The organism is Acidisoma sibiricum, assembly GCF_057837225.1.
In genome coordinates this window covers 2,330,001-2,387,671 of record NZ_CM174445.1, presented here as the reverse complement: position 1 = coordinate 2,387,671, position 57,671 = coordinate 2,330,001, and the positions used below count along the sequence as shown (strand labels likewise).

Here is a 57,671-nt window from a genome sequence, read left to right as displayed (position 1 = left end):
GAGCGCGCGGGCGATGCAGATGCGCTGCTTCTGGCCACCGGAGAGCTGGCCCGGAAAGCGCTCGGCATAGTCCAGCGGGAGCCCCACCAGCGTCAGCAGCTCATCCACGCGCGCCTTGACGGCCGCGCCCGACAGTTTCTCGAAGAAGGCCACCGGCCGGCCCAGAATGGCGCTGATCCGCTGCCGCGGATTGAGCGCGATATCGGGCAGCTGATAGATGAGCTGAATGCGCTGACGCTGTTCCAGGCTGCGGTTTTTGAAGGAGGGCGGCAGCGCCGTCTCGCCGAAGCGGAAAACGCCCGAGGCCGCCTCAATCTGGCCGACGGCCGCATAGGCGAGCGTCGACTTGCCTGAGCCGGATTCGCCCACGACAGCCACCGTCTCACCACGGCTGACGGTGAAGGAGATATCGCGGACCGCCGTGACGGGCCCGTATTTGACGCTGACACCATCAACTGACAGCACGGTCTTGTCCCGCGCCGCCTCGGCCACGCCCTGACCGCTCATCGCCGCACGCCGTTCCGCGACCAGCGCGGTCGTATAGGCCTCCCGCGGGGCGAGCAGAATGTCGCTCGTGGTGCCGGTCTCCACCATGCGGCCATGGCGCAGTACCATGATGCGGTCTGCGATCTGCGCCACCACCGACAGATCATGGGTGACATAGAGGGCAGCCGTATTATGCTCGCGGATCAATTCCCGCAGCTTGGCCAGAACTTCGATCTGCGTCGTCACATCCAGCGCGGTCGTCGGCTCATCCAGCACCAGCAGATCCGGCTGGCAGGACATCGCCATGGCCGCCATGGCGCGCTGCAGCTGCCCGCCTGACGCCTCATGCGGATAGCGCTGGCCGAAGGTCTCAGGCTCCGGCAGATCAAGAGCCGCGAACAGTGCGATCGCCTTGGCCTCCGCCTCGCGGCGGTTCATCAAGCCGTGGCGGATCGGCCCCTCGCAGACCTGCCGCATCAAGGTCATGACCGGATTGAAGGCGGAAGCCGCGCTTTGCGCGACATAGGCGACGCGCACGCCCCGCAGGCCACGCCTGCCGTCCGCCGTGAGCTTGCGGATATCCTGCCCCGCGAGAAGGATCTCGCCGCCGGTGATGCTGCAACCGGCCCGCGCATAGGCGAGCGGTGCGAGGCCCAGCGTCGATTTGCCAGCGCCCGATTCACCGATCAGCCCCAGCACCTCGCCCCGGCGCAGATCGAGATCGATGCCATCCGTCAGCACGTTGCCGTTGCTGGCTTCGACGCGCAGTCCCCGGATCTGCAGCAGCATCGTGTTATCCACCGTATCCATCGCCTAAATCTCCGCCCCGGCGCCGGACGGCAAGGCGTGGATGGACAGCAGCCAGTCCACCACCAGATTGACGCCGATGGTGACGACGGCGATGGCGCCTGCCGGAAACAGCGGCGCATAGCCGCCGAAGCTGATGGCCTGGGCATTGTCATGCACCATGCTGCCCCAGTCGGCGGCCGGCGGCTGAATGCCGAGGCCGAGGAAACTCAGCGAAGCGATGAAGAGAAAGGTAAAGCAGAAGCGCAGGCCGAATTCGGCCACCAGCGGCGGCAGCGCATTGGGCAGGATTTCGCGAAAGATCACCCAGCCGACGCCTTCGCCGCGCAGGCGCGCCACCTGCACATAATCCATCACCGTGATGTTCATCGCCACCGCCCGCGCCAGGCGAAACACCCGCGTCGATTCAAGCACGGAAATGGTGATGATCATGATCGGGATGGAGGTACCCAGCACCGCGAAGACCATGAGGCCGAAGATAAGGATCGGCATGGCAAGCAGAATATCGACGAGGCGGGAGATGACCTGGTCGATCAGCTTCGTGGTGGACGCCGCCACAAAGCCGAGCCCGACACCGATGATCATGGTCAGCACGGTCGCGATCAGCGCGATGCTGACCGAGGTCCGGCCTCCATAGATAAGACGCGACAGCATGTCGCGGCCGATACTGTCGGTACCCAGCCAATCATGCGCATTGGGCGTATCCCAGACGCCGCCGACTATCTTGGTCTGCGGATAGGGGGCGATCCAGGGCGCGAAGACAATCATGATCAGGGCGGCGAGCACGATGATGCCACCCAGATAGGCGGTAAAAGGGATGCGGCGACCGGCGATTTTCATGACCTATCCCCCTTCCTAATGCCGCTTGCGGCCGCGCAGCCGCGGATTGGCGAGTGAGGCGCAAATATCGGCAATGGTATTGAGGCCGATGAAGACGATCGCAAAAACGAGGCCGCATGCCTGGACCGTCGGCAGGTCCCGCTTGGTCACCGCATCGACCATCAACTGCCCGACACCGGGATAGACGAAGACGACTTCGACAACGACGACGCCGACGACCAGATAGGCGAGGTTGATCGCAACGACATTGATGATGGGTCCCAGCGCATTCGGCAGGGCATGGTTCAGCACGACGCGGCTGCGCGACAGGCCCTTGAGGAAGGCGGTCTCCACATAAGGCGTGGACATGACCGCCAGCGTGGAGGTGCGCGTCATGCGCAGCATGTGGGCGACCACGACCAGCGTCAGCGTGATCGCCGGCAGGGTTGTCGCATCCACCCGGTCCCAGAAGCCCATCCCGTCATAGACGGTGGCGAGGCTCGGCAGCCAGCCAAGCTGGGAGGCGAAGATGACAATGAGGATGTAGCTGACGAAGAATTCCGGGAAGGAGATGGTGGCAAGGCTGATGATGCTTGCCGCCCTGTCCATGATGCTGCCTTCGCGGATGGCCGAGAGAATGCCCAGGCCCAGCGCCAGCGGCACGGCGATGATCGCGGCATAGCCCGCTAGGAACAGGGTATTGATCAGGCGCGGTATCAGGGCGCCCGCGATGGGCTCGCCGCTGGTCAGCGAATTGCCGAGATTGCCGTGGACCACGCCCCATAGCCAATGCAGGTAGCGCAGATAGGCGGGCTCGTTCAGGCCAAGCTTCGCCCGCAGCACCGCGAGCGCCTCAGGCGTCGCGGACTGTCCGAGCAGCGCGCTCGCGACATCGCCCGGCAGAAGCTGCGTGCCCAGATAGAGAAGAAGGGAGACGGCGAAGAGGGTCAGTACCCCCAACACCGCCCGCACGGCCACGAAGCGAAGAATGCCCAAGGCTCTGAACCCGCCCAGCCGTCAGCTCAGCCAGACTTTTTCGCCGATGCGCTGGCCCATGAAATCGAACAGCGGGTTCGGCTTCATGCCATGCACCTTGCTGGAGCCCGCTTCCAGATAGTCGATGAACATCGGGATGAGCGCGCCACCGGTCGACGAGATCATGCCCTGCATCTGGCCATACATCTCGCGGCGCTTGGATTTGTCGAGTTCGACGCGGGCGGCCAGCAGCAGCTTGTCGAAAGCCGGGTCCTTCCAGAAGGTATCGTTCCACGGTGCGTCGGACTTGTAGGCGATGGTCAGCATCTGGTCGGCGGTCGGCCGGCCACCCCAGTAGGAGGCGCAGAACGGCGCCTTCATCCAGATATTGTCCCAATAGCCGTCGGCCGGCTGCTGCTTAAGGTTGACAGTGATACCGGCGCCAGAGGCCGACTGCTGGAAAATCTGGGCCGCGTCGGTGGCGCCCGTGAAGGCGACATCCGAGACATCGAGATCGACGGACAAGGAGCTGAGCCCCGCCTGCTTCAGGTAGAACTTCGCCTTGTCGGGGTCATAGCTATGCTGCGGCAGAGTCGCGTCATAGAACTCATTCGTCACCGGGATCGGCTGGTCATTGCCGACATGGCCGTAGCCGCGCAGCACGGTATCGACGATCTGCTGACGATTGATGCCATATTTCAGCGCCATGCGGACATTGTTGTCCTTAAAAGGGCTGTCGGTGCAGTTCATGACAAAGACACCGTGCTGGCCGGCGGCGCTTTGGATGACATGCACCTTCGGGCGCTTCTTCAGCAGATCAACCGTGCGCGCATCCAGACGATTGATCGCATCGACCTGGCCCGACAGCAGGGCCGCGGTGCGGGCCGAGACGTCATTGATGATCAGCGTCTCGATGCTGTCGACATGGCCGCAGCCGGTCTTCCAATAGGGCCGTGTCTTTTTGGTGATGCAGCGCACGCCCGGCTCGTAATGTTCAAGAACGTATCCCCCGGTGCCGATCGGGTTTTTCCAGTCCGTGAAATCCTTCGGCACGACCAGCAGATGATAGTCCGAAAGCAGGAAGGGCAAATCGGCATTGCCCGAACTCATCAGGATCTGGATCTGGTTGGACGAGACTTTCTTGATATCGGTAATCGCGGTCAGCGTCGGCGCGGCCGGAGAGGATGACTTTCCGCGGTGAAGATTGATGGAATAGATGATGTCATCCGCATCCAGCGTCTTGCCGTTGGAAAAGGTGATGTCCTTCCGCACGTCGAAGATCCACTCGGCAGCACCGGGCTTGGCTTCCCAGTTGAGGAGGAGTTCCGGCGTTGCCTGGTTGTGCTCATCGATTTCGACGAGGCCGTTCATGATCTGATAGCCGATATTGACCGGCACCCATTCCAGATAGGTGGTGGGATTCAGACCGTCGGTTGTGCTGCCGCCGCCCATGCCGAGCCGCAAATGGCCGCCCGAGACGGGAAGATCCGCAGCACGGGCCTGCCCGAGCCAGGGAATGGTGGACAGACCTGCCGCCGCGCCCGCCATCGCGGTCGCATTCAGGAACTGACGCCGATCAATCATCGAATGAGGCTTACCCATATTCAGCTCCCGAGATGAGATGTCATTGGTTGTTGAACGCACGCGATGCACTCTTCATGCCTCACGAGCGGTCATGATCTGAACGCATATCTGATTTACCAAGCGTAGCGGTCTCAGCCCGGCGGGTCTTTGTCTGTTCACGACAGAGTGAAGGCGTGCAGCCGACAAGCCGGTGAACCGAGACCCCTGACCTCTCTCAAAAAGGCATCGGTTCGTGCAAATTTTGATGCTTTGGCGATGCCTGTTATTTATGCTGATCTCAGCCTTCAGCGTCGTGCTTGCGTTAAACGCTGAAAATTTAGGCTTTTGTCGCACAATTCCGCCCCTTAGGAGACGAGTGATGCGCCGCGTGCTGAAAAAGGCCTCAATGGTGGCTCTGGCTGCCGCCTTCGCCCTTCACCTCCGACCTGCCGCGGCGGCTGACGCAAAAATTACTTTTGTGACTGACTGGAAGGCGGAAGCCGAACATGGCGGTTTCTATGAAGCGCTCGCCCTTGGCCTCTATAAAAAGGTCGGGCTCGATGTGACGATCCGCCAGGGCGGCCCCGGCATCGACAATATGCAATTGCTCGCCGCTGGCGCCGTTGACTTCGCCATCGGCTCCAACAGTTTCGGGCCGCTGAACCTGGTGCAGGCCGGCGCCCATGTCGTGGCCGTCATGGCGGCGTCGCAAAAAGATCCGCAATGCCTGATGACGCATCCGCGCGCCGATATCAAAAGCCTGGCGGATATCCGCGGCAAGCCGGTGATGATCGCGGCGGGGGCCGCCAATACCTTCTTCCTGTGGCTGGAGGCGAAATACGGCTACACCGAGAGCCAGATCCGTCCCTATACCTTCAACATGGCGCCCTTCCTGGTGAACAAGAACGCCATCCAGCAGGGCTATGTCTCCTCGGAACCCTATCTGGTGGAGCAGCAGGGCGGCTTTAAACCGCAGGTCTTCCTCTTCGCGGATGCCGGCTACCCGTCCTACGCCTCGCTGGTCATGGTGTCCCAGAAGATGATCGACGCGCACCCCGATGTCGTTCAGAAGTTCGTCGATGCCAGCATCGAAGGCTGGTACGACTATCTGCATGGTGACCCGGCCCCCGCCAATGCCTTGATCAAGAAAGACGACCCGGACGAGAATGACGGCGTCATCGCCTATGCCATCCAGACCATGAAGGCGGAGGGCATGATCGAAGGCGGGGATGCTGCCAAGCTCGGCATCGGCGCCATGACGGATGCCCGCTGGCAGTCCTTCTTCGATGTCATGTCAAAGCAGGGCGTCTATCCGGCAGGTCTGGACTACAAGGCCGGCTATACCCTGCGTTTTGTGAACAAGGGCGTGTCACTCTCCATGGCCAAGAATTGAGTCTGGCACTGGGCAGCGTGCGCGAGACACCGCCGGTCCTGCAGGCCAGCCGGCCGATCATCAGTCTCGACCATGTCACCAAAACCTATGGCAATGGCACGACGGCGCTGCGCGATGTCGATCTCACCATCGGCCGCTCGGAATTCGTCAGCCTGCTGGGCCCGTCAGGCTGCGGCAAAAGCACGCTGCTGCGGCTGATCGCGGGCCTGGGCGAGATTTCGGGCGGCGCGATCGACTGGCCGCAGGCGTCCCATACAGCGCGCGGTGAGCCGGAGCGTGACCTCGGCTTCGTCTTTCAGGAGCCGACGCTGATGCCCTGGGCCACGGTCTTCGGGAATGTCTATCTGCCGCTGAAGCTCAAAGGCCTGTCCCGGAAAGAGGCCACGCCGCGGATCACCGAGGCCTTGACCAAGGTCGGGCTGGAGAATTTTGCAAAAGCCTATCCGCGCGAATTGTCGGGCGGCATGAAAATGCGCGTCTCCATCGCGCGCGGGCTGATCACGCAGCCTTCCGTGCTGCTGATGGACGAGCCTTTCGCGGCTCTCGACGAAATCACGCGCTTCCGCCTGAACGACGATCTGCTCGCCATGTGGGCGGGCCAGCAATGGACCGTCATCTTCGTCACCCACAGCGTCTATGAATCGGTCTATCTCTCCAACCGCATCGTGGTCATGGGCGCGCGGCCGGGCCGGGTGACGGCCGATATCCGCATCGACGAAGCCTATCCGCGGTCGGAAGCCTTCCGCCTCTCCACCCGCTACAATGACTATTGCCGTCTGGTCTCCGCGGCCTTGCATGAGACGATGGCATGAACGAAGCCCCTATCCCCGTGCCGCCGGATTATGTCGGCCGCGTGCTCAAAATCGCCCTGCCGCTTCTCGTCGGCGCCCTGTTTCTGATCGCCTGGCAGATCATCGTGACCGTGCTCGACGTGCCGAAATTCGTGCTGCCGGCACCCACGCTGATCTGGCAGGCCCTCATTGGCAATTTCTGGAGCCTGATGGGCTCGCTCTGGTTCACGCTGACGGTGACCGTCGAAGCCTTTATCGCGGCGGTGATCGGCGGGGTGGCCCTTGCCGTGCTCTTCGCCCAATCGCGCTGGATCGCGACCGCCTTCTTTCCTTATGCGGTCATCCTGCAGGTGACGCCCGTCGTCTCCATCGCGCCGCTCATCATCATCTGGGTGGGATATGACAATGTGCGCACCGCCCTGCTCATCCTGGCCTGGCTGGTCGCCTTCTTTCCCGTGCTGTCGAATACGACGCTCGGCCTGCGCTCGACCGACCATAACCTGCGCAATCTGATGCAGCTTTATGGCGCCTCGCGCTGGCGGGTGCTGACGGAAATCCAGTTTCCCGCAGCACTGCCCTATATTCTGGCCGGCATGAAAATTTCCGGCGGATTGTCGCTCATCGGCGCGGTGGTGGCGGAATTCGTCGCCGGCAGCGGCGCCTCCACCGGTCTTGCCTGGCGCATCATCGAGGCCGGCAACCGGCTTGATATTCCCCGCATGTTCGCAGCCCTCGGCCTGCTCTCCGGGCTCGGCATCCTCATCTTCGGCGTCATGAGCATGATCGAGCATCTGGCCTTGCGGCATTGGCATGAAAGCGCCGTGCGGCGCGAGAATTGACGGAGCCATCCATGGACCCCAGCAGAATCGCCGCTTTGACCACGATGCTGGACGGCATCGCGGTGGAGACAGACCCCGCTTTGGTGCGCCGGAAAAGCCGGGATTTCTACTGGTATTCGCCGGTCCTGAAACGCGTGCTGGATGACGTGACGGGGGATGTCGTTGTCACCCCCCGCACCGAGGATGAGGTGGTACGCACCATCGCAGCGGCGTACGCGCTGGAAATTCCCGTGACACCACGCGGGGCGGGCACCGGCAATTACGGCCAGGCCATGCCGCTTGCCGGCGGCATCGTGCTCGACCTGCATGACCTCAGCGCCGTGAAGGAGATCGGCCCAGGCTTTGTCGTGGCGGAGGCAGGGGCCATTCTGGGCAAGATCGACGCCGCCACCCGCGCCCATTCGGGGCAGGAGCTGCGCATGTTCCCCTCCACCCACCGCACCGCCTCCATCGGCGGCTTCATCGCCGGCGGTTCGGGCGGGGTCGGCTCCATCCGCTGGGGCGGCTTGCGCAACCTGGGCAATGTCACGCGCACGCGCGTCGTCACCATGGAGGCCACGCCGCGGGTGATGGATCTGACGGGCGATGACATCGCCAAGGTCGCCCATGCCTATGGCACCAATGGCATCATCACCGAATGCGAAGTGCCGCTGACCGCGGCCTATGACTGGATCGACGCCATCATCGCCTTCGATGCGATGGACAAGGCAACCGCCTTCGCCGATGCGCTGGGGCGGGAGGACGGCATTCTGCTCAAGGAACTCTCGGTCATGGGTCCGGGCGTCGGGCATCGCTACTTCGCCCAGCATGGCCGCTTCCTCTCGGCCGGTCAGGCTGCCGTGCTGATCATGGTGGCGCCGCATGCCGTCTCGGCGCTGGAAGCCTTTACCCGTCGCCATCGCGGCGAGACGGTCTTCCGGTCCGATCTGATCGACGCCGACAGCCGCAAAACGCTGCCGCCATTGTTCGAGCTGACCTGGAACCACACCACGCTGGTGGCCCGGCGGGTGGAGCCTGCGCTGACCTATCTCCAGACGCTCTATCCCTATCCCGATCATGTCGCGGCGGTCGCCCGCATGGCGCGGCTGATCGGCGATGAGATGATGGATCACCTCGAATTCATCCGCTTCGACAGCCATATCGTCTGCTCCGGCCTGCCGCTGGTGCGCTTCACGACAGAGGAACGGCTGAACCAGATCATTCGTATCTTTGAGGACAATGGCTGCCTGGTCTTCAACCCGCACCGCTACACGCTGGAGGAAGGCGGCATGAAGCGCTCTGACCTCGGCCAACTGGCTTTCAAGCGCGAGGTCGATCCGCGTGGCCTGCTCAATCCCGGCAAGATGATCGCCTGGGACAATCCCGATTTCGACTTTTCCGACCCCCGCCCCTATCTCTTCAGCCAGCCCGCGGCCTGATGAAAGTTCTTCTCCTCTACGCCCATCCGGTCGAAAGCAGCTTCAATGCGGCGGTGCATGAGGTGGCGCTGAAGGGGCTGCGCCGCGCAGGTCACACGGTCGATGATTGCGACCTCTATGCCGAGGGCTTTCAGCCCGTGCTGACGCGGGAGGAGCGCCTCGCCTATCAGGATATCCCGGCCAATCGCGGCCCGGTCGCCGACTACGTCGCCCGGCTGCAAGCCGCGGAGGCCATGGTCATCGTTTCGCCCGTGTGGAATTTCGGCTTTCCCGCCATGCTGAAGGGCTATTTCGACCGCGTCTTTCTACCCGGCGTCTCCTTCGACATGGTGGGCGGTAAGGTCGCCCCCTGCCTCCACAATATCGGCAAGCTCACCGCCTGCATGACCTATGGCGGCAACCGGCTGCGGGCTTTTCTGGCCGGCGATCCGCCCCGCAAGATCGTGACGCGGGTGCTACGCGTCACCATCAAGCCGGCCGCACCAGTAGAACACCTCGCCTTCTATGACATGAACCGGGCGACCGAGGCGCAGCTGACGGTCCATCTGGCGCGGGTCGAGCAGCGTATGACCGCCTTTTAAGATCGCGCCGCCTTTAAACAACCGCAGATATGGTTCAGGCTCACACGATGAAAGCCGGCCGCTCGCGGCCGGCTGAAGACTGAAGGACCAGACGATGACGGAATACGGCCGCAACGGCGAGGTGATCATGTTCGTCACCTATCAAGGCAATGCGGAGTCGCGCTTCGACCGCGTCTATTATGTCGAGCGGCATCTGCCGATGCTGCGCCGCTTGTTCGGGCCGCTGGGCCTGACCGGCGCCCAGGTCTTCTTCCCACCCAGCCAGGAGACCGGCACGATTGCAATCTGCGAATGTCGCTACCGCGACGAAGCGGCCTTGGCCGCCTGCTATGCTTCGGCCGATATGCCCGGCCTCGCCGCCGATGTCGGCAATTTCACCGATATCATGCCGGTGCAGCTGCGGGCGGCGCGCTAAGCGGCGCTCGGCCCCGCCAGCGTGCGGGGCTTGGCCGCCATCACCACATCCAACTCCGCATGATCCGGCAAGGTCTGGTCGATCGGCTGACCCGCGCGTAGCACCAGCCTGTCCGACTGCGGGCGGGAGACGATCTCGTCAAAGCTCCGCGCCCGCGTCAGCACCAGGTCGGCGGTCCGCCCCACCGCGATGGTGCCGCAATCCGTCAGGCCCATGGTCATCGCCGGCACCTGGGTGATCGCCCCGGCCCAATCGCCGTAAGGGTGATCGAGGTGCGAGACACGCAGCGCGAAGCGGAAACTGTCCAGCGTGTCGTGGTCGCCATAGGGCACGAAGGCATCGCGGCAGTTATCGGTGGCGAAAGCGAAGGACACGCCCGCCGTACGCAGCTCATGCGCGAGTGTCACACCGCGCCAGCGCGGCGTGCGGCCGGCATGGCGATCCTGCAGATACATATTGGCGGAGGGCAGCGAGACGATGGTGACGCCGAGCTTTGCCAGATGCGCGATGGTTGCTGCGACCACGCTCTCAGGCTGCAGCGCCAGATTGCAGCAATGGCCGCAGGTCACACGACCCTGGAAGTCATTGCGCTCGATCGCCGCCGCGATGCGCGGCAGGGTGAAAGCGGCCACGTCATCCGTCTCATCGACATGCAGATCGACATCCAGACCGTGGCGCTTGGCCTGAGCAAACAGCAGATCCAGCAGGCGGTCGATTTCGGTGATCGCGCCATGATCGACGCCCGACATCCGGGTGACCGCGCCAAGGATGCCTTCGGACCGCGCGACGAGGCCTGCGAGTTCTGCGCCAAACGGCGTGTCATATTGGTCGATCGTGGTCAGCGCCACTGCCTGCAAGGCGATGCGCCCCTGCCAGCGGGCCCGCATCTCCCGGAACACGCCCCAGGAAATCTCGGCCTGCTCGGCGAATGTGTCGAGATGCGTACGAATGGCGCCGACGCCATGGGCATAGGCGCAGCGCAGGCCGAAATCCATGCGCAGCGCGATATCATCGGCCGTCCAATAGGCTGCACGATCCGCCCCCGTCGCGATCAGCGCGCCGGTAAAACTGCCGTCCGGGTTGGGCGTGCGGGCGACCACATGGCCCTTGTCGAGATGCGTATGCATATCAACGAAGGTCGGGAACACGATGCGCCGCTCAAGATCAATCCCTTCGGCCGCCGTGCCGGCCGGTTCAATCGCCGCAATGCGCCCCTGCGCGACCAGGATATCCGCATCCAACAGGTAGCCGTTCCGCGCCGGCCCCAGACGGGTCGCAGCGTCTGCGGACACAGTGCCCGCTGGGATGGCGGCACGGCGCAGCCAGAAGCGGTCCGTCTGCGGAACGGCGAACGGGGTCATGGCGCCGCCTTATAATCGTAGGTCACTTCCTGCTCGCCATGTTCATGCAGCAGCGCCAGCAGGCGCTTGCGCATGATCAGACCCGGCCGGTCGGAGGGCATATGCGCCTCGATCCGCCGCTGCACATCCAGGATCGCGTCCGGGCTGGTCGATTCCAGCACCTCGCGGTCCTCATGCACGATGGTCGCATCCCAGGCGATGAGCTTTTCGGTGGAGCAATCCTCCTCGCGGTCGTTGCGGTAGAGCAGCTGCACAAGCTGTATCTTGCCGTCTTCCACCGGCGTCGCGACATTGATGATGATATGGCGGATGCCGCTGGGGTAGGTCATGTCCATCCGCCGCGCAAAGGGCAGATACCAGTGGTTGACCATGCTGCGTGTGGTCGTGGGATCGGTCGTGCCGGTAACGGCGTGGGCTGCCGGCGGATTGAGGATATCGACGACCGTGGTTGCCTTGAAACCGTAATCCGTTTCCTCAATGGAATAGACCCGAGGTTTCGGCTGCTTCATGTCCCCGAACGTGCCGGCATGAACGAAGGCGAAATGCGCATTGTCGAAAGAGTTTTCCATCAGCCGCAATGGTGCTGTGTCCCAGCTTTCATAGAACTGGAAAATGCGGCGGAAGCCGGGATCGTCCTCCTCGGGGATGTCAAAGATCGGCGCGATCGGCTCATCGAGCGCGACCCACAGGTAACCGTAGCGCGCCGCCGCCTGATAGGATTTGACGCGATGCTTCGGAAAAGGCGTGTCCGCGTCGAATTGCGGAATACGGGCGAGCGTACCGTCTGCCTGGAAAGCCCAGCCGTGATAGCCGCAGACGATGAGGTTTTCGTCACACCAGCCTTTCGACAGCTTGGCGGTGCGATGGCAACAGCGATCTTCCAGGGCCGCCGGCGTTCCGTCGGCCGTCAGGAAGACAACGATATCCTCGCCCATCAGCCGGAAGGGCTTCGGCCCCGATGCCACCTCATCCAGCCGTAGCGTCGGATACCAGAAATGCCTGAGGGTCTTCTGCTTGGTCGTCAGCATCGGGTTAACTCCAGCGACTGAGGAAAGCGAAGCACGTGCCATAGAAGCGGAAGTCAGCACCCAGGAAAAGCATTGAATGCAGTCCGCACCGCTGCCTTAATGAGAGCGGTTTGCCCGCCACCGCTGCTGATCTGAGGATAGCTTCATGCTGCATAACCGCTTGCTGCATTATCTGGACGAGGTGGCGCGCACAGGCTCGATGCGCAAAGCCTCCGGGCGGCTGAATGTGGCGTCTTCCGCCATCAATCGGCAGATCCTGGCGCTGGAGGCAGAGCTTGGCACGCCGCTGTTTCTGCGCCTGCCGCGCAAGCTGCTGCTGACGACGGCGGGCGAGATCGTCATCCGCCATGTCCGCCAGACGCTGAAGGATATGGAGCGGGTGCAGCGCCGCATCGAAGAGCTGAAGGGGCTGCGGCGGGGGGAGATTACGCTCGCCATCATGAGCGGCCTGGCCGCGAATATGGTGCCGCGCATTGCGGTCGACTTTCGCCGCAACTCCCCCCGCGTCAAGCTCACCATGCGGCTGCTGCCCTCGGGCCAGGACATTATGGCGGCGGTATCAGCCGGCGAAGCCGATCTCGGCCTCGGCTTCGATTTTCCGCGCGACCCCAGCCTGCGGGTGCTCGCCTCGGGCGTCGGGCGGCTGGGTGCGGTGATGGCACCGGACCATCCGCTGGCCACGCATCATCACCTGCGCCTCAGCGATTGCGCGGATTATCCGCTCATCGTCGCTGAGGAAGGCATGGCCATACGCCCCTATCTGAACGAGGCTTTCGCGGGGCTTCAGCTGCAGATGGAGCCGGCGCTGGAAACCAATTCGATCGAGGTCATGCGCCACGCCGCCATGCTGGACCAGGCCATCACCTTCCTCACCCCCTTCGATATCGAATGGGAAAAGCGCGCCGGGCGGCTGGCCTATGTGCCGGTGCATGAATTGCGCGGACGGGTGCAGACGCTGATGCTGATCGGGCGGGATCGCGGGGTCGATGCGCTGACCAGCCTGATGGCCGAGCAGATCAAGACCGCGATCACGACGACGGCGGGCGGCTGAACCTCAGCCGTTGAAGGCCGTCTTCGCTGTCACCGCGCCCATCGGATAATCGCGCACTTCCTCGATCAGGCCGATCAGCGCGCGGGCAGCGCGCTCCACCTGGGTCGCGCCCCGCGCGGCATCGCCGGCCGCGGCATTGCCGCAGGCCCCGGCCGCATGCAGGTCCTGCGCCTGCCAGCCGAAGCCGACGCCGCCTTCCGGCACCAGCAGCTTGTTGGTCTGTTCGATAGCGACCGAGCGCGAGACGAAGTTCTCCGCGAATTCCATGTGAACCTGATCAGGATGCAGATGCAGCATGACGGAGGTCTCAGACTCCCCGCCATGGATGCCGTGCTTCAGCTCGGCCGCCGAATAGAGATCGCTGCTGTCGATGGTGCGGAACCAGCTGGCGCCGACTGCGAACATGCCGAGTTCCACGCGCAATTCCCGGCAGACGATGTCCATCACCTGCGGCTGGCCGCCATGGGAGTTGAACAGGATGATTTTGCGCACGCCCGCGCGCCAGGCGCTTTTCGCGACCTCAAACCACAGCCGCGCCAGCAGGTCATAGGGCAGCGTCAGCGTGCCCGGAAACGCAATATGCTCGTTCGATTTGCCGACCGGCAGCATGGGCAGCACGAGGGCCGGAAAATCAGGCGGCATCAGCTCCACCGCGCGCGCCACGATGCCGGCATTGATGGCGGCATCGACCTTCACCGGCAGGTGCGGGCCATGCTGCTCCACCGCGCCCACGGGCAGGATGGCGACGATCTCGCTCATGTCGAGGCCGGCGAAGTCCCGGGTGGAGAGGTCCCACCACCAATGCGACGGCAGCACAGTCATCGATGTTTCCTTCCTGTCTGTGCGGGACGTGGCTCCGCGACTGCACCTCCATACGACCCTTTTTCCCGGATGACCGCTGCCAAATAGGCATCACCACGCGCTCAAAAAGGCTGTTCCTTTTTTCATCACACTGGGTCAGCATGCCCTCACCTGCCGTTAACTTAGGCAGAATGACAGGGACCACCGTGGCAGACATCGCACCCGAACCGGTTCATATGCCTAGTATTTCAGCAGAATCGACGCAGACTCTCATCGCCGCGCCGATTACGGCCGAGGGTTTCGCGCCCTTCGGCAAGCTCATCGCGCCCATGCCGGACGGCACGCCTGCCGGCCCGATCGACCATGCGCTGGACCTGTCGGCCGGACGTCCGCGCTTCTATATCATGGCCCTGACGCACCGGCCGCTGACCGTCAGCCGCATCACCCGCCATGCCCAGGCGACCCAGGTTCTGGCAGCCGTGGGCGGCCTCACCTGGCTGCTGGCGGTGGCACCCGCCAATGCCGACAGCGACACCCCAGACCCCGCCGCCATCCGCGCCTTCATCGTGCCGGGCGATGTCGCCGTGCTGATCGACCGCGGCGCCTGGCATGCCGGCCCCTATTTCGAATCCGCAGAGATGAGCTTCTTCAATCTTGAGCTGGATGACACCAATATCGTTGATCACGAGACCTGCGATCTGGCTGCGCGCTTCGGCCTGACCTTCGACCTGCGTCCGGCATGAGCAGCACGCTGCTATCGCCGCCGCCGCTGCGTGCCCGCGCCGACGGGATTTCCATCCGTGACGTGCAGATGGTCTATCGCCGCGGCAATCAGGTCACGACGGCGCTGGCGGGCTGCAATCTGGATATCCCCGCCGGGTCTTGGGTGTCGCTCATCGGGGCTTCGGGCTGCGGCAAATCAACCTTGCTGCGCATCCTGTCTGACATCGTGCAGCCAACCGCGGGCCAGGCGCTGCTGGGTGGGCTCACGCCTGCCGAGGCGCGGGCCGAACGGCGCTTTGCCCTCGTCTCCCAGCAGGCGGTGATGCTGCCCTGGCGCAAGGTTCTGGCCAATGTCGAACTGGGCCTCGAAATTGCCCGCGTGCCGCGCGCGGAACGGCGCCGCCGGGCCGAGGAAGCGATCGACATGGTGGGCTTGCGCGGCTTTGAACGCGCCTATCCGTCCGAGCTTTCCGGCGGCATGCGCCAGCGCGCGGCGATCGCGCGGGCGCTGACGCTCAAACCCGCCTATCTGCTGATGGATGAGCCGTTCGGCGCGCTGGATGAGCTGCTGCGCGACCGGCTCAATTTTGAACTCCTCCGCATTCTGGAGGAGACGAAGGCGACCCTGCTGCTGGTCACGCATTCGATTTCGGAAGCGATCATCCTGTCGGACAAAGTGGTTGTCATGTCACCCCGGCCGGGCCGCATCACGCAGGAGATCGGCATCGACTTCGGCCATAACCGCAGCCCCGCGATCCGCGACGATCCGCGCTTCGGCCGGCTGGAATCCGAACTTCGCCACGCGCTGGGTGACAGCATGGGCGATGAGCACGCTTGAGACAGACGCTGCCCTTTTTATCATATGAGGAATTGAGATGCGTATGCGCAAAGGCTGGATAAGTTCGCTGCTGGCGGGTGTAGCCATGCTGGGTCTGGGTGCGGTGTCCGCCCAGGCCGCCGGCATGACGAAGCTTTCCGTCGTGCTCGGCTATATCCCGGATGTCGAAATGTACGGCCCCGAATACGCGCTGAAGCAGGGCTATTATAAGGCTGAGGGTCTGGACGTGACGCTGATCCCGGCGGGCCAGGGCGTCGATCAGGTGCAGATGGTCGCCGCCGGCATCGCGACCATCGGCATCGACAATCCCGAACCGATCCTGGCGGGCGAAGGCCAGGGCGAGAAGTTCACCGTCTTCGCCGGCCAGTTCCAGACCCAGCCCATCGCCATGACCTGCCGCAAAGCGAGCGGCGTCAATACGCCAGCCGATCTCAAAGGCAAGATGATCGGCGTCAAGGTCAATGCACAGCCCTATTTCAAGCTCTTCCTGGCCAAGAACGGCTTGCAGCCTTCGGATGTAAAGACGACGACGGTGGGGCCGAATGACGTCTCGCTGCTCATCGCCGGGCGCATCGATTGCGAAATCACCACCTTCGCCTTTAACGAGCCGCTGCTGGTGCAGCAGGCCGGCGTGCCGACCACCGTGCTGCCGCTGGGCAAATACGGGCTCAATGCCCAGGCCGATTCCTTCTTTGTCAAAAGCAGCTATTTCGCGAAGCCCGAAAACCAGGCGACGCTGGTGAAATTTCTGCGCGCGACGGCCAAAGGCTGGGTCAGCTTCTATCAGGACCCGAAGGCCGCGGCGAATTACATCATCGACGGCAATTTCGTCGATGGTCTGGATCGCACGCAGCAGATCTTTCAGGCCGAACAGCAGGTCAATTACATGAAAAGCCCGCTGACGGCTGAGAAGGGCATCTTCTGGCTTGATCCCACGATCTGGCAGCAGACGGCGCAGAACCTGAAGGATGCGGGCGTCACCAAGACGGTGCTGCCGCTGGAAGGCCTGCTCACGACGTCGATCCTCGAACAAGCCGACATGCCCAAGTTCTGATCTGACAAGGCAATTACCCCATGACGATCATCCTCGCAGACGCTTGGGTCATCACCATGAATCCCAAGCGGGAGGTGCTGGAACAGGCCAGCATCCTCCTGGCGGGTGACCGCATTGCCGCCATCGGCAGCCGGGCCGCGCTGGTCGCGGCCGAGCCGATGGCCGAGGTGATCGACTGCCAGGGCCGCATCGTCATCCCCGGCATGGTCAATACCCACACGCATCTGTTCCAGACCCTGCTCAAGGGTCTGGGCGATGACCGTGTGCTGAAAGACTGGTTCACCTGCATGACGGGTCCGGCTGCGGTGGAGCTGACACGGGAAGATGTCTCGGCTGCTGCCCTGCATGGCTGCGTGGAGAGTATCCGCTCCGGCGTTACCTCCCTTGTGGACTTCATGTATGCGCATCCGCGCCCCAACCTGACGCAGGCGGTGGTGGATGCCTTCCAGGCGACGGGCATGCGTGGCCGGGTGTGCCGCGGCTTCCTGACCGCGGGCGCCGAATTCGATGTTCCCATTCCGCTGATCGAAACACCCGAGCAGGCGCTCGGCGACGCGCGCGCCGTCATCCGGGCCAATAACCGCCCAGGCGGCCGCGTGCAGGTGGGACTGGCGCCCAGCATGATCTGGGCGCTGGATGCCGGGACGCTGCGCGCCACCCGCCGCTTGGCGGACGAGGAAGGCGCCTTCATCACCACCCATGTCGCGGAAACCGCTTTCGAGATCGAGCAGTCGCAGTCCCGTTTCCATTGCACCGATACGGAATTGCTGAGCGACATCGGCTTCCTCGGGCCCGATGTGCTGGCTGTTCATTGCGTGCAATGCGGCAAGACCGATATCGACCTTCTGCGCCGGCATGATACGCGCGTTTCTCACAATCCCTGCAGCAATCTGTATCTGGCGTCCGGCATCCCGCCGATTCCGGCCATGCTGGAGGCCGGCGTCACGGTCGGGCTGGGCTCGGATGGTCCGGCCAGCAGCAATAATCACAGCCTGTTCCAGGCGATGAAATTCGCGGCCCTCATTCAGAAGGGCCATCACCGCAACCCGGAAATCATCACCGCCGAGAAGGCGCTGGAAATGGCGACCATCGACGGGGCGCGGGCCATCGGCCTCGATCATGAGATCGGCTCCATTGAAATCGGCAAGAAGGCCGATATCGCCGTCATCGATACCGACAGTTTCGCCATCGCCCCGGTGCATCACCCGGTCTCGGCCCTGGTCTATTCGGCCCTCGGGCATGAGGTTTCAACCGTCATCATCGACGGCCGCATCGTCATGCGCGACGGTGCGGTGATATCGGTGGATGAGCGCGCCGTGCGCGCCCGGTCCCGCGCCGCGGCCGATGCGCTGGCCGCGCGCGCCGGTATTGCGCATCTCGGAAAGCGGCCCTGGCGTTCGGTCGGGGCGTCGCGGTGACACGGGCGAAAGCCACCCATCTGGCGGCCGTCATTCTGCCGCCCGCCCTCCTGCTCGGCGCGATCATCGCGCTGTGGGGCTGGATGAGCGCGCAAGGCATGATCCCGACCTACCTGCTGCCCTCTCCGGGCAGTCTCGGTGACGCGCTGGTAGGTGACCGCTCCATCCTGCTGCGCCATGCCCTGGCGACAACACGGGAGGCCGTTAGCGGCTTCGTCCTCGGCAGCGTGCTGGGGCTGCTCGCTGCCATTCTGCTCTCGGCCTCGCGCCGCCTGCGGGCCTGTTTCTTTCCGCTGGCCCTGGTCACGCAGGCGATCCCCATCATCGCCATCACGCCGCTCATTGTGCTGGTCATGGGACGCGGCCTGCCGGCAATTTTGACGCTGGTGTCGATCACCGCCTTCTTTCCGATGCTGATCAATATGACGCGCGGCTTGCGCGTCGCTGATCGCGGCTATCATGAACTGCTGCACAGCCTGGCCGCGACCCGCCTGCAGCGGCTGATCATGATCGAGCTGCCCGGCGCTTTTCCTTACCTGTTCGCGGCTTTGCGCGTCTCGGCCACGGCCTGCTTCATCAACGCCATCGTGGGTGAATGGATCGGCTCCAATGTCGGCCTGGGCTATCTCGTCGTCATTTCCGGCCAGTATTTCAAGATCCCCCGGCTTTGGGCCGCCGTTGTGGTGACAGCGGCACTGACGCTCATCCTGGTCGGCATCGTCGCCTTGATCGAACGCGCGGTCACACCCTGGGCCGCGGCGGAGCGTGAGATATGAGCCGCGCCTGGCGCATCGGCGGACCGGCCGCGGTCCTGCTTGCCCTCCTCGGCCTGTGGTGGCTGGCGACCGCGCTCGGCTGGGCCGATCCGCTGGTCTTGCCGTCACCCCTGGCGGTCGCCGCGGTCTTCTGGACGCAGCCGGGCATGATCCTGGGCAATGCCGGCATTACCGCAGCCGAAGCCATCATCGGCCTCATCCTGGGCAATGCGCTCGGCCTGCTGCTGGCCATCATCTTCGTCAGTTCCGCGCCCGGCCGCCGTGCCGTGCTGCCGCTGGCCATGGCCGCGCAATCCGTGCCCATCGTCGCCGTCACCCCGGCGCTGATCATTGGTTTCGGCGACGGTATGGAACCGAAGATCCTGGTCGCCATTTTCCTTGTCTTCTTCCCCATGCTGGTGAACGGCATGCGCGGGCTGCGCAGTGCGGATGCCGAAGTCGGTGAGCTGATGCACAGCCTGGATGCCACGCCTTGGCAGCGCTTATGGATGGTGCGGCTGCCGGCCGCCCTGCCCTTCATCTTCACCGCCCTCAAATTTTCGGCCTGCTCCGCCTTCGTCGCGGCCATCGTGGCCGAATGGGTCGCGGCCAATCGCGGCCTCGGCTACCTCATCGTCTTCGCCGGTGCCCAGTACAAATCGGACGAGGTTTGGGCCGCGGTGCTGATCGGCACCTTCAGCAGCATGCTGCTTGTCGGTCTCGTCGTGCTGCTGGAACGGCGGGTGATGCCCTGGGCGAATGATCCTACGGAAGGTCTGACATGATGAATGCCCCGCGCCCGCTTGGCATATTCAATCAGATGTGGGGCAAATCCGGCATCCCCGATGCCGCCGTGCTGGAGACGGCGATCGCGGAGATGATGCTCGCGGAAGCGCTCGACTTCTCCTCCGTCTGGATCGGCGAACATCACCTGCCGGCGGAAAGCGGCGCCTTTTACGGCCGTGTGCCGGCGGCGGAAGTTTTCCTCGGCCATCTGTCCGGCCGGCTGGGCCGCATTGGTCTGGGCACCGGCGTCAAACTTTTCGCAACAGACGCGCGCCGGGCAGCGGAAGAGATGATGATGCTCCATCTGCTCGCGCCCGGACGGGTGGAGTTCGGCATCGGCCAGGGCCCGACCTTGCCGGACAGTACGGAAACCCGCGGGGAGAAGGCGGTGCGCTTTCGCGGCCAGTTGACGGATCTGCTCGGCTATTTGGGCGGCGATGCCCCGCAGGGCGAAAAGCCGCTCTCCCTCAAACCCGCGCCGGACCTCATCCCGCGCATCTGGGTCGCGGCACGCGATGAGGCGAGCATCGAGTTCGCCGCCGCCGCCGGGCTGAATTTCGTGGTGGGCCAGGCCGAGAACGGCATCACCCAATCGCGCTTCGTGCAGCGCTACAAAGCGGCGGGGGGACAGGGCGAAGCGCGCGGCGTGCGCCTGGTCTTCGTGGCAGACACGCGCGCCGAGGCGGAAGACGCCTGCGCGGAAGCGACCGAGCTTTATTTCGGCCTGCTTGGCTACAAGGGCTATCATGCGCAAGCCATCGCCGATGGATTGCTGCCCGAGACGGCGGAGACGCCCGCCGAAAAACGCCGGCAGGTCGATTTCCTGACCGGCACGCCGGATGAGGTCGCCGAGATGCTCAATGCCCATATCGCGCTTACCGGCATCGACCGGCTGGATGTGATGCCGCAACTGCCGGGCATTCACACCAAAGCCATCGCGCGGTCCCTTCGGCTGATCGCCACCGAAGTGCGGCCCCGGCTGCGCTTTCCCGAGACGCGAGCGGCCGCATGAGCCCGACGCTGACCGTCGAAGGACCGATCACCGCCAGCCTGGTGCTGGCGGATGGCGTGCGGCTGGATGCCGATATCTATCGGCCCGGCACGGGCGGGCCTTACCCCGTTCTGCTCATGCGCCAGCCTTACGGCAGGCGCATCGCCTCCACCGTCGTTTTCGCCCATCCGCGCTGGTATGCGGCGCAGGGCTATATCGTCGTCATCCAGGATGTGCGCGGCACCGGCACATCCGAAGGCCACTTCCGCGCTTTTGAGACCGAACGCGCGGACGGCGCCGAGACGGTCGCCTGGGCGGCCGCCCTGCCCGGCTCTACGGGCCGCGTCGGCATGTATGGCTTTTCCTATCAGGGCATGACGCAGCTCCTGGCCCTGGCCGGCGGGGCGCCCGCGCTCGGCGCGCTCTGCCCCGTCATGATCGGCTGGGACGTGCATGGCGACTGGGCCTATGAAGGCGGCGCCTTCCGCTTTTCCGACAGTATCGGCTGGGGCATCCAGATGGCCGCGATCCGCGCCCAGCATGACGGCGAAAGACAGGCCTTTCGTGATCTGACCCGCGCCGCCAAGGCGCTGCCGCTGACGGACGATACGCCGTCCTTCCCCGATATCCTGCGCCGCTATCGCAATCTGGGTCATTTCGCCGATTGGGTGGAGCAGACAGAGGCCGATGCGCCCTATTGGCACGGCATCTCACCACGCGGGGCGCTGGCCGGCCAGCGCATGGACGTGCCGATGCTGCATATCGGCGGCTGGTATGACACCATGCTGATGGGCACGCTGGATGCCCATGCCACCGCGCTTGCCGTATCTGACAGACCGCAAAGGCTGGTCATCGGTCCCTGGCCGCATCTGCCCTGGGGCCGGGCTTCCGGCGGCGATATGGGCCCAGCGGCCGATGGCGCCATCGACGCCTTGCAGCGCGACTGGTTTGATTGCTTCCTCAAGGATGGACCGGCGATCGGCGCCGGACTTGATCTTTTCGACGTCACCGCACGCGGCTGGCGGCATTTCGCGGATTGGCCGGGCGGCACGCGCACCCTGTTCCTCGGCAGCAGCGGCCTTGCGGTCGCCACCGTCATCGACGGGCGGCTGGAGAGCGAGGCGGCCGACGCCGGACAGGATGACGTGGTGCATGACCCATGGCGGCCGGTCCCCTCGCTCGGCGGGCATGACGCCGCCCCCATGGGGCGGCAGGACCGCACGGCGCTGGACCAGCGCGCGGATATTGCCTGCTACACGTCCCCGCCCTTCGCCGCGGAAGGCCTGCTGGCCGGTGCCGTTGATCTCGATCTGTTCGTCACCGCTGATGCGCTATCATTTGATATCTCTGCCGTTCTATCGGAAGTCACGCCCGAGGGCCGTGCGGTGGTGCTGACACAAGGCTATCGCCGCGTGACATCGGGCGAGGCACTGCCGATCCGCATGTCGCTCCGTGCCATCTGCGCCACCGTCCGGCCGGGTGCGGCGCTGCGCCTGTCCCTCGCAGGGGCCAGCTACCCTGCCCATCCGGTCAATCCCGGCACGGGCGCGCCACCCGCGACAGCGACGATCGACGAGGCGCAGGTGATCACACTCTCCATCGCCCATGGCGGTGCCACCCCATCCCACCTCATCCTGCCTTGGACCGAGGCCGGACGCGATCTTTCCACCTCCCCTTTGAGGAGCCTGGCCCGATGATGACCTTCGGCAAGGAAGCGGCGGCAACCGCCAAAGCCTTTCGCATCAGCCCTACGGACACGAACTATTTCGCGGTCCTCTTCGACCCCGAAAAGGACTCGATAAAAAATATTTTTGTAATCGAAATTTTCGCGGCTGGCGGCGCCACGCCACCGAATGAGCATGTGCAGGCGGATGAATTTTTCTATGTTTTGTCCGGCGAGGGCATCGCCCGCTGCGGTGATCAGGAAACGCCCTTAAAAAAGGGCGACGCCCTGCTGCTGCATCCCGGCAATGAGCATATCGTCCACAATACCGGCACGAAAAAACTCTATTGCCTGACGGTAATGACGCCGAATGAAGGCTTTGCCGAACTCATACGCAGCGGCACGCCGGTGGAACTCGACGCAGAAGACCTCGCCGTGCTGGGGGGCGCGTCCGGTGGCTGACGTCGATATGGTGCCGCTCGGCTCCAGCCCGCGCAATCAATGGCGGGTCTCGGCGACCGAGGTCGATCTCTGCCGCACCCCGCTGTCGCCGCGCCGGCTGGCAATTGCGGCCGCTCCCCAGCGCGTGACGCTCGATCTGGCGCGGACGGCTGTCCTGGTCGTCGATATGCAGAATGATTTTTGCCATCCCGAAGGCTGGCTCGGGTCTATCGGCGTCGATGTCACGCCGGCGCGGGCGCCGATCCCGCATCTCGCCAAGCTGCTGCCGCAACTCCGCGCGCAGGATGTGCCGGTGCTCTGGGTCAATTGGGGCCACCGGGCGGATCGGCTGAATGCCAGCCCCTCCCTGCTGCATGTCTATAAGCCCAGCGGCATCGGCACCGGTATCGGTGATCCGCTGCCGGGGTCAGGCGCGCACGTGCTGGAGGCGGGCAGCTGGTCGGCGGCGGTGGTCGATGAACTGGCGCCCGAGCCCGCCGACATCCATGTCGCCAAATTCCGCATGTCCGGCTTCTGGGATACCGAACTCGACAGCATTCTGCGCAATCTGGGTGTCACCACGCTGCTGTTTGCGGGGGTGAATGTCGATCAATGCGTGCTCTGCACGCTGCAGGATGCGAATTTCCTCGGCTACGACTGCATTCTTTTGGAAGACTGCAGTGCGACCACCTCGCCCGACTACTGCTTCGCCGCCACGATCTACAATGTCAAGCAGTGCTTCGGCTTCGTCACGCAATCAGCGGAATTCCTGGCCCAGACCCCGCCCTCGTAACGCGCAGACGGACGTGCCATCCTGCTTCGCACACGCGAAACAGGATGAGCCATGAGCGGCAATGAGGCGCAGGCCGAATTTTGGAACTCCTCCGTCGGGCTGACCTGGGCCGATCTCCAGGCGCAGCTGGACCGGCAGTTGCAGCCGCTGGGGGCCGCCGGGTTGGACGCGCTCAGCCCCCAACCGGGTGAAGTGATCCTCGATATCGGGTGCGGCTGCGGCGACACGAGCTTCGCCCTGGCCGAGGCGGTCGGTCCTGCGGGCTTTGTCCTTGGCCTCGATATTTCCGAGCCGATGCTGGACGTGGCCCGGCAGCGCGCGGGGGAAAGCACAGCGGCCCCGGATTTCCTGCGCGCGGACGCGCAGACGGCCGACCTGGGTGCCGCGCGTTTCGACGCGGCCTTTTCGCGCTTCGGGGTCATGTTCTTCAGCGATCCCACGGCTGCCTTCGCCAATATCCGCCACATGCTGAAACCCGGCGGGCGGCTGGCCTTCGTCTGCTGGCGCCCAGCGACGGAAAACCCCTGGATGGGCGTGCCCGTTCAATCCGCCCTGCCCTTTTTGCCACCCCAGCCCGAGCGTGACCCGCTGGCGCCCGGTCCCTTCGCCTTTGCCGACGCGGACCGGGTCAGAGGCATTTTGGCCGATGCCGGCTTCGCTGCCATCACGGTGACGCCCTATGACGCGCTGATCGGCAGTGGCGATCTGGAGGAGACGCTGGCTCTGACAGGCCGCGTCGGACCGCTCGCCTCGGTTTTGCGGGACAATCCCGGCCTTGCCACCTCTGTGCTACCTGTTGTGCGCGCGGCGCTCTCTGCCTATCTGACACCAGATGGCGTGATGATGCCGGCCGCGGTCTGGATCGTCAGCGCGGCCAATCCCTGAGGCCGCCGCGCTTATCTTTGGAGTCCGGCCGATGTCCGTGCAGATCCCTTTCGATAATACCTATGCCCGGCTGCCGGAGCGCTTCTATGTGAAGATGGCGCCGGTGCCGGTCGCCGCCCCCAGCCTCATCCGCGTCAACCCCGCGCTGGCGGAAGAACTGGGGATAGATCCAGCGCAGCTGGAAAGCCCGGAGGGTGTCGCGATCCTGGCCGGCAACGCGGTGGCCGCAGGGTCGGAACCTCTGGCCCAGGCCTATGCCGGCCATCAGTTCGGCGGCTTCTCCCCCCAACTGGGCGACGGGCGGGCCATGCTGCTGGGCGAAGTGGTGGGCCGCTACGGACGGCGGGATATCCAGCTCAAAGGTTCAGGCCCGACGCCCTTTTCCCGCCGGGGTGACGGGCGTGCGGCGCTTGGTCCCGTGTTGCGGGAATATGTGATCAGCGAAGCGATGGCCGCCCTTGGCCTGCCCACGACGCGGGCGCTTGCGGCCGTGCTGACCGGTGAGCCGGTGCGGCGGGAGCGGCTGCTGCCAGGCGCGATCTTCACGCGCGTCGCTGCCAGCCACCTGCGCGTCGGCACCTTTCAGTATTTCGCGGCGCAGGGCGATGTCGAAGCGCTGCGCATCCTGTCCGATTATGCGATCGCGCGGCATTACCCGGAGGCGGCGACGGCAGCAAACCCGTATCGCGCCTTTCTGGAAGGCGTGATCACGGCCCAGGCCGATCTCATCGCGCGCTGGCTGCATATCGGCTTCATCCATGGCGTGATGAATACCGACAATACGACGATTTCGGGTGAGACGATCGATTTCGGCCCCTGCGCCTTCATGGATGAATATGACAGCAAGCGGGTGCTTAGCTCCATCGACGAACAGGGCCGCTACGCCTATGGCAACCAGCCCAATATCGGCTTCTGGAATCTGACCCGCCTCGCCGAGGCGCTGCTGCCTTTATTGGGGCCGGATGAGGAAACAGGCCTCACGGAGGCCCGCGCCGCTCTGGAACTCTACGTGCCGCGCTTCCAGTCCGCCTATGATGAAGGACTCTGCGGCAAGATCGGACTTACGCCGGGTGTGGAGGGCCATGTCTCGTGCGCCCATGCGCTGCTGACGTTGATGGCCCAGCACACGGCCGATTTCACCCTCACCTTCCGGGCTCTCGCCGATGCGGCGACGGGTGACGACTCAGCGCTCCGCGCTGTCTTCGGCGAGAATGCCGGTGCCTTGGACACGTGGCTGCCGCGCTGGCAGGCGCATCTGGCCGCCGACGGTCGTGACCTGGCTGAGGTGCGGACTGCGCTCCGCGCCGTGAACCCGGCCTTCATTCCGCGCAACCACCAAATGGAGCGCGTCATCGCCGCGGGCGTCGAGGCCCAGGATTTCGGTCCGTTCGAGCGCTTCCTGGCGGTCCTCGCCAAGCCTTACGAGGACCAGCCCGGACAGGAAGATTATGCTCTGCCGCCGGTGCCGGAGGAGCGGGTGCTGCAGACCTTCTGCGGCACCTAACCGCCCAGCGCGGCGAAACCGATCGCCGCCGCGCCGACGATGCCGGCATCATTGCCGAGTTCCGCGAGGAGCAGCTTGGGCGGGCGTCCGAAGGGCGCCCAGTAGAAGTGCTTTGCATGCCGCTCGACCTGTTCCAGCAGGAACGGCCCGGCATGGGACAGGCCACCGCCGAGGATGACGGCTTCCAGATTGAGCAGGTTGGAGAGGATGCCGACCACCTGTGCGATCCAGCGGCCATTCTCGTCCACTACGCGCAAGGCGAGCGGCTCCCCTGCCTTCGCGCGGTCGAAGATGTCGCGCGGCGTAATCGCCTCCGCCGCGCCCGACAGCTGGTGGTAGCGCCGCTGCAGGGCTGCCGCACTCGCCAGATATTCAAAGGCGCCGGGCACCACGTCCTGCACATCCGTGCGCGACGGATCGAGCGAGATGGCGCCAAACTCCGGCGGCAGGCCGTTCGGACCGTCGATCACCTGTCCGTCGATGACGATCGCACCCCCGATGCCAGTGCCGAGCGTCATCACCGCGAAACGCCGGAAGCCGCGGCCGGCGCCGAAATCAAGCTCGGCCTGGGCCGCGCAGACACCGTCATTCGCGACGGTCACCGGCAGGCCGAAACGGTCGACAAACACGGTCTTGAGCGAGCCGGTCGCGAGCGGTGGCACGTTCGGCACCGGCTGCATCAGCGCCCCCGTCTCAGGATGGGGATAGGCCGGCACGCCGATGCCAATGGTCGCCGGCGCGGTCACCTGCCCCAGCAGGCTTGCCACCTCATCGCCGATCCCTTCGGCGCAGGCGCCAAAGCTCCAACCGGTATCGAAGGGAATGGCGCGCTTGGCGAGCACCGCACCGCTGCTGGCAATCAGCCCAAGCTTGACGGAGGTGCCGCCGATATCGACGCCAATGGCCTGGGTTGGTGGGAATGTCTGGGTTTCAGTCATCTGCATGCAAGGCTCGTCCATCATCGGGCGAGCCCTGGTAATGCGCTGTTGGCCTAAAGACCAGGGCCTGCAGGCATGCTCTGCCCCCGATCGACCCGGCATCAGGCGGCGCGCGCCACCTGCGTCCAGGGCGCGGCACCGGAGGCGAAGCGGCCCACCAGGAAGTCGACCAGAACCTGCGTCCGCAGCGGCCTGGGGCCGCCCGAAGGCGTCACCAGATGCAGGGACAGATCGGGCGCCAGCCAATCCTGCAGGACAGCAACAAGGCGGCCGGCGGCGATCGCTTCCCAGACGATGAAATCCGGCTGCAAAGCCAGCCCCTCGCCCGCTTCCAGCGAGGCGGTCAGCGCCTCGGCATTATTGGCCGAGAGGCGTGGGCTGATGCTGACGGCCTCCGCCCTGCCATCACCCGCATGGCGGAAATGCCAGACATTGCCGCTGGCAAGATTGCTGTAGCCGAAGCAGCGATGCTGCGTGAGATCCTGCGGCCGCTGCGGCCTGCCATGGCGCGCGACATAGGCGGGCGCCCCCACGACATAGCGGTGAACGGCGCAGAGCCGGCGCGCGATCAGGCCGGAATCGGGCAGATCGGCGATGCGCAGCGCCACATCGATGCCGTTTGCCACCAGATCGGTCAGCCGGTCATCCAGATGCAGGTCGACGGCGATCTCGGGGAAGGCCGCCAGAAAGTCCGGCAAGGCGGGGGCGACATGGCGCAGCCCGAAGGACATTGGCGCGGCGAGCCGGATGCGCCCGCGCGGGCGCGCGGATTTCGCCTGCGCCTCAGCCTCCACCGCCTCGCCTTCCGCCAAAATCTGCGCAGCCCGCACCGCCAGCACGCGCCCGGTTTCGCTCAGCGCGAAACGGCGGGAGGTGCGATGGATCAGCTTCTCCCCAAATCTGGCTTCCAGCCGGGCGATCGCCTTGGAGACGGTCGGGCCGGTAATGCCCAAGTCGCTCGCCGCCCCCGCGAAGGACCCGGTTTCTGCGACTTTGGCGAAGATCGCCCAGGCTTCCAGATCAGGCAGTGACATCGCTCAGCCTTGTTTTTGGAAAGAATGGCGTTCCATCTTTTCTGTTTTCGTCTTCCGTGTCGAGGTTCATCTTCCGCTGCAAGGACGGGACATCAGGGTCCTGCCGCGAGGAGTTATTCCAATGATCGACGTCAGACCTTTCACTGGCCTCGGTGGTGCCAATCACGGATGGCTGAATGCGAAGCATCACTTCTCCTTCGCCAATTACTACGATCCCGAGCGCATGAACTGGGGTGCGATCCGGGTCTGGAATGATGATGAAATCGCGCCGAAATCCGGTTTCCCGCCGCATCCGCATGCGGATATGGAAATCATCACCTATGTCCGCGATGGCGCCATTACGCATAAGGACAGCCTCGGCAATGCCGGCCGCACGGAAGCGGGCGACGTGCAGGTGATGTCCGCCGGCAGCGGCATCCGCCATTCGGAATGGAATGAGGAAGACGACACGACGCGCATCTTCCAGATTTGGATCATGCCGGAGACGCGCGGCGGCAAGCCTTCCTGGGGGGCGCGGCCCTTCCCGAAGGATGCGCGCTCTGGCCGCTTCGTGACGCTGGCGAGCGGCATTGCGGGTGACGACGACGCGCTGCCCATCCGCGCCGATGCCCGGGTCATGGGCGCGACGGTGAAGACCGGGGAGACGGTGACCCTGCCGCTGGATGCCGGCCGCCATGCCTATCTGGTGCTCGCCAAGGGCTCGGTCACCATCAACGGCACCACGCTGAAGGCCCGGGACGGTGCCGCCATCACCGGTGAGACGGCGCTGGATATCGTGGGCCTGGACGACGCCGAAATCGTGCTGGTCGACGCCGCCTGATCTGACACCTGGCGGCTGAGGCAAAAGGGGGCGTCCTAAGGGACGCTCCCTTTTTCATGCCATCGCGAAGGACCGGGGCGCCTCAAAGCGGAGCGAGCCCAAAGCGGCCTCGGGGACAAAGCTCATGCCCTGGGAGACGATCAGCCGGGCGCGCGATCCCTCCTGCAGATGCAGGCTCGGCAGCCGGTGCAAAGGCGTCAGGGCCGTCAGCGCCACGTCCCCCAGCACCAGTTCGACCTTGGCAAAGGCGCCCGCGACTTTAATGGCGCGCACCACCGCCGGTCCGTCTGGGCGCGCTTCCAATGTCAGGTCATGCGGGCGGACATAGAGCGTCAGGGCCTGGCCCTGGGATGCGAAGGCGTCGTCCGCCTCCACCGTCTGGGCCACCACATCGCCGGTCGCCGTCAGCCGCGCGAGGCCGCCCTCGCCGAGCTTGCAGGAGATGCGGTTGGCCTCACCCAGAAACTCCAGCACAAAGGGGCTGGCCGGACGCAGATAGAGTTCCGCCGGCGTGCCGATCTGCTCGACGCGGCCCTGAGACATCAGGACGATGCGATCGGCCAGTTCCAGCGCCTCTTCCTGATCATGCGTCACCAGCAGGCTGGTAATGGCCTGATCATGATGCAGATCGCGCAGCCATTGGCCGAGTTCCTTGCGCACCTTGGTATCCAGCGCACCGAACGGCTCATCCAGCAGCAGCAGCCGAGGTTCGATCGCCAAAGCACGGGCCAGCGCCACGCGCTGCCGCTGTCCGCCTGACAGCTCGCTCGGGTAGCGGTCAGCCAGCCAGCCGAGCTGCACCAGATCCAGCAAGGCGGCGACACGGGACTTGATGTCGGCCTTGCGCGGCCGCTGCCCCCGCGGGCGCACCTGCAGGCCGAAGGCGATATTGCCGGCGACCGTCATATGCCGGAACAGCGCGTAATGCTGAAAGACGAAACCCACACCACGCTCCCGCGGGTGGCGGGCGACATTGTCTTCCCCGTTGATCAGCACCTGGCCCTGATCCGGGAAATCGAGCCCGGCGATGATGCGCAGCAGCGTCGTCTTGCCCGAGCCCGAGGGGCCGAGCAGCGCCACCAGTTCGCCCGCCGGAATCTCAAGCGAGACATCGTTCAGCGCCGCGAAGGCGCCGAAGCTGCGGGAGACATTGTGGATGGAAACATGGCCGGCCATCAGACGCGCACCTCTTTCGTCGAGCGGCCCAGGAACTGCCGCTCCAGCACTGTCTTGGCGACCAGCGTGACCAGCGCCAGCAAAGCCAGCAGCGAGGCGACAGCGAAGGAGCCGACGATGTTATAGCCATCGTAGAGCGCTTTGACGTCGAGCGACATCGTATCCGTCAGACCGAGAATATTGCCGGACACCACCGAGACGGCGCCGAATTCGCCCATCGCGCGGGCATTGCTGAGCAAAACGCCATAGAGCAGGCCCCAGCGCAGCTTAGGGATGGTGATGCGCCAGAACATCTGCCAGCCCGAGGCGCCGAGCAGAATCGCGGCCTCCTCCTCATCCGCCCCCTGCTCTTCCATCAGCGGGATGAGTTCGCGCGCGACGAAGGGCAGCGTCACGAAGACGGTGGCGATGATCATGCCCGGCAGGGCAAAGATGATCTTGAGGTTATGCGCCTCCAGCCAGGGCCCAAGCCAGCCCTGCCGGCCATAGAGCAGCACCAGCATGAGACCGGCGACGACAGGCGACACGGAAAAGGGCAGGTCCAGCACGGTCAGCAGCACGAGGCGGCCGGGAAAGCGGAAGCGTGCCAGACTCCAGGCGGCGGCCAGGCCGAAGACGACGTTCACGACCAGCGCCACGGCCGCGACCACCAGCGTCAGCCAGATCGCCGACAGCGTATTGGGGTCGGTGATGGAGGCTATATAGCCGCCGATGCCGCTCGCGAATGCCTGGGCGAAGACCGTCAGCAGCGGCAGCAGCAGAAACAGCACCATGAACAGCAGGGCGACCACGATCATGATGATCTGGGCGGGGCTCGTCTCACCGCGCCGGCCAGCAGAATGCGGCTTAGCCATGCCGGCCGCTCCGCACCAGGCGCTGCAGCAGCATGATGGCGCATAGGACCAGCAGCGACAGAACCAGCATCAGCGTGCCGATGGCGGCGGCACCCGCGAAATCGAATTGCTCAAGCTGGTTGACGATCAGCAGCGGTACGATCTCGGACACGCCCGGCCGGTTGCTGGAGATGAAGATGACCGACCCGTATTCGCCCAGGCCGCGCGCGAAGGCCATGGCGAAGCCGGCCGTGAGAGACGGCAGGATGGACGGAAAGATCACCTTGCTGAAAATCTGCAGGCGCCCGGCGCCCAGCATATGGGCAGCCTCCTCCTGCTCCGCCTCCAGATCCTGCAGCACGGGCTGCACGCTGCGCACGACGAAGGGCAGGCCCACAAAGGTCAGCGCGATATAGACGCCGATGACGGTGAAGGAGATCCGAATGCCGTAGGGCGCGAGCCAGGACCCCAGCCAGCCGTTCGGCGCATAGAGGGTGGACAGCGCGATGCCGGCGACCGAGGTCGGCAGCGCGAACGGCAGATCGACCATCGCGTCCGCGAGCCTGCGCCCGGGGAAGCGCGTGCGCACCAGCACCCAGGCGATCAGCAGCCCAAAGACGCCGGAGGTGAGCGCCGCGAGCCCGGCGCAGCCCAGGCTCACCTTGAAGGCGCCGAGCACGCGCGGCGTCGCCAGCAAGCCGATCAGACCGCTGAACCCGAGCGTCGCCGCGTCGCCCACCATCGCGGCAGTCGGCAGGAAAACGATCAGGCTGAGCACGAAAAGCGTAATGCCGAGGCTCAGGCCCAGCCCCGGGAGAATAGTCCGCCGCCGGCTTGCCGGGCGGAGCCAGGCGAGCCCCGAACCCGGCTTGCTGTCAGCGAGGGACATTAACCACCGTAGATCTGGTCGAAGACACCGCCATTGGCGAAGAAGTGCTTATGCGCGGCCTGCCAGCCGCCAAAGGTCTCGATCGTGAACAGATCGAGTTTCGGAAACTGCGCCGCATATTTGGCCAGGACCTGCGGATCGCGCGGCCGGTAGAAATACTTGGCCAGCAGGTCCTGCGATTCCGGCGTGTACAGGCCTTCCAAATAGGCCTGGGCGACGGCGCGCGTCTTGTGACGGTCGACATTGGCATCGACGACCGCGACCGGCGGCTCGGCCAGAACGCTTTTGGAAGGCGTCACAATGTCATAGGCGCCGCCCTTGGCGACCGCCAGATGCGCTTCGTCCTCCCAGGAGATCAGCACGTCGCCGATGCCGCGGTTGGTGAAGGTCAGGGTCGCGCCGCGCGATCCGGCATCCAGCACGGGAACCTGCTTGTAGAAGGCGCGGACATAGTCACTGGCCTTCTGCGTGCTGCCGCCGAAGGCCGAGAGCGCCCAGCCGTAGGCCGCCAGGAAAGCCCAGCGCGCGCCGCCCGAGGTTTTGGGATTGGCGACGACGATCTGAACGCCGGGCTTGAGCAGATCCGGCCAGTCCGTCAGACCCTTGGGATTGCCCTTGCGGGTAAGGAAAACGATGGTGCTGGTATAGGGCGTGCTGCCGCTGGGCAGGCGCTTCTGCCAATCGGCGGCCAGCAGCCCGGCCTTGGCGATGGCGTCGATATCATAGCCCAGCGCGAGGGTGACGACATCCGCCTCCAGCCCGCTGATCACGGCCCGCGCCTGCGCGCCCGACCCGCCATTGGAGACGCTGACCGCCAGATCGTCGCCGGTCTTGGCCTTCCAGGCGGCCGCGAAGCGCGCATCGTATTCGGCATAAAGCTCCCGCGTCGGGTCATAGGAGACGTTGAGAAGCTTAAGCGGTGCTGCGGCCTCAGCCGGCCGCAGCAAGCCGGGCAGAACGGCGCCCAGTCCCGCGGCGGCGCCCGCCACCAGGGCTGTCCGCCGGTTGATCCCGATGATGTCGGTCATGATTGGCCCACTTTCCGTAAGATCGCATTTGCCCTGAGATGAAGATGACGGGACAACACATGACGAAGCGCCCGGCTGGCCGACCTCGCGCATATGACCCCCGCCATACATCCGTAGGATTAGCGACAACACGCCATACCATGGCGATACAAGTCAATATATCGATCTAAAAAAGTGCATTATTCGCTGAATGCGACGATTTTGCTTATATTTACGTCTTGATTACGTAGATAGCGGAAGTTTATGGCCTGGCGACACTCAGAATTTTCATCGCCTGAACCGATGGCCGCTTAGCCGGTGACGGGCTTCGCCACCGAATCCCGCGCGATCAGGCGCACCGGCAGTTCCACCCGGCGCGGCGGGACCGACAGCCCCTCCACCCGCTCGATCAGCATGCGCACCGCCGCCTGTCCCAGCTCATAGGCCGGCTGGGCCAGGACCGTGACCGCCGGCGTCACCGCGCTGGTCCAATCGGCATCGTGAAAGGTGACCAGAGACAGGTCGTCTGGAATGGTCAGGCCGAGGACCTTGGTCGCACGCAGAACCTCGAGTGCGATGAGACTGTCTGAGGCCAGCACCGCCGTGGGCCTCTCGGCCTGCGTCAGCAGCCTGCGGATGACGTCCTGGCCGTCGCTGCGCGGCGTTACCCCGAAATGCACCAGGCCAAGCGGATCGGCGATGCCCGCCGAGCGCATGGCCTGGGCAAAACCGGCGATACGGTTAGCGACCGTTGATATGTCTATTGCAACGCTGGCATCGCCCGGAACTTTGGTGGCGGTCAGATAGGCGATGCGCCGATGCCCCGACGTCAAAAGCAGCGATGTCGCCGCCGCCGCTGCGGATGCGTCATCCATCACCACGGTATCGACGCTCAGCGTGGCGAGCGATCTATCCATCAGCACCAGCGGGCGCCCGCTATCCACAAAGTCCTGCAAATGCGCGATGTCGGCGGCGACGGCCGGTGCCACGATCAGCCCATCGACCTGCTTGCGCGCCAGCACCTCCACCGTCATGCGCTCTTCCTCGGCACTTTCCGCGGAATTGGCCAGAATGACGTTGAAGCCCAGCGCGCGGGCGCCATCGCTGATGCCGCGCACGGCGAGGCCGAAATAGGGATTTTCGATATCGCCGACGATGACGCCGATCGTCCCCGATCGTCCGGTGCTCATCGAGCGCGCCATCTCGTTCGGCCTGTAGCCGAGCGCCTCAGCAGCCGCGATCACCCGCGCCCGCACCCGCGCGCTGACCGCGCCATAGTGGCCGAGCGCGCGCGCCGCCGTCGCCTTGGCGACACCGGCGGCTTGCGCCACGTCCTGCACGGTCGCTGGCTTTCTCGGGGGCGTCTCCAGGGTCATGACCCGCCGTAACCGTCCCCGCCTATTCCCGTCAAGCCGATGAAATTAGCTATTGAGACCGGTCTCAGTTTTGTGGCAGCACTAGTGCCGCAGCTGGCTATCCCCTGGCCGTCGCCTTTGAGCCTATCCCTCAAACACGGAACCCCTGCGCATGAAACGACTGTCCCGACGTGTCTTCGCCGCCGCGAGCCTGGCCTGCCTGGCCATGGGCGCCACGCCCGCGCACGCCGCGCCGCCGCCCGGCAACCCCTATCACCTGATCGACCCGAGCACGATCAGCGTCGGCACCATGGATGACGCGAAACCCTATGCCTTCGCCGATGCCAGTGGCGCCTTCACCGGTTTCGATATCGAGCTGTTTCGCGATGTTGCCCGCCGCATGGGCTATGACTCCGGCCATGTGACCTTCACCGGCCAGGATTTCTCGGCCCTCATTCCCTCGGTCGCCAATAACCGCTTTGACGTGGCGGCCGCCGCGATCGGCACCACGACGCCGCGCAAGAAATTCGTCGATTTCTCCAACGGCTATCTGGTCGGCTTCCTCTCGGTCCTGACCACCGACCCGTCCATCAAGACCGCAGATGATCTGGCCGGCAAGCGCCTTGGCATTCTGCAAGGCTCGCTCGAAGCGATTTACGCGCGCAAGCACTTCACCAAGACCAGCCTGGTGGAGTTTCCCGATAATAATTCCGCCATCGCCGCGCTGAACAATGGCACCATCGACGCGCATTTCCTGGATTACGAACAGGCCAAGCAGGAGACGCAGCGCTTTCATGCCCTGAAGGTCGCGGTGAACATCCCGTCCTTCGATGCACCGGCAGGCTTCGTCGTGCGCAAAGGCAATCCCGCTCTTCTCGATGCCATCAACACGTCCTTGCATGACGCCATGCAGGACGGCACCTGGGAGAGGCTGTACGTGAAGTGGTTCCCGGGATCTCCGCTGACGCCGCAATACCTGCCGCAGAAGTAATCATCCCCATCATGTCGCGGGCTTTGCTGAAGCCGGACCTTGAACCCTTACCTGCGGCTTCAGCAGAGGACCCTGCATGAACTGGCTGGAAAACCTGAAAGAGACGTTTCTTGACTGGCCGTCCATGCTGGCGGTGCTGCCCAACCTGATTCTGGTCGGGCTGAAGAACACGCTGATTCTCGCTGTGTGCTCGACCATACTGGGCGTTTTCATCGGCCTGGTGCTCGCCGTCTGCGGCATCGCGCGCCTAGCCTGGCTGAAACTGCCCGCCCGCCTCTATACCGATATCTTTCGCGGCCTACCGGCGATCGTGACCATTCTTTTGATCGGTCAAGGCTTTGCCCGGCTGGGGCGGATGCTGTTCGGCCCATCGCCGTTTCCGCTCGGCATCGCCGCCCTCAGCCTCATCGCCGGCGCCTATATCGGTGAGATTTTCCGCTCCGGCATTCAAAGCGTGGATCGCGGACAGCTCGAAGCCTGCCGTGCGCTTGGCATGACATATTCGATGGGCATGCGCCTGGTCATCATTCCGCAAGGAATCCGCCGCGTGCTGCCCGCCCTCGTCAATCAGTTCATCGGCAATATCAAGGATTCCAGCCTCGTCTATTTCCTCGGCCTGCTGCCGGGGGAGCGCGAGCTGTTTCGCGTCGGCCAGGATGCGGCGGTCGATACGGGCAACCTCTCCCCCCTTCTGCTCGCCGGCCTGTTCTATCTCCTCATCACCGTGCCGCTGACCCACGCCGTCAATTTCATCGACACGCGCCTGCGCACCGGCCGGCGCCCGACCGCCCTCGTCAGCGGTTTGCAGGAAGTGACGGAGGCCGCTGCCAGCAGCCCGCCCGCCAGCCGCCCGCATCTCTCCGGCGGCAGTCTGGAGGTTATCGGCCTCGACATGGCCTATGGTCCGCTGCAGGTGCTGCATGATGTGACGCTCACCATTCCGGCCGGCACCGTCACCTGCATCATCGGCCCATCGGGCTCCGGCAAATCGACGCTGCTGCGCTGCCTCAACCGGCTGGTGGAACCCTCCGCCGGTGATATCCGGCTGGACGGGGAAAGCGTGCTGCCGTGGCAGCCCGACCGGCTGCGCCGCCGCGTCGGCATGGTGTTTCAGCAGTTCAACCTTTTCCCGGACCATACCGCCCTCGGCAATGTCGCCCTCGCGCTGCGCCGCGTGCAGGGCAAAGGCCGCGCCGATGCGCGAGCCAGGGCACAGCGCCAACTGGCCGAGGTCGGCCTGGCCGAACGGGCCGATCACCGGCCCAACAACCTTTCGGGCGGCCAGCAGCAGCGGGTCGCCATCGCCCGCGCTTTGGCGCTGGAGCCTGAGATCATGCTCTTCGATGAGGCGACCAGCGCGCTCGACCCCGAACTGGTCAAAGGCGTGCTCAATCTCATGAGCGAGCTGGGCCAGCGCGGCATGACGATGGTGGTGGTCACGCATGAGATGAACTTTGCCCGCAGCGTGGCGAGCCAGGTGGTCTTCATGGATGAAGGCCGCATCGTCGAAGTCGGCCCACCCGCTCAGATTTTCGGACAGCCGAAAAGCGACCGCCTGCAGCGGTTCCTGTCCGAGGTGCTGTAGCGGCACCACCCTTCCCCTGCCTCTCTATCCTCGATTGAAAGCAGTTCCCATGACGACCTCTCCTCTCCATGTCGCGGTGCTCGGCGCCGGTATCTTCGGTGTATCGACCGCCGTGCATCTTCTGCGCGAAGGCGCGCGCGTGACCCTCGTCACGGAAACGCGGCCTGCCAGCGGCGCCTCCGGCCGGTCGCTCTCCTGGCTCAATTCCGCACGCCGGCGCAGCCTGCCCTATCACCAGCTGCGCGTGACCGGCATCGACCGTTACCGCACGCTCTCCGCCCGCCTGCCGCATGCCGACTGGCTGCGCTTCGACGGCGCCCTGACCTGGGACGCGAATGACGCCAGCAATGAGATCGCCGCGGTTTACGCGCATGAACGCGCGCTGGGCTATGACAGCCAGTGGCTGTCGCCGGCCGAGGTCGCGCGCGTGACCCCCGGCGTCAACGTCCAGGCCATCACGCCGCAGGGAGCCATCTTCAACCCCGGCGAAGGCTGGGTCGATCTGCCCGCCCTCATCGACCATCTGCTCGCCGAGTTTACGGTTCTCGGCGGGACGCTGGTGACGGACTCGGGCACGTGTACCGTGGTCACGACGGGCGGCCGCGCCCAGGGCCTGCGCCTGGCGGACGGGCAGGTGATCGGCGCGGATGCGGTGGTGCTGGCGACCGGTCCTTCTGTGCCGAAGATGGCGGCCGACCTCGGCATTACCATCGGCGACGACACGCCGGTCTCCCTCCTCATCAAGACCCGCCCGCTGTTCAGCGCGCTGCGCGCCGTGCTCAACACGCCGCGCGTCGCCGTGCGGCCGACGCCGGATGGGGCGCTGGTGCTGGACAGCGGCTGGTCCGAGGAAGAGATCGTCATCCACGGCGACGGCCAGTATGAGGCGCAGGAGAGCACCATCCAGGGCCTGCTGGATGAAGCGTCGCATGTGCTGGACGGGCAGCCCAAACTGCAGTTTGCGGGCTTTGGCATGGGGCCAAAGCCCATTCCGGGCGATGGGGAGCCGGTGGTCGGCGCGCTCGGCGCGCTGCCCGGCGCCTATGTTGCTTTCAGCCATAGTGGTGCGACGCTCGGCCTGATCGTGGGCGAGCTTCTGGCGCATGAAATTGTAACCGGAGCCGAGCACGGCCTGCTCGCGGCCTTCCGGCCCGGCCGCTTCGCCGCATAGGGCCACGGATGACGCAGCCTTGCCTCACCGGCAGGGCCTCGGCATCCTGTCCCGGCATCGCTTGAGAGACGAGAAGACCCGTGCAGCTGTTTATGATCTATGTCGGCGGCAGCTTCGCCAATGCCAATACGGAGCTGCATGACGTCCGCTTCTCGGTCGGGACCAGCATCGAGGATTGCTATGATGATCTGCGCGCCCAATGGTGGGGTTCGCCGGAATCGCTTCACCTCGATGCCTGGGGGCCGGTTTCCTACGCCGATGGCTATGGCGTGAGCCTGCAACCCGGCCCGGCGCCGGCTGCGACCGAGAAACTGTTTTTCATCAATCTCGGCGGCTATGCGCCGGGCGAATTCGGTGAGCTGCATCGCAATGTGCTGCTGGTGGCGCCCGATGCCGCCACCGCCAAACGACGTGCGCTGCGGCTTGTGAGGGGATGGTCAGAACCGCACCGGGACCAGCTGTTCGAGGTGGAGACGACGGTCGATGTCAGCGCCGGCATCGCCGAGCGGGGCCTTGCACTGCATCTGCGCCGGAGCGAGACGGCGACGCCTTTCACCTTCGATTTCGGCTACCGGCCGATCGGCGCGCACAAAGCCTGACGGGCCCCCTGACGCAGGCAGCCGTCGCCTGATGTCCTGCCCGCGACGCAGGACCGCACCATGCAGACCGCCATTGCGGCAAAACAGGCCAAAGACTCAGGCCCCGGGGGCACGCGCCGCCCTTCTCAGCCGCCAGAGCCTTGCTGCCCGCGACAGTGCCAAGACACAGATGATGTCCCGGTCAGCGACATTGTCGTTTATCCACAATCCGGCGCTTCCGTTTCAGGACGCTCGGGCCATGCCGCGCGCAAGCGCTACAACTCCATACCCCTGTGCTGCCGCCAAGGACACGCGAAAACGTGATCAGAGAGCGCTCTATGCAAGCCGGGTAGAAGGCTAAATAAGCGTCACATCACGGTAACGTTGATGCATTGCGTTTTGCGGTCCACGCGAGCGGCCGTGCAAACTCGTCCAAAGACTCGCTTGTTTTAAGGAATACCATCGCGGCACGTGATCGCAACATGCTCGTGAAACATCGCACGGTTGATATGACGCGTTTATTCTGCCCAGATGGTCATTGAATGTTTTCCAAAGTTACTTCGTCTAACAAGCTGACTGTTGACTACGCCCCTGAGGCGAATGATCTTTTGGCGGCCGCGGCGGAACGCCGCCACCTGACCAGGACTGTGTGCCGGCTTGAGGCGGATATCGCACAGCTGCGGAGCGCCCTGTCCGATGCCGAAAGCGAGCGCGACGCCCTTGTCTCCTCGACATCGTGGTGGCTGACCCGTCCCTTGCGGAAAATCGCCGATCTGTCGCGACGGTTGAAGCCGTCGCGGCCACCCATGACGCCTTCGGCGCCATCCGCTCCGCCGATTGCAGCGCCGAGCCTGGATGCGGAATACGGGACCGCCCCCCTGGACCCGGACTATATAGACTGGGTCAAAGACCACGATGTTTTGACCGATTGCGATCGCAGGGCAATCCGCGCCGCCATCGCCACATTTTCGGCGACCCCCCGGTTCTCGTTCATCCTGCCCTTGGCTTCCATCGATGAACAGACCTTCTGGATTTTAGTGGCGACGATCGAAGCGCAGCTTTATGGCGCTTGGGAGCTTTGCATCCTGGCCGGTTCCAGCGTCTCCTGCGATACCACGGCCAGACTTCGCCGTGGTACCGCTGACAATCACAGAATACGCTGGATCGCCGGTCCGGCGACCGACGATATCGGACAGCTGATCAATGCCTGCCTGGCGGAAGCGCAGGGTGATTTTGTCATCATCCTGCCGGACCAAGGCCAGATCGCAGAAGACGCCCTTTTTGAAATGGCGACGGCATTGCAAACGTCCCCTGACCTTGACCTCATCTTCTCCGACGAAGATTGGATCACCGATCAAGGTCAGCGCCTGCTGCCGCAGTTCAAACCGGATTGGAACATCGATCTGGCGCTTGGGCACGACATGGTCGGCCACCTGGCGGCCTATCGTCGCAGCGCGGCATTGGGTATCGGCGGCGCAAGACCAGCGCTGCCGACCGGCCATGGCTATGACCTGTCACTGCGTTTGGGTGGCGCCACAGCGACGCAACGCATTCGCCATATTCCCCGCATTCTGTACCATCGCCCATATGGCGAAAACGGCGCCGCCCGTTTCTCTTCATGGGAGATGAGCGAGATGCTCGCCATGGACCGTGCCATTGCACGGCATTTTCTCATCAACGCCGGCTACCGTGATACAATCGTGGTTGCCGCAGCCGAGTCTCCGCTGACGACCCGCGTCATCTGGCCGGTGCCCGATCCCGCTCCCCTGGTCACGCTGATCGTGCCGACGCGCGACCATCTGGATCTCATCTCACGCTGCGTCGCCGGGCTTTTGCATCGCACCGACTATCCTGCGATCGAGCTTCTCATCCTCGATCATGAAAGCCAAGATCCGGCGACGCTCGCTTTTCTCGCGCATCTCACGGCCAAGGATGCGAGGGTGCGTATCCTGCCGATCTGCGGCCCGTTCAATTATGCCGCCATGAACAATCGCGGTCTGCGCGAAGCGCGCGGCGATGTTGTCGTCCTTCTCAACAATGATATCGAGGTCATCGGCCCGGGCTGGCTGCGGGAGATGGTGTCCCACGCCCTGCGCCCGGATGTCGGGGCGGTCGGAGCCAAGCTGCTGTACGAAGATGGGCTGATCCAGCATGCCGGCGTCGTTCTGGGTGTTGGCACGCATGCCGGCGGCTCCGGCGTCGCCGGCCATTTCGGCCATGGCGCAGACCGCCGCGATATCGGCTATTTCGGCCAATATACGGCGACGCGCGAAGTCTCTGCCGTGACGGCTGCCTGCATGGCACTGCGCCGCGAGGTGTATGACGCGGTGGGCGGAATGGACGAAGTCGATCTTCCTATTTCTTTTAACGATGTCGACCTTTGCCTCCGCATCCGGGAGCGAGGCCTGCGTATCGTTTGGACACCCTTCGCCGAGCTTTATCATCTCGAATCCCGGTCGCGCGGCGCCGACACAACCCCTGAGCAGGTTGCCCGCGCTGCACGCGAGGCCGATACCATGCGGGCACGCTGGGGACAGGTTCTGGACCAGGACCCATTCTACAATGCCAATTTCGACCGGCGAGACCACAACTTCAATCTGCGTCCACGACGCCTCACCCCTTCCGACGCAGCGGCAGCCAAGACGCCATGACCGACGCTCTTCCGATTGATACGCAACCCGGTCTTCGCGCGGGGCTCGATACGCCGCTGCCGCGCGATGTTTTCGTCGGTGCGGGCTTTGTGTTGCGTCTGCAAGGCTGGTGCTACGCGCCGGACAGCAGGGTGACGCGGCTGGAGCTGGTGGCAGGTGACCGCACGACCGCCATTTTCCAGCATTCCTGGGCGAGACCCGATATCTTTGCCCAGGAATGCCCGACCCGTGACCAGACGGGCACCAGCCTGCTCAGCGGCTTTGACGCCTTCCTGCCTCTGGCGGCGACCGAGGGGGCGCGCGATCTCGATATCCTGCTGCGCGCAGGCCTGGCCAATGGCCAGATCGTCGAGCACCATATCGGCCATATCCGGCTCCATGGCGGTTATGACGCGATGCCGACACCCGTCACCTGGCCGGGTGACGGCGCGAAAATCGCCATTTGCATGGCCATGTACAACCCACCCAAAGCGCTGTTCGAGGCCCAGATCAAATCGCTGAAAGCTCAGAGCCATCGCAACTGGGTCTGCATCATCAATGACGATGGCACCGCCAACGAGGATTTCGACCGCATCCGCTACGACCTGAACACTGATCCGCGCTATCATATCTTTCAGAATGCCGAACGGCAAAATTTCTATCGCAACTTTGAAACCTGTCTCCGCCGGGCGCCCGCGGACGCCGATTTCATCGCGCTCTGCGACCAGGATGACGTCTGGGACGCCGACAAGCTGGAGAGCCTGGCCGCTGCCTTCGCAACCCCCGACACCAACCTCGTCTACAGCGATGCCCGCATCGTCGACAGCAACGGGCATGTCCGGTCGAAGACCTTCTGGGTCAATCGCCGCAACAACTTCACGGATTTGCCGACGCTAATGGTGGCCAATACCGTCACCGGCGCCGCCGCGATGATCCGCGCATCGCTGCTGCCCTCCCTTCTGCCCTTCCCGCAGCCGGTGGGACCGGTTTTCCATGATCACTGGCTCGGTCTCGTGGCACTCTACAAAGGCCAGATCGGCTATGTCGATCGGCCGCTCTACGATTACATTCAGCATTCGGATGGCGTCATCGGCCATAACTACAATCCCTGGCCGGGCTTCACGGCCGCCTTCCGGGAGGTCTTTCGCCATGCCCCGCATATGGGACAGATGGCCCGCGCCGCCACCGGCGTTCTGCACAAGGCGGTGACCGATCATGTCTTCGTGCAGCAGAAGATCATGCTCGCCCGCATGCTCATGCTGCGCTGCCCTGACGTCACGGGACCGAAACGGACTGCCATCGCGCGATTTGCGGCATTCGAGGGTTCCTGGTTCGCGGCCTTGCGCGAAAAACTGTCCGCGAGCCTGCTGCAGCGGCCGACCCTCAATCTGGAGGGCATGTTTCTATGGTCGATCCTCGGGACAAAACTGCGCAATCTCGCCTTCCGCCTGAAGCAGCCTCAGATCGTGCGACTGCAAAAAGAGCGGCCGGGTGCCAGACTGCTGGATGCTGTGATCGCCCGGCCACCGGCGGCCGCAGAGCCGGCGCAAGCCGTGGTGGCGCCCACTGCATCCGTCAGGAATATGCCGGTGCTGGAATTCGGCAATACGCGCCCTATCAACCATAATATCTCCGGTCTCACGCTCGACATTTCCGAGGATCACCCCAAGCGCGTCAATCTGCTGCTGGCGATGATCGATTTCAAATATGTCTTCGGCGGCTATCTGGGCATGTTCAGCCTGGCGCTGCGTCTGGCGCGCGAAGGCTATCGCACCCGCATCATCCTGCATGAGCGGTCGGACTGGGATATGGAGAACTGGCGGCAGCAGATCAAGAAATATCCCGGTGTCACCACACTATTTGACGATGTCGAGGTGATCTCGCGCTTTGATCGCGCGGTGCCTGTTCCCGTCAACCCGGATGACCGCTTCGTCGCGACCAACTGCTGGGCCGCCCATATCGCCCATAATACCGTGCAGGGACTTCACGAAAAGCGTTTCCTGTTCATGATCCAGGAATACGAACCCTATTTCCTGCCCATGAATTCCATCGCAGCGCTGTTCCGTCAGGCCTATGACTTTCCGCAGCTTGGCCTGTTTTCAACCGAGCTGCTGGCAGACTTCTTCCGCCGGGAGCGGATTGGCGTCTTTGGCCAAGACGGGGGGGAGGCCAATGCCATGGTCTTCAGCAATGCCATCCAGAAGTTCTATCCGAAGCGTGAGACGCTGATGCGCCAGGAGCGGCGCCTGCTGATCTACGCCCGGCCTGAAGAGCACGCCGCGCGCAACCTGTTTGAACTCAGCATGATCGCCATCGCGCGTCTGGCACGCGATCCGCGGGTCGATCTTGCGACATGGTCCTTTCATGGTATCGGGTCGATCGACCGTGGCTATAGTCTGGAACTGGCCCCGGGCGTTCCGCTGCAACTGCTGCCCAAGACCAGCCTGCAGGACTATATCGATCTTATGCCTAGCTTCGATGTCGGCCTCTCCCTTATGCTGACGCCGCATCCAAGCCTGGTGCCGCTGGAAATGGCTTCTGCCGGCATGTGGACCGTCACCAACACCTTTGCCAACAAGACCGCGGCAGAACTGCGGCGCATTTCGACCAATATCATCGGCGTCGAGCCGACCGTCGACGCGATCGTGGAGGGCCTGGTCGAAGCCATGACACGCGTAAATGAGGTTGACGCCCGCATTGCCGGCGCGACGATGGACTGGCCAACCGATTGGGACCAGGCCTTTCCGCTGAAGACGATCGAGACGATCAGGCGCTTCCTCGGCGCTCCGTCTTAGCCCAAGCCCCGCCTTAACTGGGGCCGCCATCAGGCCCCACCGGTACCGCCAGGATCGTTGTTCATGCCGAAGACCCAGCCCTATGATCAGGCTTTCTTTGATCAGCAGTCGTCGCGCAGCCTGCAATCTGCACGCATTGTGCTGGGCGACGTGCTGCCGCTGCTTAACCCGCGCCGTCTGATTGATGTCGGTTGCGGCGTCGGACCCTGGATGCGGGCCGCTCAGGATTGGGGTGTCACCGATATCACGGGCATCGACGGCGACTATGTCGATCGCGCGGCCCTACTGGTTGATCCTGCGCATTTCGTGCCTGCAGACCTTGCAACCGCCCGCCTCGGCCCGGCTTTGGGCGCGCGCTTCGGCCAGGGGTTCGATCTCGCCGTCTGCGTGGAGGTAGCAGAACATCTGCCTTTCGATCAGGCGCCGTCCCTGGTTGATGATCTGACGGAACTGTCGGACGTCATTCTGTTCTCGGCCGCTGTGCCGTTTCAGTTCGGCGAGCATCATGTCAATGAGCAGTGGCCTGAGTTCTGGGCCATTCTGTTCCGTGACCGGGGCTATGTCTGTTACGATTTTCTGCGCGATCTTGTCTGGTCAAATCCAGCGGTTGACTGGTGGTACGCCCAGAATCTGCTGATCTTTGCGCGTGAAGGATCGGCCGCGGCGTCCCGGCTACCGGCAACGGGACTGGCCGATCCGCAGGGTCTCGCCCGCGTGCATCCGCAGAACCTGCTGTCCAATATCCTCTATCTGCCAAGGCGCTACCGCCAATCCGCCAGTGCCGAGGAATTTGCGGACTTCGCAACCATCCGCACGGCCTATGCCGCAGGCGCGTGTGGCCTGCCGCCGCTTGCCGCCGTGGCGCGGGCTGGCGCGGCCGACGCCGCGGCACGCGATGTCTTTCCCTGGACGCGGAGTGAGGTCTATACGCCGGAACAGGAGATTGCTGATGCGGCGATGGCCGCCGAAGCCGCCCGCAAAGACGCCTGGCAGATGGGAAAGCAGTTCAACGCAATTGAGCAGATGGTCCATGCTAAAGACGCAGAACTTGCCGTCCAGCACAAGGCCCGGCTCGTTGCCGAGCAGAACCTGGCCGATGCCGAGGCGCGGATCGCCGAACACTATCATGCCATGGATTATCTGCGTGCCGAACAGGCGCAGCTTGCACATCTCTACCGGGTTTTGGAAGCCGACCGCGATCGTCTGCTGGCCGAGCGCGCCGCGATAGAGGACCAGCGTGCGGCCGCGGAGGCGCTGGCAACCGCCCGGCTTCTGGAGCTGGAGGCGATGCATGCCTCGGCGATCTGGCGGACTGGCGTCCGCGCTCACAAGCTTGTCCAACGCGTACCGAGACCGCTGCGCCGCGTGTTGCGGTTTTTGCTGCGGTTGGCGCGCCGTCTGCGGGGGCGACCCGCCCAGATCGCGCCGGCGCCGGCGCCGGTTGAAACTGCGCCGGCTCTCCTCCCCGCGCCCCCGCACGAACCCGTACCGGCTTTGCTGCCCGAGCCTGCGGCCCCGCCAGCAGACGAGGTGCCGCTGCGCCAGTGGAACAAAACCTATGGCACGGTGCGGCCGCCCACAATCGAGACCGCAGTCAGCCGTCTGCGCCGCTTCGCGCTTTTCAATGAGCGCGACTACCTCCGCCGCAATGAGGATGTGAAGGACGGCGGCTATGATCCGCATCGTCATTTCCTGCAGGCCGGCGCCTTTGAAGATCGCAACACGGTCGACCCGGAGGAACTCGCGCGCGTCATGAGCAGCTTCATGCTCATGGACAATGTGGCCAAATCGGTTGCGCGGCCGGCCGATGATTTCTCTGCCCTGCCCGGACTCATCGCCGCCATTCCGCATATCGGCATCTATGTCAGCTCGCACGGCAATATCTTCATGGATGAGATTGCCGGCGACCTTGCGCGCGATCTGCGCAGCGTTGGTGTCAGGGTCAATGTTTTTGATGAGACAAGTTCGATTGATGATCGGCCGCCCGTCTGCCTTTTTGTGGCGCCGCATGAGTTCTTCGTCCTCGGCAAGGGCCGTCAGTGGGTGCGGGACGATGTTCTGGCGACCGCCTTCATGTTCGGCACCGAACAGGTGCAAACCAAGTGGTTCAATCTTGCCCTTCCCTTCATCCTGATGTCGCGCGGCGTGCTGGATATTTGCGTGCAGACGGCGCAGATCTTCGAGCAGGCGGGCATGCCCGCGCTGCATGTGCTGCCAGGATGCCGTTTCAGCCCGCCCAGCCTGACCGCTGAAGACCGCCGCCATCCGCTCTTTCGCGTGCTGCCACCGGCAGCCCAGCTTGACGTGGAGCCGAGCCGGTCTTTCAAGGATCGGCCGATCGACATGAGCTTCTTTGGCAATTCCAGTCCACGCCGCGATCGTTTCTTTGCCCGTCATGCGGCTTTCCTGTCGGATTACGAGACCTTCAACTATTGCCGGCGCGCAGAGCGTGGACCGCTTCTTGGCCGGGGCCAGGAAAACGCGCTGACGCGTCTCGCAGCCCATGTCTCGGGCCAGTCCAAAATCACGCTCAATATCCATCGCGACGACTTCGGCTATTTTGAGTGGCATCGCATGGTGCGGCTCGGCATGTGCTCGGGCAGCGTCGTCGTCTCAGATCCCTGCCTGCCGCATCCCGACTTCGTCGCCGGCGAGCATTATTTTCAGGAACAGACGCGCCATATGCCCGAGCTTTTGGAATGGCTTTTGCGCAGCGAGGACGGCATGCAGGAAGCGGAGCGCGTGCGCCGCAATGTCGATGATTTGATCACCAATGTCTTCGATACGAGGCGAACGATGACCGGCCTACTGCGCTTCATTGCGGACCGCAAAGGCAGGAATTGAACAGAAGATGACACGCACCGTTCCTGTCCATACGCTCTATGCCGCCGAAGGTGATGCGACCGCGCATCCCGATCTTGTGACGGTGGCAATCAGCCTTTTCAACTATGCCCGCTTCCTGCCAGAGGCGCTGGAGTCGATCGCGGCCCAAAGGCATGGGCCGCTTGATCTCATCATCGTTGATGACGTCTCTCTGAAAGACGATTCGGTGGCCGTGGCAAAGGATTGGATGGAGGCCAACAGGCAGCGGTTCGGTGGCATGCTGCTGCTGCAGCATCACCACAACCAGGGCCTCGCCCAAAGCCGCAACACGGCCTTCGCCCATGCCCGCACCGATACGGTCTTCGTCATGGATGCGGATAACGCGCTCTATCCGCGCGCCATCGGGCGGCTGCTGCAGGCCATGCGCAGCAGCGGCGCCGCTGCGGCCTATTGCCAGACGGAGATTTTCGGCAGTCGCAGCACGCTGGGCCTGGCCGATGTATGGCAGACGGAATGGCTGAAGACCGGCAACTATATCGACGCGATGGCGCTGGTCTCGCGCCAGGCCTGGCGCGATGTCGGCGGCTATTCCCATATCGAAGGCGGCTGGGAAGATTATGATTTCTGGTGCAAATTCGTGGAACAGGGATATGAGGCGGCTTTCGTGCCCGAAATGCTTTGCCGCTACCGGGTGCATGAGACGTCAATGCTGCGCACGGAATCGGCGCGTTCATACGACAGCATGTTTATTGAGATGACCCTGCGTCATCCCTGGATGCGGCTGGCGCCCATTCCCGATGCGGCGAAGCTGCCATGACCGCGGGAAGAGATGCATGCTGTTGACCGCAACTCTGGCGGTGCCGCCGGATTGGCAGCCCGTTGATCCGATCGCGCAGGAATATAGCCTCGGCATGCCGCTCGGCTATGCGCCGGAACCCTTCCTGGCCACTCCGCGCATCGGGGTCATGCTGCATGCCTTTCATATGGCCCTCATTCCTGAGTTTCGCGCCTATCTGAACCAGCTTCCGGTCTCAGCCGATCTTTTCATCAGCACGGATAGCGCTGAGAAGCGCGCCGCGCTGACAGCGGAATTTGGCGACTGGGCAAAGGGCGTTGTCGATATTCGCGTATTCCCCAACCGTGGGCGCGATGTGGCACCCAAGCTGGTTGGCTTCGGCTTTGCCCATCACCGCTATGATCTCGTGCTCCATCTGCACACCAAGCAGTCGCTGCATGAGTCGGGGCTCGCGGGCTGGCGCCCGTTCCTGCTGGAAACGCTGCTCGGATCACCTGAGACGGTGCTGGGCATTCTGGAGATTTTTCGGCAGGCGCCGCAGCTTGGTCTATTGGCCCCGCAACATATCGACATGCTGCGGCCCTGGATTCGCTGGGGCGAGAATTTCGGGCAGGCGGAAAAGCTTGCGCAACGGATGGGCATGGCCCTCTCCTCTCGGGCGCCGCTCGACTTCGCGTCCGGGTCGATGTTCTGGGCGCGTCCGGCCGCCCTGGCGCCGCTGCTCGCTCTGGACCTGAGTTTCGATGACTTTCCTGAGGAAGGCGGCCAGATTGACGGCACCCTCGCCCATGCCATTGAGCGGCTCTATCTTCATGCTTGCGAAAGCGCCGGGTTTGACTGGATGAAGATCGCGGCGCGCGGCTTCCTGCATGACGAACGTGGAATTGCCGCTGTATCGAACCCGATCAGCCTGCGTCGCTTCGTCACCCGGACGACCCTTCGCCTGCAGACGCATGACGAAGCCACGGACCAGGTCCAGAGCGCTGATCCGCAGCATCTGCGCATGCCCCTGCGGCCCAAACGGCCGCCGCATATCCTGTGGCGGGATGCACTTGGGGACCGGTCGCCTGTCCAAGGCAGGCTTGCGGTCATTGCCTATGAGATGACCAAAACGCCAGGCGCTGTCGCTGCAGCTTTCGCCGAGACCAGCACCGATATGGTGCTGCTGCTCGGTGAGCCCGGCCTGCTGCATCCCGGTGCTGCGGCCGCTCTGCTGCAGATGTCCGCAGCACAAGGCGGCCGCGCTCTCCTGGTGCCGGCCAGGCTGCCCGATGCGCATCCGCCCGCAGCCGATCCTGCAACCTTCGCACTCAAGAGTTTTGCGGGCGCGGTCATCGCGATTCCCCGCGGGGTCCACGCGGCCCTTGGTGCGCCCATGACGGCGTCAGGCCTGCAGGCCTATGCGCAGCATGCGATCGACGCCGGCTTTGGCCTGCGCCTTTGCCCCCGTGCCCTGTTCTTCGCGACCGATAGAGCCGCCGCTGACCATGACGAGGCCGTGTGATGACGCCAGGCCTCGATGTCGTGATCATCCTGCGTGATCTCAGCGATCTGCCCTTGCTGGACCGGTCTCTGTTTACGATATTGGCGCAGCCGCTGGATGTGCCGCTGCATGTGCACCTCATGCTGCCCCGCTTTTCGGTGGAGGATTTGCGGCAGACGCGTCGCATGACGGACAAGCTGCGCAAGCTGGCGCCGACCGCCACCTTATGCCTGCACAACTGGACGGCGCCGGGGCCCCTGGATTTAAGCCTGCCACTGCTGAACTGGAGCATGGAGGTTTCGGCCGGCCGCTATCTCTCCGTGCTGCAGGTCGGGGATCTTCTCTCGGCCGGCGGCTTGCAGACTCTGCTCGACCGGTTGCATCAGGACGAAGCCGCCCTGGCGGAGGCAAGCCTCGCGCATCAAACGGTCGCGTGGTGGGGTGATACCGTTCTGCCCCTGACGCCAGCCGCGGAGACCGGTCACGCCCGCTGCTTCATGATTGACCGCAGCCGCGTGCAGCTGCGCGATCTTGTCTTCACATCCGATCGGGGGGATGAGACGACGGCTTTTCTTGCCGCTATCGGCGAAGGGTATCGGACTCTGCGCCTGCCGCGCGAGGCGCCGATCGGCCTCCGGCAAAGGCCCCAGTGAATGGCCGCGACCCTCAAGAAACCCCAACGATCATTGCCGCCTTTAGGATGAGACCATGCAGGGATACACCATCGACCCGACACCGACGGATGGGCTTGGCGCAGAGGGTATCGAACTCACCATCCTGATGCCCTGCCTGAACGAAGCGCTGACCGTCGGCACCTGTATCGAAAAGGCGCTGAGCTTTCTGCAGCGCACCGGGATACGGGGCGAAGTTCTGATCGCCGACAATGGGTCTACGGATGGATCGCAGGCCATCGCGAGCAGCCTGGGTGCGCGTGTCGTGGCGATTCCGCGCAAGGGCTATGGGGCGGCGCTCATCGGTGGCATCGAGGCCGCGCATGGCCGCTTCATCATCATGGGCGACGCCGATGACAGCTACGATTTTCTCACGCTTGATCCCTTCGTCGCAGAACTGCGCGCGGGCCATGATCTGGTCATGGGCAATCGGTTTCGTGGCGGCATCGATCGGGGGGCGATGCCGCCGCTTCACCGCTATCTCGGCAATCCCGTGCTGACCGGCATCGGCCGCCTGTTCTTCCACCGCACGATCGGCGATTTCCATTGCGGGCTGAGAGGATTCCGGCGCGATGCGATGCTGGCCATCGGCCTCGCCTCCTCGGGCATGGAATTCGCGAGCGAGATGGTCGCCAAGTCGGCGCTGCATGGTCTGCGTATTGCGGAAGTGTCGACGCGGCTCAAAAAAGACGGTCGTGACCGGCCGCCACATCTCAGAAGCTGGCGTGACGGCTGGCGCCATCTGCGCTTCATGCTGCTCTTCAGCCCGAATTGGCTGTTCATCTATCCAGGATTGATCATTCTACTCCTCGGCATCCTGGGGCTGGTCACGCTTGCGCATGGCCCTGCGCATCTTGGACGCATCGAGCTTGATATCAACACCCTTCTCTATGCCGGCGACGCCGCGGGGGTCGGTTCCCAAATTCTCACATTCGGCCTCTTTGCGAAGCTCTATTCCGCGTCACAGGGGCTGTGGCCTGCGGACCGCTTCACCAAAACCTGGGCGCGGCTGCCGATCGAGCTTTTTCTGTTGCTGGGCGGCCTCCTCACCCTGATCGGCCTCGCCTGGTCGGTCTATGCCGTGAGCAGCTGGGGAGCGGGCCATTTTGGACCGCTGCGGCAGCCCGAGACATTGCGCAGCCTTATTCCCGCCGCGACCCTCATGGTGGTGGGCGTGCAATGGATGTTTTTCGCCTTCCTCAAAGGCCTGCTAAAGCTCGACGCCTGAAGATCAATCACAGATGACACCGCATGACCGCTGACCGGCAGGCGCGACAGAGGATGGGCTATGGCTATTTTTGAGCAGGGTTCGGCGATCTATCCGGCGGGACCGGATGGGATTGCGCTGGCCCATATCCGTCGCATGCCGCGTTGGGCCGTGCTTGTGATGGCGCTGGCGACCCTCGCCTTCACCGCCTTCAGCCTGCATTTCCCCGTCGCACTTCTGGCCAATGCCGGACTCGACGACGATCTCTTTGTGCAAAATGCCGGCAGCCTGCTCGCGGGTCACTGGCTTGGGCCTTTCAGCAATACGACCCTCGCCAAGGGTCCGGGCTTTCCGTTCTTTATCGCAGCCAACGCGATCCTCGGCCTGCCGATCACACTCAGCCTGTCGCTGCTCTATAGCGGTGCCTGCGCCCTGGTCGCCGTCACGCTGTACCGTATCCTGGGCAATGTCACGGTCAGCCTCGCCTGCTTTCTGCTGATGCAATGGCACCCGGCCATGATTCCGGTCCGCATCATCCGGGATGATCTGTCAGCGCCGCAGGTGCTGCTGATCGTCGCCTGCGTCAGCCATTATCTCTTTCTCCCCAGCCGGCTTCGCACCCGTCTGGCCTGGGGTGTCGCGAGCGGTATCCTGCTCGCCTGGTTCTGGATGACGCGGGAGGACGGCCTATGGCTGCTGCCGGGTCTGGCCATCATGATCCTGCTGCAGGCCTTCCGTCTGTGGCCTTGGAAGCGCGAGATCAAACGTCTGGCCGTGCCTGTCATCGGCATGGGCGTGGGACTGTTCGGCAGCCTGGGCACGGTCGCCGCCATCAACCTCGCGGTCTACGGCACCTTTACCGTGGTTGATTTCAAGAGCCCTGACTTCGCGCGCGCGCTGACTATTCTGCAATCCGTTCGCGCCGGGGACCCTGTGCCTTTCGTTCCCGTGCCGGCCAAGGTCCGCGCAGAACTCGACAAGGTCAGTCCGGCCTTCGCCAGCCTGGAGCCCTATTTTCACGGTAATGGACGCAGCTGGACTGAGCCAGGTTGCGCCATCTACCCGTCCACCTGCTCTGATTTCGCGGGCGGCTGGTTCATGTGGGCGCTGCGCGATGGCGTCGCCTCACTCGGCGACTATGCCAGTCCGCAGACGGCGAATGCCTTCTACCGGCACCTGTGGTCTGAAGTGCATGCGGCCTGCGTCTCCGGCCAGTTGCATTGCGAGAAGAGCCTGATCCCCTTCATGCCCGCGGTGCTGCCTGCGCAATGGCGCACGCTGCCCGCCGTTCTGTGGCGCATGTATCGCCTGGCGACGTGGCAGGGGGATGAGGGGGAGTGGATGCTCCATCAGCATCTGGACTTGCAGAGCGAAGGCACGGCCGACCAGTTGCAGAGCATGGAAAGCGTGCTGCGGCATCCAATGCGAAGCCCCGCAGCGAGCGATGGTGCTGCCATCGCGGTCGCAGGCTGGTTTCATCGGCCGGACAATCTCTGGCTGCGGGTGCGTTGCACGGGCGCCCAGGGCAATCTGGTCCTCCCCGTCATCCGCCGGCCGAGCCCGGATCTCGCTGCCTTCTTTCACACGCCCACGGCCAATCTTCAGCGTTTCGTGTTTCAGCTGCCCTCCCTCAAGGATTGCTGGCTGGAGCCCGCGACCGGCGACAGCGGGCCGAAATTCTCGTTCCGCGCGGCCCCCATAGGCGTCAGGGATTTCGCAGGCGGCGTGCTCTCGCTCGATAGCGTCGGCCAAGTCCAGGCTGGTCAGCCGATGCAGGCGCAGATCAGGCTGATGAGCCATATCAGCCATTTCTATGCCCGCTTGATGCCCAAGGCGACGGTGCTCGCTCTCGCCATTTACGGCGTTTATCTGATCCGCGCCCTGCTATGGGATCGCCGGCGCCGGCTGGATGCGACACTCGTCATGATCACCGGCATCGGCGTGATGCTGCTGGCGCGCGCGGCCATCCTGACACTGGTGGATATGTCATCCTTCCCAGCGATCCTGCCGCTCTACTGGGCTGCCGGCTATCCGCTGCTGGCTTTGGCGATCGTCCTTGCCTGGTCCAAGCCGTTCCAGAAACGGGTTCGCTGATTGGTCAGGCTCTAGTCCCAGGCACCGTCATGCAAAGCGAGCGCTTCCTGGCTAAGCAGCGGACCGATGACCTCGACCTTGCGCTGTCCTGCGGCGAAGACCACGCTGCAGGGCAGATCGAGCGTGGGATTTTCCGGGTGATTGCCGGTGCGGGCTAGCAGATCCTGCTCTGAGCAGCCGTAGACAACGCAACCGATCCCGGCCCAATAGGCGGCGCCTGCACACATGGCACAGGGTTCTGCTGAGCTATACATCTTGCAGCCTGCGAGAAAGTCAGATCCATAGGTCTGGGAGGCCCGCGTCATCAGCACGCGTTCGGCGTGTCCCGTCATATCGCGATTCGGCATGAAGCCATTGCCCTGTTCCATCAGAACCGCGCCGTCAGGTCCCACCAGGATCGCGCCGAAGGGATGCTGGCCCTCGGCCCGCGCGCGGAGCGCCACGCCAAAGGCCAAGCGGAGGTAGTGTTCGTGGTCGGGATTGGGAGCCGTCATTGCCGCGTCATGCCTGTTTGATGGGGCAAGATTACGAAGCCTGCGGCTCCGGCGGCAAGAGGCTGTACATGGCTGCAGCCCGGGGGATCGCTCCATCGGGCCGCAAGCATTAGTAAGCGTTCTAGGAAATTTTGGTTGCGGGGACAGGATTTGAACCTGTGACCTTCAGGTTATGAGCCTGACGAGCTACCGGGCTGCTCCACCCCGCGGGGGTGCTGCGTGCGTTGGTTTGCGCGCAGGGGAAGGTATGACAAAGGGTGGGTTGGAAGACCTGGCGGCGACCTACTCTCCCGCGCCTTAAGACGCAGTACCATGGGCGCTGGGGAATTTCACGGCCGAGTTCGGGATGGGATCGGGTGCAGGCTCCCCGCTATGGCCACCAGGTCGTCCAACCCACCCTTTGTATGGTGGTGTGTGAACGGGGTTTGGCGAGGTTTCATCGGCGCAGGCGCCGATGAACGAGCGAGAGAGAGGGATGTGCGTTTATGCGGTTCCATTTCTCTATTTTTGGCCTGCCGGGTTGGATAGGCGGCGGCGGGCCAAAAATCAAAAAGCTTGGATGATTGCTGTGCAGGATGGTGAGTGTAATGAGCCTATCGGGTGATTAGGACCGGTTAGCTGAACGCGTTACCGCGCTTTCACATCCGGCCTATCGACGTGGTGGTCTACCACGACCCTCAGGGAGACCTCGTTTTGAGGTGGGTTTCCCGCTTAGATGCTTTCAGCGGTTATCCCGTCCATACTTAGCTACCCGGCTGTGCCGCTGGCGCGACAACCGGTACACCAGAGGTATGTTCATCCCGGTCCTCTCGTACTAGGGACAAATCCTCTCAAGTCTCCTTCACCCACGGCAGATAGGGACCGAACTGTCTCACGACGTTCTAAACCCAGCTCACGTACCACTTTAATCGGCGAACAGCCGAACCCTTGGGACCTGCTCCAGCCCCAGGATGTGATGAGCCGACATCGAGGTGCCAAACCTCCCCGTCGATGTGGACTCTTGGGGGAGATCAGCCTGTTATCCCTAGAGTACCTTTTATCCGTTGAGCGATGGCCCTTCCACGCGGGACCACCGGATCACTATGGCCGACTTTCGTCTCTGATCGAGCTGTCGCTCTCACAGTCAGGCGGGCTTATGCCATTGCACTCAGCAGCCGATGTCCGACCGGCCTGAGCCCACCATCGCGCGCCTCCGTTACACTTTGGGAGGCGACCGCCCCAGTCAAACTGCCCACCATGCAGGGTCCTGAACCGGGATAACCGGTCTCAGTTAGACATCAGAAGCGCCCAGGGTGGTATTTCAAGGATGGCTCCACCTGAGCTAGCGCCCGGGCTTCAAAGCCTCCCACCTATCCTACACAGTGCTCCCCTGATGCCACTGCAAAGCTGCAGTAAAGGTTCATAGGGTCTTTCCGTCTGACCGCGGGTACCCCGCATCTTCACGGGGAATTCAATTTCGCTGAGCCCATACCGGAGACAGTGGGGAAGTCGTTACGCCATTCGTGCAGGTCGGAACTTACCCGACAAGGAATTTCGCTACCTTAGGACCGTTATAGTTACGGCCGCCGTTTACCGGGGCTTCAATTCAGTGCTTGCACACCTCCTCTTAACCTTCCGGCACCGGGCAGGCGTCAGACCCTATACGTCATCTCTCGATTTCGCAGAGCCCTGTGTTTTTACTAAACAGTCGCTACCCCCTGCTCTGTGCCACCCGCCCATGGTTGCCCACAAACGGGTCTCGCTTATCCCGAAGTTACGCGAGCAATTTGCCTAGTTCCTTCGATATGGTTCTCTCAAGCGCCTTGGTATTCTCTACCAGTCCACCTGTGTCGGTTTCGGGTACGGTCTATATGCTGGAGCTATTTCCTGGAATGCGCAAAAAGCCGGGACAATCCAATAAGCCCCGACAACATCTTGCATTCGTCACTTCCAGCAGGCTCAGGAATATTCACCTGATTCCCATCGACTACGGCTTTCGCCCTCACCTTAGGGGCCGGCTAACCCTGCGCGGATTAACCTTGCGCAGGAACCCTTGGACTTTCGGCGACAGTGTTTCTCGCACTGTTTGTCGCTACTCATGTCAGCATTCGCACTTCTGATACCTCCAGGAGGGGTCACCCCATCTCCCTTCGCAGGCCTACAGAACGCTCCGCTACCGCGTAGATCACTCTACACCCGCAGCTTCGGTGTGTGGCTTGAGCCCCGTTACATTTTCGGCGCAGGATTTCTATTAGACCAGTGAGCTATTACGCTTTCTTTAAAGGATGGCTGCTTCTAAGCCAACCTCCTGGTTGTTTTGGAATTCCCACATCCTTTCCCACTTAGCCACAACTTGGGGACCTTAGCTGGCGGTCTGGGCTGTTTCCCTCTCGACCACGGACCTTAGCACCCATGGTCTGTCTGCCGGGCTATACTTCTGGGTATTCGGAGTTTGGTTAGGTTTGGTAAGGCTTTGGGCCCCCCTAGCCCATCCAGTGCTCTACCCCCCAGGGTAAACACCCGACGATCTACCTCAATAGATTTCGCGGAGAACCAGCTATTTCCGAGTTTGATTGGCCTTTCACCCCTAGCCACAGCTCATCCCCGACTTTTTCAACAGGCGTGGGTTCGGCCCTCCAGTGCGTGTTACCGCACCTTCAGCCTGGCCATGGCTAGATCACTCGGTTTCGGGTCTTCTACCTGCAACTCGTCGCCCTATTCAGACTCGCTTTCGCTACGCCTACACCTACCGGCTTAAGCTCGCTGCAAACAGAAACTCGCTGACCCATTATACAAAAGGTACGCCGTCACCGCAGTTGCGGCTCCGACTGCTTGTAGGCGTCCGGTTTCAGGTCTCTTTCACTCCCCTCGTCGGGGTGCTTTTCACCTTTCCCTCACGGTACTTGTTCACTATCGGTCACCAGGGAGTATTTAGGCTTAGAGGGTGGTCCCCCTACGTTCAGACAGGATTTCACGTGTCCCGCCCTACTCAAGGATTATAAGCAACCTCACCGCATACGGGGCTATCACCCGCTCAGGCCGGACTTTCCAGACCGTTCTGCTTAACCGCTTATAACCACTGGCCTGATCCGCTTTCGCTCGCCACTACTGACGGAATCTCTGTTGATGTCTTTTCCTCCGGGTACTGAGATGTTTCAGTTCCCCGGGTTCGCCTCCTAACCCTATGTATTCAGGTTAGGATACCCATCGCTGGGTGGGTTTCCCCATTCGGATATCCATGGATCAACGCCTGCTCGCGGCTCCCCATGGCTTTTCGCAGCGTGCCACGTCCTTCATCGCCTCCTGGTGCCAAGGCATCCACCGAACGCCCTTCTCATGCTCATTGCCTCGCGACCTTGATCCGAAGACCAAAATCCCATCTTGCACAGGAACCATCCAACCCATCCGAAGCCTAAACTTCAGATCAGAGGACCTATCCCCGACCAAATGCCGCTCTTCCGAAGGCGTTGCGAGAACAAACCTTCTTCCAAACGGACGCACAAAGTGCACATCCATTCTCTCTCACGCTTCTGAACAAACTTGCTGCGGGGATCCGATCTCTCGATCTCGTCCGGTCAGACATGCAACAAATCCGCGCAGATGCGCCAAACCCTGATTCACGATTTAAAGAACATTTTCAGCCACACCCGCAGGTGTAACCAACACACGACATCGCTCGTCTGAACCTTAAGCTCAAACGCTCGCTGTCATGATTTCTGTCCTGCCGCGACGATGGTCACCTCCAGAACCCTTAAGGCTCCTATGGAGGTGGACGGTATCGAACCGACGACCCCCTGCTTGCAAAGCAGGTGCTCTCCCACTGAGCTACACCCCCAGGAGACATAAGAATGAAAGTTCTTTGCTTCTTTCTTTCAAGAAAGAAGAACCTTCATTCACTAAAGCTAGTCAGCGCTGCCAACCCAAGGGTTGGTGGGACCCTCTTTCAAGGATGGCCCACCAAAAGGGTTGGTGGGCCAGGGAGGATTTGAACCTCCGACCCCACGCTTATCAAGCGTGTGCTCTAACCAGCTGAGCTACTGGCCCAATACCCAAATGAACAGCGCGTCGCCTCTACCAAAATAGAGACACATGCACCAGCCCATTCAGACCGTCGCGGGGAAGGGATATGTTGATGGCGCCCAA

47 protein-coding genes, 3 tRNA genes and 2 rRNA genes (1 of these 52 only partly in view) are annotated in these 57,671 nt (G+C 63.5%); 32 read left to right on the top strand and 20 right to left on the bottom strand.

Annotated features, from left to right (window positions below):
- The 4 genes in view from AC3G7M_RS11285 to AC3G7M_RS11270 are tightly spaced (at most 21 nt apart) and all read right to left on the bottom strand, a layout consistent with a single transcriptional unit that may run on beyond the window.
- Positions 1–1,296 carry the 5' portion of an ABC transporter ATP-binding protein gene (locus AC3G7M_RS11285; protein ID WP_489212014.1) on the bottom strand. It extends 351 nt beyond the left edge of the window, so the window shows 1,296 of its 1,647 coding nt (coding positions 1–1,296); its start codon is at positions 1,294–1,296; its stop codon lies off the left edge, out of view.
- A 3-nt stretch (positions 1,297–1,299) separates the two neighbouring features.
- Positions 1,300–2,133, bottom strand: a complete 834-nt coding sequence (locus AC3G7M_RS11280) for an ABC transporter permease (protein WP_489212013.1) — start codon at positions 2,131–2,133, stop codon at positions 1,300–1,302.
- A 15-nt stretch (positions 2,134–2,148) separates the two neighbouring features.
- Complete coding sequence (locus AC3G7M_RS11275) at positions 2,149–3,108, bottom strand: ABC transporter permease (protein WP_489212011.1); 960 nt, start codon at positions 3,106–3,108, stop codon at positions 2,149–2,151.
- Between the two features lie 21 nt (positions 3,109–3,129).
- Entirely contained in the window at positions 3,130–4,689 is a 1,560-nt protein-coding gene (locus AC3G7M_RS11270; protein WP_489212010.1) for an ABC transporter substrate-binding protein, read from the bottom strand.
- Between the two features lie 439 nt (positions 4,690–5,128).
- Between AC3G7M_RS11270 and AC3G7M_RS11265 the strand changes: the two genes are divergently transcribed.
- The 6 genes from AC3G7M_RS11265 (at position 5,129) to AC3G7M_RS11240 (ending at position 10,087) form a co-directional block, all read left to right on the top strand.
- Complete coding sequence (locus tag AC3G7M_RS11265) at positions 5,129–6,043, top strand: ABC transporter substrate-binding protein (protein WP_489212008.1); 915 nt, start codon at positions 5,129–5,131, stop codon at positions 6,041–6,043.
- Positions 6,040–6,855: an ABC transporter ATP-binding protein gene (locus tag AC3G7M_RS11260; protein WP_489212007.1), complete on the top strand. Its 816-nt coding sequence runs from the start codon at positions 6,040–6,042 to the stop codon at positions 6,853–6,855. Before AC3G7M_RS11265 ends, AC3G7M_RS11260 begins: the two co-directional genes overlap by 4 nt.
- Positions 6,852–7,673, top strand: a complete 822-nt coding sequence (locus AC3G7M_RS11255; protein WP_489212006.1) for an ABC transporter permease — start codon at positions 6,852–6,854, stop codon at positions 7,671–7,673. Before AC3G7M_RS11260 ends, AC3G7M_RS11255 begins: the two co-directional genes overlap by 4 nt.
- 11 nt (positions 7,674–7,684) lie before the next feature.
- Complete coding sequence (locus AC3G7M_RS11250; RefSeq protein WP_489212005.1) at positions 7,685–9,091, top strand: FAD-binding oxidoreductase; 1,407 nt, start codon at positions 7,685–7,687, stop codon at positions 9,089–9,091.
- Positions 9,091–9,672, top strand: a complete 582-nt coding sequence (locus tag AC3G7M_RS11245) for an NAD(P)H-dependent oxidoreductase (protein ID WP_489212004.1) — start codon at positions 9,091–9,093, stop codon at positions 9,670–9,672. Before AC3G7M_RS11250 ends, AC3G7M_RS11245 begins: the two co-directional genes overlap by 1 nt.
- 94 nt (positions 9,673–9,766) lie before the next feature.
- Positions 9,767–10,087, top strand: coding sequence for an EthD family reductase (locus AC3G7M_RS11240; RefSeq protein ID WP_489212003.1), 321 nt, complete (start codon positions 9,767–9,769; stop codon positions 10,085–10,087).
- On the opposite strand, the gene AC3G7M_RS11235 is transcribed toward AC3G7M_RS11240, so the two are convergent.
- Both AC3G7M_RS11235 and AC3G7M_RS11230 read right to left on the bottom strand, forming a co-directional pair.
- Positions 10,084–11,448, bottom strand: coding sequence for a cytosine deaminase (locus tag AC3G7M_RS11235; RefSeq protein ID WP_489212002.1), 1,365 nt, complete (start codon positions 11,446–11,448; stop codon positions 10,084–10,086). The genes AC3G7M_RS11240 and AC3G7M_RS11235 overlap by 4 nt on opposite strands.
- Entirely contained in the window at positions 11,445–12,476 is a 1,032-nt protein-coding gene (locus AC3G7M_RS11230) for an aromatic ring-hydroxylating dioxygenase subunit alpha (protein WP_489212001.1), read from the bottom strand. Before AC3G7M_RS11230 ends, AC3G7M_RS11235 begins: the two co-directional genes overlap by 4 nt.
- Before the next feature lie 145 nt (positions 12,477–12,621).
- Here AC3G7M_RS11230 and AC3G7M_RS11225 point away from each other — a divergent pair, with 145 nt between their 5' ends.
- On the top strand, positions 12,622–13,527 hold the full coding sequence (locus AC3G7M_RS11225; protein WP_489212000.1) for a LysR family transcriptional regulator: 906 nt from the start codon (positions 12,622–12,624) through the stop codon (positions 13,525–13,527).
- 3 nt (positions 13,528–13,530) lie between these two features.
- On the opposite strand, the gene AC3G7M_RS11220 is transcribed toward AC3G7M_RS11225, so the two are convergent.
- Entirely contained in the window at positions 13,531–14,349 is an 819-nt protein-coding gene (locus AC3G7M_RS11220) for a creatininase family protein (protein WP_489211999.1), read from the bottom strand.
- Positions 14,350–14,534: 185 nt separating this feature from the next.
- Here AC3G7M_RS11220 and AC3G7M_RS11215 point away from each other — a divergent pair, with 185 nt between their 5' ends.
- From AC3G7M_RS11215 to AC3G7M_RS11160, 12 genes are read left to right on the top strand one after another with little or no spacing between them, the layout of a single operon-like run.
- Positions 14,535–15,071 carry an ureidoglycolate lyase gene (locus AC3G7M_RS11215; protein ID WP_489211998.1) on the top strand — a complete coding sequence of 179 codons (537 nt, stop codon included), beginning with the start codon at positions 14,535–14,537 and terminating at the stop codon, positions 15,069–15,071.
- Complete coding sequence (locus AC3G7M_RS11210; RefSeq protein WP_489211997.1) at positions 15,068–15,889, top strand: ABC transporter ATP-binding protein; 822 nt, start codon at positions 15,068–15,070, stop codon at positions 15,887–15,889. The genes AC3G7M_RS11215 and AC3G7M_RS11210 overlap by 4 nt, the downstream gene beginning before the upstream one ends.
- A gap of 37 nt (positions 15,890–15,926) precedes the next feature.
- The gene (locus tag AC3G7M_RS11205; protein WP_489211996.1) at positions 15,927–16,943 is read left to right on the top strand and encodes an ABC transporter substrate-binding protein; all 1,017 of its coding nucleotides are present in this window, start codon (positions 15,927–15,929) and stop codon (positions 16,941–16,943) included.
- A gap of 20 nt (positions 16,944–16,963) precedes the next feature.
- Positions 16,964–18,361 carry an amidohydrolase family protein gene (locus AC3G7M_RS11200; RefSeq protein WP_489211995.1) on the top strand — a complete coding sequence of 466 codons (1,398 nt, stop codon included), beginning with the start codon at positions 16,964–16,966 and terminating at the stop codon, positions 18,359–18,361.
- Complete coding sequence (locus AC3G7M_RS11195; RefSeq protein ID WP_489211993.1) at positions 18,358–19,137, top strand: ABC transporter permease; 780 nt, start codon at positions 18,358–18,360, stop codon at positions 19,135–19,137. The genes AC3G7M_RS11200 and AC3G7M_RS11195 overlap by 4 nt, the downstream gene beginning before the upstream one ends.
- Positions 19,134–19,901, top strand: a complete 768-nt coding sequence (locus AC3G7M_RS11190; protein ID WP_489211991.1) for an ABC transporter permease — start codon at positions 19,134–19,136, stop codon at positions 19,899–19,901. Before AC3G7M_RS11195 ends, AC3G7M_RS11190 begins: the two co-directional genes overlap by 4 nt.
- The gene (locus AC3G7M_RS11185; RefSeq protein ID WP_489211990.1) at positions 19,898–20,914 is read left to right on the top strand and encodes an LLM class flavin-dependent oxidoreductase; all 1,017 of its coding nucleotides are present in this window, start codon (positions 19,898–19,900) and stop codon (positions 20,912–20,914) included. The genes AC3G7M_RS11190 and AC3G7M_RS11185 overlap by 4 nt, the downstream gene beginning before the upstream one ends.
- Positions 20,911–22,590: a CocE/NonD family hydrolase gene (locus tag AC3G7M_RS11180; RefSeq protein WP_489211987.1), complete on the top strand. Its 1,680-nt coding sequence runs from the start codon at positions 20,911–20,913 to the stop codon at positions 22,588–22,590. The genes AC3G7M_RS11185 and AC3G7M_RS11180 overlap by 4 nt, the downstream gene beginning before the upstream one ends.
- Positions 22,590–23,018, top strand: a complete 429-nt coding sequence (locus AC3G7M_RS11175) for a cupin domain-containing protein (protein WP_489211985.1) — start codon at positions 22,590–22,592, stop codon at positions 23,016–23,018. Before AC3G7M_RS11180 ends, AC3G7M_RS11175 begins: the two co-directional genes overlap by 1 nt.
- Positions 23,011–23,790: a cysteine hydrolase family protein gene (locus AC3G7M_RS11170; RefSeq protein WP_489211983.1), complete on the top strand. Its 780-nt coding sequence runs from the start codon at positions 23,011–23,013 to the stop codon at positions 23,788–23,790. The genes AC3G7M_RS11175 and AC3G7M_RS11170 overlap by 8 nt, the downstream gene beginning before the upstream one ends.
- Positions 23,791–23,841: 51 nt before the next feature.
- On the top strand, positions 23,842–24,675 hold the full coding sequence (locus AC3G7M_RS11165) for a class I SAM-dependent methyltransferase (protein WP_489211981.1): 834 nt from the start codon (positions 23,842–23,844) through the stop codon (positions 24,673–24,675).
- Between the two features lie 31 nt (positions 24,676–24,706).
- Positions 24,707–26,179, top strand: a complete 1,473-nt coding sequence (locus AC3G7M_RS11160) for a protein adenylyltransferase SelO (RefSeq protein WP_489211979.1) — start codon at positions 24,707–24,709, stop codon at positions 26,177–26,179.
- On the opposite strand, the gene AC3G7M_RS11155 is transcribed toward AC3G7M_RS11160, so the two are convergent.
- Both AC3G7M_RS11155 and AC3G7M_RS11150 read right to left on the bottom strand, forming a co-directional pair.
- Positions 26,176–27,123 (bottom strand): ROK family protein, encoded by a 948-nt coding sequence (locus AC3G7M_RS11155; RefSeq protein ID WP_489211978.1) that lies wholly within the window; start codon positions 27,121–27,123, stop codon positions 26,176–26,178. The genes AC3G7M_RS11160 and AC3G7M_RS11155 overlap by 4 nt on opposite strands.
- A gap of 95 nt (positions 27,124–27,218) precedes the next feature.
- Entirely contained in the window at positions 27,219–28,151 is a 933-nt protein-coding gene (locus tag AC3G7M_RS11150; RefSeq protein WP_489211977.1) for a LysR family transcriptional regulator, read from the bottom strand.
- A 121-nt stretch (positions 28,152–28,272) separates the two neighbouring features.
- On the opposite strand from AC3G7M_RS11150, the gene AC3G7M_RS11145 reads away from it, so the two are divergent.
- The gene (locus AC3G7M_RS11145) at positions 28,273–28,971 is read left to right on the top strand and encodes a pirin family protein (RefSeq protein WP_489211976.1); all 699 of its coding nucleotides are present in this window, start codon (positions 28,273–28,275) and stop codon (positions 28,969–28,971) included.
- Between the two features lie 54 nt (positions 28,972–29,025).
- On the opposite strand, the gene AC3G7M_RS11140 is transcribed toward AC3G7M_RS11145, so the two are convergent.
- From AC3G7M_RS11140 to AC3G7M_RS11120, 5 genes are all read right to left on the bottom strand, one after another.
- The gene (locus AC3G7M_RS11140; RefSeq protein WP_489211975.1) at positions 29,026–30,147 is read right to left on the bottom strand and encodes a sulfate/molybdate ABC transporter ATP-binding protein; all 1,122 of its coding nucleotides are present in this window, start codon (positions 30,145–30,147) and stop codon (positions 29,026–29,028) included.
- On the bottom strand, positions 30,147–31,001 hold the full coding sequence (gene cysW, locus AC3G7M_RS11135; RefSeq protein WP_489211973.1) for a sulfate ABC transporter permease subunit CysW: 855 nt from the start codon (positions 30,999–31,001) through the stop codon (positions 30,147–30,149). Before cysW ends, AC3G7M_RS11140 begins: the two co-directional genes overlap by 1 nt.
- Positions 30,994–31,869: a sulfate ABC transporter permease subunit CysT gene (gene cysT, locus AC3G7M_RS11130; protein WP_489211971.1), complete on the bottom strand. Its 876-nt coding sequence runs from the start codon at positions 31,867–31,869 to the stop codon at positions 30,994–30,996. The genes cysW and cysT overlap by 8 nt, the downstream gene beginning before the upstream one ends.
- Positions 31,869–32,897, bottom strand: coding sequence for a sulfate ABC transporter substrate-binding protein (locus AC3G7M_RS11125; RefSeq protein WP_489211970.1), 1,029 nt, complete (start codon positions 32,895–32,897; stop codon positions 31,869–31,871). Before AC3G7M_RS11125 ends, cysT begins: the two co-directional genes overlap by 1 nt.
- A gap of 290 nt (positions 32,898–33,187) precedes the next feature.
- Positions 33,188–34,252, bottom strand: coding sequence for a LacI family DNA-binding transcriptional regulator (locus AC3G7M_RS11120; protein ID WP_489211969.1), 1,065 nt, complete (start codon positions 34,250–34,252; stop codon positions 33,188–33,190).
- Positions 34,253–34,403: 151 nt separating this feature from the next.
- Here AC3G7M_RS11120 and AC3G7M_RS11115 point away from each other — a divergent pair, with 151 nt between their 5' ends.
- The 12 genes from AC3G7M_RS11115 (at position 34,404) to AC3G7M_RS11060 (ending at position 53,055) form a co-directional block, all read left to right on the top strand.
- On the top strand, positions 34,404–35,222 hold the full coding sequence (locus AC3G7M_RS11115; protein ID WP_489211968.1) for an ABC transporter substrate-binding protein: 819 nt from the start codon (positions 34,404–34,406) through the stop codon (positions 35,220–35,222).
- Positions 35,223–35,298: 76 nt separating this feature from the next.
- Positions 35,299–36,807, top strand: a complete 1,509-nt coding sequence (locus AC3G7M_RS11110) for an amino acid ABC transporter permease/ATP-binding protein (protein WP_489211967.1) — start codon at positions 35,299–35,301, stop codon at positions 36,805–36,807.
- A gap of 49 nt (positions 36,808–36,856) precedes the next feature.
- The gene (locus AC3G7M_RS11105) at positions 36,857–37,978 is read left to right on the top strand and encodes an NAD(P)/FAD-dependent oxidoreductase (protein ID WP_489211965.1); all 1,122 of its coding nucleotides are present in this window, start codon (positions 36,857–36,859) and stop codon (positions 37,976–37,978) included.
- Positions 37,979–38,058: 80 nt separating this feature from the next.
- Positions 38,059–38,577, top strand: a complete 519-nt coding sequence (locus tag AC3G7M_RS11100; protein WP_489211964.1) for a DUF1543 domain-containing protein — start codon at positions 38,059–38,061, stop codon at positions 38,575–38,577.
- A 521-nt stretch (positions 38,578–39,098) separates the two neighbouring features.
- Positions 39,099–41,207: a glycosyltransferase family 2 protein gene (locus tag AC3G7M_RS11095; RefSeq protein ID WP_489211962.1), complete on the top strand. Its 2,109-nt coding sequence runs from the start codon at positions 39,099–39,101 to the stop codon at positions 41,205–41,207.
- Entirely contained in the window at positions 41,204–43,981 is a 2,778-nt protein-coding gene (locus AC3G7M_RS11090; protein ID WP_489211960.1) for a rhamnosyltransferase WsaF family glycosyltransferase, read from the top strand. The genes AC3G7M_RS11095 and AC3G7M_RS11090 overlap by 4 nt, the downstream gene beginning before the upstream one ends.
- A 63-nt stretch (positions 43,982–44,044) precedes the next feature.
- On the top strand, positions 44,045–46,825 hold the full coding sequence (locus AC3G7M_RS11085; protein ID WP_489211958.1) for a class I SAM-dependent methyltransferase: 2,781 nt from the start codon (positions 44,045–44,047) through the stop codon (positions 46,823–46,825).
- Between the two features lie 7 nt (positions 46,826–46,832).
- Positions 46,833–47,621 (top strand): glycosyltransferase family 2 protein, encoded by a 789-nt coding sequence (locus AC3G7M_RS11080; protein WP_489211957.1) that lies wholly within the window; start codon positions 46,833–46,835, stop codon positions 47,619–47,621.
- 16 nt (positions 47,622–47,637) lie between these two features.
- Positions 47,638–49,104 carry a rhamnan synthesis F family protein gene (locus AC3G7M_RS11075; RefSeq protein ID WP_489211955.1) on the top strand — a complete coding sequence of 489 codons (1,467 nt, stop codon included), beginning with the start codon at positions 47,638–47,640 and terminating at the stop codon, positions 49,102–49,104.
- Positions 49,104–49,736 (top strand): hypothetical protein, encoded by a 633-nt coding sequence (locus tag AC3G7M_RS11070; RefSeq protein ID WP_489211954.1) that lies wholly within the window; start codon positions 49,104–49,106, stop codon positions 49,734–49,736. The genes AC3G7M_RS11075 and AC3G7M_RS11070 overlap by 1 nt, the downstream gene beginning before the upstream one ends.
- A gap of 55 nt (positions 49,737–49,791) precedes the next feature.
- Positions 49,792–50,982, top strand: coding sequence for a glycosyltransferase family 2 protein (locus tag AC3G7M_RS11065; protein WP_489211952.1), 1,191 nt, complete (start codon positions 49,792–49,794; stop codon positions 50,980–50,982).
- 60 nt (positions 50,983–51,042) lie between these two features.
- Complete coding sequence (locus AC3G7M_RS11060; RefSeq protein ID WP_489211951.1) at positions 51,043–53,055, top strand: hypothetical protein; 2,013 nt, start codon at positions 51,043–51,045, stop codon at positions 53,053–53,055.
- Positions 53,056–53,066: 11 nt separating this feature from the next.
- Here the strand turns inward: AC3G7M_RS11060 and AC3G7M_RS11055 are convergent, their stop codons facing one another.
- The 6 genes from AC3G7M_RS11055 to AC3G7M_RS11030 all read right to left on the bottom strand — a co-directional run bounded on the left by AC3G7M_RS11055 (position 53,067) and on the right by AC3G7M_RS11030 (position 57,572).
- The gene (locus AC3G7M_RS11055) at positions 53,067–53,549 is read right to left on the bottom strand and encodes a nucleoside deaminase (RefSeq protein WP_489211950.1); all 483 of its coding nucleotides are present in this window, start codon (positions 53,547–53,549) and stop codon (positions 53,067–53,069) included.
- Positions 53,550–53,681: 132 nt separating this feature from the next.
- Positions 53,682–53,758 (bottom strand) — tRNA-Met (locus AC3G7M_RS11050).
- 60 nt (positions 53,759–53,818) lie between these two features.
- Positions 53,819–53,933 (bottom strand): 5S ribosomal RNA (gene rrf, locus AC3G7M_RS11045).
- Positions 53,934–54,133: 200 nt separating this feature from the next.
- Positions 54,134–56,873, bottom strand: a 23S ribosomal RNA gene (locus tag AC3G7M_RS11040).
- A gap of 418 nt (positions 56,874–57,291) precedes the next feature.
- A tRNA-Ala gene (locus AC3G7M_RS11035) sits at positions 57,292–57,363 on the bottom strand.
- Between the two features lie 132 nt (positions 57,364–57,495).
- Positions 57,496–57,572 (bottom strand) — tRNA-Ile (locus AC3G7M_RS11030).
- Between the last annotated feature and the right edge of the window lie 99 nt (positions 57,573–57,671).

Coding starts and splice junctions, on each gene's coding strand:
- AC3G7M_RS11280 (WP_489212013.1), bottom strand. CDS start 2,133: ATGAAAATCGCCGGTCGCCGCATCCCTTTTACCGCCTATCTGGGTGGC.
- AC3G7M_RS11270 (WP_489212010.1), bottom strand. CDS start 4,689: ATGGGTAAGCCTCATTCGATGATTGATCGGCGTCAGTTCCTGAATGCG.
- AC3G7M_RS11255 (WP_489212006.1), top strand. CDS start 6,852: ATGAACGAAGCCCCTATCCCCGTGCCGCCGGATTATGTCGGCCGCGTG.
- AC3G7M_RS11250 (WP_489212005.1), top strand. CDS start 7,685: ATGGACCCCAGCAGAATCGCCGCTTTGACCACGATGCTGGACGGCATC.
- AC3G7M_RS11245 (WP_489212004.1), top strand. CDS start 9,091: ATGAAAGTTCTTCTCCTCTACGCCCATCCGGTCGAAAGCAGCTTCAAT.
- AC3G7M_RS11240 (WP_489212003.1), top strand. CDS start 9,767: ATGACGGAATACGGCCGCAACGGCGAGGTGATCATGTTCGTCACCTAT.
- AC3G7M_RS11235 (WP_489212002.1), bottom strand. CDS start 11,448: ATGACCCCGTTCGCCGTTCCGCAGACGGACCGCTTCTGGCTGCGCCGT.
- AC3G7M_RS11230 (WP_489212001.1), bottom strand. CDS start 12,476: ATGCTGACGACCAAGCAGAAGACCCTCAGGCATTTCTGGTATCCGACG.
- AC3G7M_RS11225 (WP_489212000.1), top strand. CDS start 12,622: ATGCTGCATAACCGCTTGCTGCATTATCTGGACGAGGTGGCGCGCACA.
- AC3G7M_RS11220 (WP_489211999.1), bottom strand. CDS start 14,349: ATGACTGTGCTGCCGTCGCATTGGTGGTGGGACCTCTCCACCCGGGAC.
- AC3G7M_RS11210 (WP_489211997.1), top strand. CDS start 15,068: ATGAGCAGCACGCTGCTATCGCCGCCGCCGCTGCGTGCCCGCGCCGAC.
- AC3G7M_RS11205 (WP_489211996.1), top strand. CDS start 15,927: ATGCGTATGCGCAAAGGCTGGATAAGTTCGCTGCTGGCGGGTGTAGCC.
- AC3G7M_RS11200 (WP_489211995.1), top strand. CDS start 16,964: ATGACGATCATCCTCGCAGACGCTTGGGTCATCACCATGAATCCCAAG.
- AC3G7M_RS11190 (WP_489211991.1), top strand. CDS start 19,134: ATGAGCCGCGCCTGGCGCATCGGCGGACCGGCCGCGGTCCTGCTTGCC.
- AC3G7M_RS11185 (WP_489211990.1), top strand. CDS start 19,898: ATGATGAATGCCCCGCGCCCGCTTGGCATATTCAATCAGATGTGGGGC.
- AC3G7M_RS11180 (WP_489211987.1), top strand. CDS start 20,911: ATGAGCCCGACGCTGACCGTCGAAGGACCGATCACCGCCAGCCTGGTG.
- AC3G7M_RS11175 (WP_489211985.1), top strand. CDS start 22,590: ATGACCTTCGGCAAGGAAGCGGCGGCAACCGCCAAAGCCTTTCGCATC.
- AC3G7M_RS11165 (WP_489211981.1), top strand. CDS start 23,842: ATGAGCGGCAATGAGGCGCAGGCCGAATTTTGGAACTCCTCCGTCGGG.
- AC3G7M_RS11160 (WP_489211979.1), top strand. CDS start 24,707: ATGTCCGTGCAGATCCCTTTCGATAATACCTATGCCCGGCTGCCGGAG.
- AC3G7M_RS11155 (WP_489211978.1), bottom strand. CDS start 27,123: ATGCAGATGACTGAAACCCAGACATTCCCACCAACCCAGGCCATTGGC.
- AC3G7M_RS11150 (WP_489211977.1), bottom strand. CDS start 28,151: ATGTCACTGCCTGATCTGGAAGCCTGGGCGATCTTCGCCAAAGTCGCA.
- AC3G7M_RS11145 (WP_489211976.1), top strand. CDS start 28,273: ATGATCGACGTCAGACCTTTCACTGGCCTCGGTGGTGCCAATCACGGA.
- AC3G7M_RS11140 (WP_489211975.1), bottom strand. CDS start 30,147: ATGGCCGGCCATGTTTCCATCCACAATGTCTCCCGCAGCTTCGGCGCC.
- cysW (WP_489211973.1), bottom strand. CDS start 31,001: ATGGCTAAGCCGCATTCTGCTGGCCGGCGCGGTGAGACGAGCCCCGCC.
- cysT (WP_489211971.1), bottom strand. CDS start 31,869: ATGTCCCTCGCTGACAGCAAGCCGGGTTCGGGGCTCGCCTGGCTCCGC.
- AC3G7M_RS11125 (WP_489211970.1), bottom strand. CDS start 32,897: ATGACCGACATCATCGGGATCAACCGGCGGACAGCCCTGGTGGCGGGC.
- AC3G7M_RS11120 (WP_489211969.1), bottom strand. CDS start 34,252: ATGACCCTGGAGACGCCCCCGAGAAAGCCAGCGACCGTGCAGGACGTG.
- AC3G7M_RS11115 (WP_489211968.1), top strand. CDS start 34,404: ATGAAACGACTGTCCCGACGTGTCTTCGCCGCCGCGAGCCTGGCCTGC.
- AC3G7M_RS11110 (WP_489211967.1), top strand. CDS start 35,299: ATGAACTGGCTGGAAAACCTGAAAGAGACGTTTCTTGACTGGCCGTCC.
- AC3G7M_RS11105 (WP_489211965.1), top strand. CDS start 36,857: ATGACGACCTCTCCTCTCCATGTCGCGGTGCTCGGCGCCGGTATCTTC.
- AC3G7M_RS11095 (WP_489211962.1), top strand. CDS start 39,099: ATGTTTTCCAAAGTTACTTCGTCTAACAAGCTGACTGTTGACTACGCC.
- AC3G7M_RS11090 (WP_489211960.1), top strand. CDS start 41,204: ATGACCGACGCTCTTCCGATTGATACGCAACCCGGTCTTCGCGCGGGG.
- AC3G7M_RS11085 (WP_489211958.1), top strand. CDS start 44,045: ATGCCGAAGACCCAGCCCTATGATCAGGCTTTCTTTGATCAGCAGTCG.
- AC3G7M_RS11080 (WP_489211957.1), top strand. CDS start 46,833: ATGACACGCACCGTTCCTGTCCATACGCTCTATGCCGCCGAAGGTGAT.
- AC3G7M_RS11075 (WP_489211955.1), top strand. CDS start 47,638: ATGCTGTTGACCGCAACTCTGGCGGTGCCGCCGGATTGGCAGCCCGTT.
- AC3G7M_RS11070 (WP_489211954.1), top strand. CDS start 49,104: ATGACGCCAGGCCTCGATGTCGTGATCATCCTGCGTGATCTCAGCGAT.
- AC3G7M_RS11065 (WP_489211952.1), top strand. CDS start 49,792: ATGCAGGGATACACCATCGACCCGACACCGACGGATGGGCTTGGCGCA.
- AC3G7M_RS11060 (WP_489211951.1), top strand. CDS start 51,043: ATGGCTATTTTTGAGCAGGGTTCGGCGATCTATCCGGCGGGACCGGAT.
- AC3G7M_RS11055 (WP_489211950.1), bottom strand. CDS start 53,549: ATGACGGCTCCCAATCCCGACCACGAACACTACCTCCGCTTGGCCTTT.